Genomic DNA, 57,671 nt, shown 5'->3' on the forward strand with positions numbered 1-57,671 from the left:
CGGCAGGCGCAGCGACGGTCACGGTGCCAGTGGTCTTGCCGGCTTCGATGGTGATTACCGAACCGTTCGACAGGGTCACGGTCACCGGGGTGCCGGCCGGGTTGGTCAGCGTCGCGGTGTAAATGATCGAACCGCCCTCAGCCACAGTACCGGTGGCGCTGAGCGTCAGGTTGGTGGTGTCGGTGACGTCAGTCACGGTGGTGCTGACTGGAGTTTTGTCGGCGACGAGATTCTCGTAATTGCCGCCGCTCACGTTGGTGATCGAGTTGGTGATCGGTGCGTGGCCGTTCAGCGCGTCGTTTGGCGCGGTGGTGGTCACGGTGCCGGTGGTTTTGCCGACTTCGATGGTGATGTTCTGGCCGTTGGCCAAAGTCACCACGACAGGCGAACCGGTGACCGGCGCACCTACGGTAGCGGTGTAGGTGACGGTGCCACCTTCAGCCGCAGTCTCGGTGGCGGTCAATTTGACCGTCGAGGTGTCGATGGTGTCAGTGACGTCGGTGACGGCTGGAACGGTGCTTGGCACCAGATTCTCGAAGTTGCCGCCAGTGGCGTCCTTGATGGTCACTTCGACTTTGCCGGCGTCTTTGTAGACGTCATCGGCTGGAGCAGCGACGGTCACGGTGCCGGTGGTTTTACCGGCTTCAATGGTGATCACCGAACCGTTCGACAGGGTCACGGTAACAGGCGAGCCTGCGGCGTTGGTCAGGGTCGCGGTGTAGGTAATCTGGCCGCCTTCAGCCACGGTGCCGGTCGCACTCAGTGTCAGGTCGGTGGTGTCGGTGGTGTCAGTGACGGTAGTGCTGACCGGGGTTTTGTCGGCGACGAGGTCTTCGTAATTGCCGCCGCTCACACCCGTGATCGCGTTGGTGATCGGTGCATGGCCGGTCAACGCGTCATTCGGTGCAGTAGTGGTCACGGTGCCAGTGGTTTTGCCGACTTCGATGGTGATGTTCTGGCCGTTGGCCAAAGTCACGATCACTGGCGAACCGGTCACTGGTGCGCCAACAGTGGCGGTGTAGGTGACGGTGCCACCTTCAGCAGCAGTCTCGGTGGCGGTCAGTTTGACCGTGGTGGTGTCGACGGTATCGGTCACGTCAGTGACGGCTGGAACGGTGCTCGGCACCAGGTTCTCGAAGTTGCCGCCGGTGGCGTCCTTGATCGTGACTTCGACTTTGCCGGCGTCTTTGTAGACGTCATCGGCAGGCGCCGGAACGGTCACAGTGCCAGTGGTTTTACCAGCTTCAATGGTGATCACCGAGCCGTTGCTCAGGGTCACGGTTACCGGCGAGCCGGCTGCGTTGGTCAGCGTGGCGGTATAAACAATCGAACCACCTTCAGCCACGGAACCGGTCGCGCTCAGCGACAGGTTGGTGGTGTCGGCAACATCGGTCACGCTGGTCGAAACCGGAGTCTTGTCGGCCACCAGATCTTCGTAATTACCGCCGGAAACACCGGTGATCGAGTTGGTCAGCGGCGCATTGCCGGTCAACGCATCGTTCGGCGCGGTGGTGGTCACGGTGCCGGTGGTTTTGCCGACTTCGATGATGATGCTCTGGCCGTTGGCCAAGGTAACAACGACAGGCGAACCGGTCACCGGCGCGCCAACGGTCGCGGTGTAAGTGACGGTGCCACCTTCAGCAACCGAGGTGTCGGCCGTCAGCTTCACGGTCGAGGTGTCGATGGTGTCAGTCACTTCGGTCACGGCCGGGACAGTGCTTGGCACCAGATTCTCGAAGTTGCCGCCAGTCGCATCCTTGATGGTGACTTCGACTTTACCGGCGTCTTTATAGACATCATCCGCAGGCGCCGGAACGGTCACGGTGCCAGTGGTTTTGCCCGCTTCGATGGTGATCACCGAGCCGTTGGAAAGCGTCACGGTTACCGGAGTGCCCGCCGGATTGGTCAGGGTCGCGGTGTAAACGATCGAACCACCTTCGGCCACGCTCCCGGTCGCTGTCAGCGACAGATTGGTGTCGTCGATCGAATCGGTAATAGTGGTGGTCGCTGGCGTCGTGTTTGGCACCAGGTTTTCGAAATTGCCACCGGTAGCGCCAGTGATGGTGGTGCTGACGGTGCTGCCATTGTTGTAAACGTCGTTGGCCGCGGTCGGCACGTTGACGCTGCCGGTGGTTTTGCCGGCTTCGATGGTGATCGTCGAGCCGTTCGACAGGGTGATCGTCACCGGGGTTTGCGCTGCGTTGGTCAGCGTCGCGGTGTAAGTGATCTGGCCACCTTCGACGACGGTGCCGGTGGCGGTAAGGCTCACGCGGGTGGTGTCGATCGAGTCGGTAACGGTGGTGGTCGCCGGCGTGGTGTTCGGCACCAGGCTTTCAAAGTTGCCGCCGCTAGCGCCGGTAATGGTGGTGCTGACGGTGCCGCCATTATTGTAAACGTCGTTCGGCGCGGTCGGCACGTTGACGGTGCCCGTGGTCTGGCCAGCGTCAATGGTGATGGTCGAACCGTTCGACAGCGTGACCGTGACCGGGGTTTGCGCCGGGTTGGTCAGGGTTGCGGTGTAGGTGATCTGGCCGCCCTCGACCACTGTGCCGGTGGCAGTCAGGGTCAGGTTGGTGGTGTCGATCGAATCGGTGATGGTGGTCACCGCTGGCGTCGGGTTCGGCACCAGGTTTTCGAAGTTGCCGCCGCTGGCACCGGTAATGGTGGTGGTGACGGTGCTACCGTTGTTATAGACGTCGTTGGCCGGGGTCGGCACGTTGACGGTGCCGCTGGTTTGCCCGGCGCCGATGGTGATGGTCGAGCCGTTCGACAGGGTGACGGTGACCGGGGTTTGTGCCGGGTTGGTCAGGGTTGCGGTGTAAGTGATTTGGCCGCCTTCGGTGACACTCGGCCCCGCCGTCAGGGTGACGGTGGTGGTGTCGATGGTGTCGGTGACTTGCGTCGTCGCCGGGGTGGTCGGCGGCGTCACGGTGATGCCGTTGCCGCCGGTGGTGCCGGTGACGGTCACGTCGATCTGGGTCGGGTCGTTATAAACGGTGTCGTTCGGCGCCAGCGGCACATTGACCGTGCCAGTGGTGGAGCCTGCCGGAATCACAATCACCGAGCCATTGGACAGGGTGATGGTCAGGTCGGTGAGCGGCGCTTGGGTCAGGGTCGCGGTGTATACCAGCACGCCGCCGGCTTCGGTGATGGTCGGCGTGGCGCTGAGGCTCAGGGTCGACTCACGCAGGGCGTTGGTGGTGGTGTCGGTGGTCTGGCCGCCGGTGATGTTCTGCGCGGCTTGACCGGCAGCGTTGATGCCTGCGGTCGGGAAGCCAATAGTCGGGTCAACGCGGCCAGCGGTGGCGTCGAGCATCACGAAACTGTGGCCACCACCGGCTGCACCGCCAGTGCCGGCGGCGCTCGGGCCGGCAGCCGTGGCATCCAGCGCGGTAGTCGGGTCGACACCGGCGGCGATGGCTTGCTGCAATTCTGCTACCGACGGCGCAGCCTGCGCGGTGGCTTCGGCCAGGTCAGCGCTGGAGTCAGGCGCGTTGGCGCTCCACTGAGTCTCACGGCCCAGATCGAGGGTGCGGCCATCTGCCAATTCAAGCGACACGGCGCCGGAGAGGCCAGTGTCGATCTGGTCGCCGACAAACAGGCGATCGCCTTCAACGAGTACGCGACGCACGCCCTCTGGGGACACCACGAATACCTGACCGACAATGCTTTTGACGATGGCAACAACACTGCTCATTGAAGACTCTCCGGGTGTCACGTTCAGTTGACTTCCATGGACCTGATGGCATGGGCGCCGATTCAGTCTGGACGTACTTTAAAAATTTGCGAAACAAGTTTGACGCGTCTATTCGTCAATATTTTGGCTAGATTCTTTCGCTATTAACTTTATGCCAAACTATTGACCTTATGGGTGCCATCCTAAACAATCGCCCCACTAATGTCACATTGATATTTCCGCGGCGACCTGTCCTTCAGCGTGTGATCCAGTTCCTGTTTTGAACTTTCCGACATACGGTCAATCTGGTTGCCATCATCCGACGCAGCGCCACGTTTTGCTGTGATTCAAGACAAGTAGTTCTGGGAAATTCCTATCATGCGTTCGCCCCTGCTTTTCGCCGTACCCTTCGCTCTCGCCGCCTCTTTCGTACAAGCACAATCCTTACCAGAAGCCATGCAGCAGGCACTGGATGTCCATCCGGAAATCCAGGCAGGGGTCAACAGTCGTTTGGCTGCGGATTATCAATTAAGAGCTGCAAAAGGTGGATACCTGCCGAAGGTCGATCTGCTCGGCGGTTATGGCCGTGAAGGAACCGACAGCGTCACCACCCGTGCCAATGGCGGCGGCAACCACTGGGAAACCCTGAACCGCAGTGAGTCAAGTTTACGTCTCTCGCAAATGGTCTTCGACGGTTTTGCGACGTCCAGCGAAGTCGGGCGTCAACAAGCCACCGTTAACTCCCGCGCTTACTCCTTGCTCGGCACTTCCGAGCGCACCGCGCTGACCGTCGCCCAGGTTTATCTGGACGTGCTGACCCGCCGCGAATTCGTGCGTCTGGCCGAAGACAACCTCAAGAGTCACCAGCGCATCTATGACCAGATCCAGTTGCGCACCCAGCGCGGCGTCGGCAGCGGTGCCGACCTCGATCAGGCTGAAGCGCGAATGGCCCAGGCGCGCAACAACCTGATCACCGAGCAGACCAATCTGGCCGACTCGGAAACCAACTTCCTCAGTGCCGTTGGCCAGATGCCCGATCAACTCGAGCGTCCGGCGCCGTTCATGGCGATGATGCCGGCCAACCTCAATGAAGCGCGCCAGCAGATGCTGGAAAACAGTCCGATCCTGCGTTCGGCCGAATCCGACATCGCCGCCGCCGAAAAGCAGTACGAAACCGCGAAGTCGACCTTCTACCCACGTTTCGACGCCGAGCTGGGCCGCACCGCCGACAACGATCTGGACGGCCAGAATGGCCACAACAACGAATGGCAGGCGATGCTGCGCATGCGCTTCAACCTCTATTCCGGTGGCAGCAACAAGGCCGATCTGGAATCCAAGTCGTATCTGTCGAATCAGGCGCTGGACATCCGCAACAACGCTTTGCGTCAGTTGAACGAAGAACTCGGTCTGGCCTGGAACGCATTGAACAATGCCAATGCGCAAGTGCCGATCGCTCAGCAATACGTCGACCACAGCACCTCGGTGCGCACCGCTTACCAGCGTCAGTTCAGCCTCGGCGAACGAACCCTGCTCGATTTGCTCGACAGCGAAAACGAGTTGTTTACCGCTTCGCGGCGTCTGGCTGAAATCAAAAACATTCAGTTATTTACTCAGTACCGAATCAAGGCGACCATGGGCGAGTTGCTCAGAAGCCAGGGAGTGGTCGCGCCGTTGGCATCCGTTGTGCAGAACGACGTGAAGCCCAAGGTCCAGCTGCCTGGGATGAATTGAGTTATCCCTTTTCAACTGTCAAAGAGTGTCGAGCGTGGAATCAGAAGTCAGTCGAGTTCATCTCAGTCATGATCCACGCGCGTTGCACGACGATCCGTTACTGGACGGTCTGCTCGCCCTTTGCATGCTGCACCAGAAACCCGCCAGCGCGGCGATGCTGACCACCGGCCTGCCGCTGCCCAAACAACGTTTGAGTGTCGAATTGCTGCCCCGCGCGGCGGCTCGCGCCGGCCTGCAAGGTCGCGTGCTGCAGCGCAAACTGGAGGAAATTCCGGCGATCGCCATGCCGGCATTGCTGCTGCTCAAGGATGGCCGCAGCGCCGTCCTGCTCGGCTGGCAGGGTGACAACGAAGCGCGGGTGCTGCTCAGTGAAACTGATGGTGGTGAGTCGATTGTCAGCCGTGAATTGCTGACCGATGACTATACCGGCAAAGTCTTCTTCGCTCAGCCGCAACACAAATTCGACGTCAACCACGGCACGCTGATTCCGCGCGCACGCTCGTGGTTCCGCGACACCCTCAAGCGTTCGCGCTGGCTGTACGCCGACGCGATCGCCGCGAGCTTCCTGATCAACATCATCGCCATGGCCGCGCCGCTGTTCGTGATGAACGTCTACGACCGCGTGGTGCCGAACCAGGCCGAAGCGACCCTGTGGGTGCTGGCGCTGGGCATCACCGGCGCCTACATTTTCGATCTGATTCTCAAGAGTCTGCGCGCCCTGTGCCTGGACCTGGCCGGGAAGAAAACCGACCTGATCATCTCCGCGACGCTGTTCGAACGCATCGTCGGCATGGCCATGAAGTACCGTCCGGCACGGGTCGGCAGCTTTGCGCAGAACATCCATGAGTTTCAGAGCCTGCGCGACTTCCTCGCCTCGCTGACCCTGACCAGCCTGATCGACCTGCCGTTCACCATTCTGATCTTTATTGTTATCGCCATTCTCGGCGGGCATCTGGTGTGGATCCCTGTGTTGGCCTTCCCGATTGCCCTGCTGATCGGCTATGCGTTACAGAAACCGCTGGTGGCCACCATGGAGCGCACCATGGCCCTCGGCGCCGAGCGCCAGTCGAGCCTGATCGAAACCCTCGCCGGCCTCGACGCGGTGAAGGTCAACAACGCCGAGAGCGAACGCCAGTACCAGTGGGAACAGACCATCGGCACCCTCAGTCGCCTCGAACTGCGGGTGAAAATGCTCTCCGGCCTGGCGATGAACATCACCCTGCTGATCCAGCAACTGGCCGGGGTGATCATGATCGTCTTCGGCGTCTACCAGATCATCGCCGGCAACCTGAGCATGGGCGGTCTGATTGCCTGCTACATGCTCAGCGGCCGCGCCCTCAGCCCGCTGGCGTCGCTGTCCGGTCTGCTGACCCGTTATCAGCAGGCGCGGGTGACCATGACTTCGGTCGACCAGATGATGGAGCTGCCGCAAGAGCGCAATTTCGAAGAGCGCCCGCTGAGCCGCAAGGTTTTGCAGGGTGCGATCGAATGCCGCCAGCTCAGCTTCACCTACCCGGAACAACAGAACCCGGCGCTGAAGAACATCAACCTGGTGATCCGTCCCGGCGAGAAGATCGGCATCATCGGCCGCAGCGGCTCGGGCAAGAGTTCGCTGGCGAAACTGCTGGTCGGCCTGTATCAGCCGGACGACGGTGCGTTGCTGGTCGACGGTGTGGATATCCGCCAGATCGACGTCAGCGAACTGCGCTACAACATCGGCTACGTACCGCAAGACATTCAACTGCTGGCCGGCACCCTGCGTGACAACCTCGTCTCCGGCGCACGTTATGTCGAAGACGAGCTGGTCCTGCAGGCGGCCGAACTGGCCGGCGTCCACGAATTCGCCCGTCTGCACCCGCAAGGCTACGAGCTGCAAGTCGGCGAGCGCGGGCAAAACTTGTCTGGCGGCCAACGGCAGAACGTCGCACTGGCCCGGGCCTTGTTGCTCAACCCGCCGATTCTGTTGATGGACGAGCCGACCAGTGCGATGGACAACACCGGCGAAGAACGCCTCAAGCAACGCCTCGCTGCCGTGATTGAAAACAAGACTGTGGTGCTGGTGACGCACCGGGCTTCACTGTTGTCGCTGGTCGATCGTCTGCTGGTCATCGACCGTGGACAAATTCTCGCCGATGGCCCGAAAGCCGCCGTGATGGAAGCGTTGAAGAAGGGGCAGATCAGTGTTGCTTAAGTCGGGTTTCAAGGATTCGATCCGTCGCTACTTCAAAGGCTCGGCATCGCTGCAGGGCCAGCCGCTGCCGGAGGTCAACAAAGCGCTGATCGAAGACGCCCCGCGCGTCGTGCGCCTGACCATCTGGGCGATCATCGGCTTCTTCATCTTCCTGCTGCTATGGGCGAACTTCGCCGTGATCGACGAAGTGACCAAGGGCGACGGCAAGGCGATTCCGTCGTCGAAGATCCAGAAAATCCAGAACCTTGAGGGCGGGATCATCTCCGAACTGTTCGTCAAGGAAGGCCAGATCGTCGAAGCCGGCGCACCGCTGATTCGCCTCGACGACACACGATTTGCTTCCAACGTCGGCGAAACCGAAGCGGATCGCCTGTCGATGCTGCTGCGCGTTGAACGGCTGAGCGCCGAGGTCGATGACCGTCCGCTGAATTTCCCCGAGGACGTGCTCAAAGCCGTGCCGGGACAGGCAAAAAGCGAAGAATCGCTGTACATCAGCCGCCGCCAGCAACTGCACGACGAGATCGGTGGTTTGCAGGAGCAGTTGATTCAGCGTCAGCAAGAGCTGCGCGAATTTGGCTCCAAGCAAGCGCAGTATCGTCAGCAACTCGGCTTGCAGCGGCAGGAAATCAACATGTCCGAGCCGCTGGTGGCCCAGGGCGCGGTGTCCCCGGTGGAAGTGCTACGTCTGAAGCGTGCCGAGGTGGAAACCCGGGGTCAGCTGGATGCAACGACGCTGGCCATCCCGCGTGCCGAATCGGCGATCAAGGAAGTGCAGCGCAAGATCGACGAGACGCGTGGCAAATTCCGCAGCGAAGCGCTGACCCAACTCAACGAAGCGCGCACCGACCTGAACAAGGCCAGCGCGACGGGCAAGGCGCTGGAAGACCGCGTCAGCCGCACGCTGGTGACATCGCCGGTGCGCGGCATCGTCAACAAGTTGCTGGTCAACACCATCGGCGGCGTGATCCAGCCGGGCAGCGACATGGTCGAAATCGTCCCGCTGGATGACACCTTGCTGGTCGAAGCGAAGATCCGTCCGCAGGACATTGCCTTCCTGCATCCGGGGCAGGAAGCGATCGTCAAGTTCACCGCGTATGACTACACCATTTACGGCGGGCTGAAGGCCAAGCTTGAGCAGATCGGTGCCGACACCATTACCGACGAAGACAAGAAAACCACGTACTACATCATCAAGGTGCGCACTGAGCGCAGCCACCTCGGCACGGACGAGAAGCCATTGCTGATCATCCCGGGGATGGTCGCTTCGGTGGACATCATTACCGGCAAGAAGTCGGTGTTGAGCTACCTGCTCAAACCGATCATTCGCGCGCGGGCCGAGGCGTTGCACGAGCGTTGATTCTATAGTGGCCTTACCGGCCTCATCGCGAGCAGGCTCACTCCTACATTAACTGCATTTCTCCAGATGGAATGCGATCCCTTTAGGAGTGAGCCTGCTCGCGATAGCGGCAGCCCAAACACCACATCTCTGTCAGGAAGTGACAAAAACCGTCACTCACCATCCCGTCCATTCCTCACCATTCGCCATATCGTTATTCATTAACGGTATTTAATCTCCAGTTCTTATAGCTATAAAGTCATCCCCCTGCGTACCTGCCGACCAATCGGCGCGCCGCACGACCTGAACCAACACGCAATCCAGCGTGAGTGTCTGATCGACGAGCGCGCCCGTGAGCGCGCCGTGCGTGGGAGATGGAAAGATGTCCGCAGCTACTGCTTCCCCAAGCGCCGCGACCGCCGCGCCGCAATCCTTTGAAATCTGTCCTTTCAGTGGTGCCGTCGGCGCCGAGATCATTGGCCTCGAACTCAGCCGGCCGATCAATGATCAGGACTTCGCGCGCATCCACCGCGCGCATCTGGATCACCACGTTGTGGTGTTCCGCGACCAGCAAATCACCCCGCAACAGCAAATCGACTTCAGCCGCCGCTTCGGCGTGTTGCAGATCCATGTGCTCAAGCAGTTCCTGCTAGCCAACCACCCGGAAATCCTCATCGTTTCCAACATCATCGAAAACGGCCAGAACATCGGCCTCGGTGATGCTGGCAAGTTCTGGCACTCCGACCTTTCCTATAAAGAGCTGCCAAGCCTCGGCTCGATGCTTCACGCGCAAGAGCTGCCGTCCGAAGGTGGCGACACGTTGTTCGCTGATATGCACAAAGCCTGGGACAGCTTGCCCGCCGAGTTGCGCAAAGCGGTTGAAGGCCGCAGCGCTGCGCATTCCTACACCGCCCGCTATAGCGAAACCAAATTCGAAGGCAACTGGCGTCCGACCCTGACCCCGGAGCAGCTCGCCCAGGTCGCCGAAGTGGTGCACCCGGTGGTGCGCACGCACCCGGAAAACGGCCGCAAGGCGCTGTTCGTCAGCGAGGGTTTCACCACGCGCATCGTCGGCCTGCCGGAAGACGAGAGCCAGCAACTGCTGAGCGAGCTCTATGCCCACAGCGTGCTGCCGCAAAACATCTACCGCCATCAGTGGCAGCCGCACGATCTGGTGTTCTGGGATAACCGTTCGCTGATCCATCTCGCCGCCGGCTGCCCCGCGCACCTGCGCCGCAAGCTGTATCGCACGACCATTCAGGGCGACGCGCCTTTCTGATTCGCCGGAGATTGATCAAACCATGAACGCTCCCTTGCCAGGCCACGCGGCCAGCAACCCGATCGCCCGCAGCGACGCGTTGCTGGCGGTCGATCACGTCAGCCTCGAATACCGCACGCCGCAACGCGTAGTGCGCGCCACCCATCAGGTCAGTTTTGAAATCGACCCGGCCGATCGTTACGTGCTGCTCGGCCCGTCCGGTTGCGGCAAATCGACGTTGCTCAAAGCGGTCGCCGGGTTCATACAGCCGTGCGAAGGCGAGATCCGTCTGCAAGGCGAGCGCGTCGATGCGCCGGGGCCGGACCGCATCGTGGTGTTTCAGGAGTTCGATCAACTGCCGCCGTGGAAAACCGTCAAGCAGAACGTGATGTTTCCGCTGCTCGCGTCGCGAACGCTGAAGAAAAAAGACGCCGAAGAACGCGCGCTGCACTATCTGGAAAAAGTCGGGCTGGCGGCATTTGCCGATGCCTATCCGCACACCTTGTCCGGCGGCATGAAGGCGCGCGTGGCAATTGCCCGGGCATTGGCGATGCAGCCGAAAATCCTCTTGATGGACGAGCCATTCGCCGCACTCGATGCGCTGACCCGCCGCAAGATGCAGGAAGAACTGCTGCTGCTCTGGGAAGAGGTGCGCTTCACTCTGCTGTTCGTCACCCACTCGATTGAAGAGGCGTTGGTGGTCGGCAATCGTATCCTGCTGCTGTCGCCACATCCGGGCCGGGTGCGCGCCGAAGTGCACAGCCATCAATACGATTTGCACAGCCTCGGTGGCGTGGCGTTTCAGGAATCGGCGCGGCGCATTCATCGCCTGCTGTTCGATGAAGGCCAGTCGCCGGAAACCGAGCGTGACCACGACTTCAACGACATTCGCATCGCCTATTGAGCGGCCAGGAGGATTACCCGATGAGCCATTCATCATCTGTGCGTGAAGAATTCGAAATTATGCTGGAGCCGCTGACTGAAGTGCCTGTCGAGCGTGAGTTGTCGCTGGGTACGCGGCTGTGGCAACAGGGCTGGCTGCGCAAAAGCCTGATCCTGATTGTGCTGGCGGTGCTGTGGGAAGTGGTTGCGCGGATTCAGAACAATGATTTGATGCTGCCGAGTTTCCTGCAGACCAGCCATGCGTTGTTCGAGGGTCTGCTCAGCGGTGAGTTGCTGGCCAAGGTATGGATATCGCTGGTGGTGCTGATCAAGGGTTATCTGATTGGCATTGTCTTGGCATTTGCGCTGACCACCCTGGCGGTGTCGACGCAGTTGGGCCGTGATTTGCTGAGTACGATGACCTCGATGTTCAACCCGTTGCCGGCGATTGCTCTGCTGCCGCTGGCGTTGCTGTGGTTTGGTCTGGGGCAGAACAGCCTGATTTTTGTGCTGGTGCATTCGGTGTTGTGGGCGTTGGCGTTGAACACTTATGCGGGGTTTCTCGGCGTTTCCGAGACGCTGCGCATGGCCGGGCGCAATTACGGTTTGAAGGGTTTGCGGCTGGTGTTGTTCATCCTGATCCCGGCCGCGCTGCCGTCGATTCTGGCGGGGCTGAAGATTGGCTGGGCGTTCGCCTGGCGCACGTTGATCGCGGCGGAACTGGTGTTTGGTGCGACCAGCGGCAAGGGCGGGTTGGGCTGGTACATCTTTCAGAATCGCAATGAGCTGTACACCGACAAGGTGTTTGCCGGGTTGGCGGTGGTGATTCTGATCGGGTTGCTGGTGGAGAATCTGGTGTTCGATACCCTCGAGCGGGTGACCGTTAAGCGTTGGGGGATGCAGCGGTAATTCTGTGGCGTTGCGACTGGCCCCTTCGCGAGCAAGCTCGCTCCCACAGGGAGGATGCGTTCCAACTGTGGGAGCGAGCTTGCTCGCGAAGGGGGCAGTCATGCCACCGCCTAAATTGAAGGATGTTTGCTAGCATTGCGCCCAGATCAATCCTGATCAGCCATGAGTGCTCAGCATGCAACTCCCGGACATGAACCTTCTGGTCGCCCTCGACGCCTTGCTCGACGAGGGCAGTGTGGTTGGCGCCGCGCGGCGGATGAACCTCAGCCCGGCCGCCATGAGCCGTACCCTGACGCGGATCCGCGAAGCGATCGGTGATCCGATCCTCGTGCGTGCCGGACGTGGCTTGGTGCCGACACCCAAGGCGCTGGAGTTGCGCGAACAAGTGCGCGACGTGGTCGAGCAGGCGTCGCTGTTGTTCCGTTCCGCCGACACCGTGGAGTTGGGCACACTGCGCCGGCGCTTCAGCATCCGCGCCAATGACTTTTTCATTGGCGTATATGGCGGCAAGCTGTTCGACACCCTCGATCAACTGGCGCCGCACTGCGAATTGCGTTTCGTCCCGGAGGGTGATGGCGATGATGAAGCGCTGCGTGAAGGCCGCATCGATTTGAGCGTCAGTAACACCCGCCCTGTCACCCCTGAAGTCAAAGTACAGAACCTGTTCTCCACCCACTTCGTGGGCCTGGTGCGCGAAGACCATCCATTACTCGACGGCGAAATCACCGCCGAGCGTTACGCCGGGTTTTCCCACATCAGCATGTCGCGCCGTGGCATCGCTCGCGGCCCGATTGATACGGCGCTGAATGCTTTGGGTCTGGAGCGGCGCGTGGCGGTGATCGCGCCGAGTTTCCATGCGGCGATGTTTGCCTTGCCGGATTCCGACCTGATCCTGCCGGTGCCCAAGGAAGCGCTGCTCAGCGTCCGCCGGCTCGGGCTGAAACTGCGCTCGTTCGACCTGCCGATCCCGTTGCCGACGCTAATGCTGACCCAGGCCTGGCACCCGCGTTTCGACAAGGATCCGGCGCACCGCTGGCTGCGCGAAACGCTCAAGGCCTGCTGTGACGAAACCTGGCTGGCTGCACAACCTTAAGATCAAAAGATCGCAGCCTTCGGCAGCTCCTACATTGGAATGCATATCCCTGTAGGAGCCGCCGAAGGCTGCGATCTTTTGCTTTTAACAATTGCGTCTGGCGCACTTATAAGCTGCCAATAAGTCAATTTTCGTCATTGCCAAGCCCGACTAAGATGCTCCGGTATTTTTCCCTCCGGAGTTTGCATTCATGACATCCCTGACGGCGGCAGCGCCCATCGCTGCGGCCAGCCCGGCGAAGGCGGCGACGCCACCGGTATTCGGGGCGCGGATCATCATCGGCCTGGTCGGCGTGCTGCTGGCGGTGCTGGTGTCGGGCCTCAATGAGATGGTGACCAAGGTCGCCCTCGCCGATATTCGCGGCGCGCTGCATATCGGTTACGACGAAGGCACCTGGCTGGTGGCCAGTTACACCGCCACTTCGGTCGCGGCCATGGCCTTCGCGCCGTGGTGTTCGGTGACCTTCTCGCTGCGCCGCTTCACCCTCTGCGCGATCGGCCTGTTCACGCTACTCGGCGTGCTGTGTCCATTCGCGCCCAACTACGAAAGTCTGCTGCTGATGCGCATCCTGCAAGGTCTGGCCGGAGGCGCGTTGCCGCCAATGCTGATGACCGTCGCTCTGCGCTTTTTGCCGGCGAATATCAAACTCTACGGTCTGGCCGGCTACGCACTGACGGCGACATTCGGCCCGGGCCTCGGCACGCCGCTGGCCGGTTTGTGGACCGAATACGTCGGCTGGCAATGGACGTTCTGGCAAATCATCGCCCCGTGCCTGGTCGCGATGGCGATGGTGGCGTACGGTCTCCCGCAGGATCCGCTGCGTCTGGAACGCCTCAAGTCATTCAACTGGAAGGGCTTGCTGTTGGGCTTTCCGGCGATTTGCATGCTGGTGATCGGTGTGTTGCAGGGCAATCGCCTGGACTGGTTCGAGTCGAGCCTGATCTGTGGATTGCTCGGTGCGGGTTCGCTGCTGCTGGTGGCGTTTCTGATCAACGAGTGGTCGCAGCCGATCCCGTTTTTCAAATTGCAGATGCTCGGTATCCGCAACTTGTCGTTCGCGTTGATGACGTTGGCCGGTGTGCTGGTAGTCCTGCAGGCGGTGGTGTTGATTCCATCGAGTTATCTGGCGCAGGTGCAGGGTTATCGGCCGGCGCAGACCGCGCCGATCATGCTGATCGCCGCATTGCCGCAATTGATTGCGCTGCCGTTGGTGGCAGCGCTGTGCAACCTGCGCTGGGTCGATTGCCGCTGGGTGCTTGGCATCGGTTTGAGCATGCTGGTGCTGTCCTGCCTCGGAGGCTCGCTGCTGACCTCGGAATGGATTCGCGACAACTTCTACGTTCTGCAATGGCTGCAGATCTTCGGTCAACCGATGTCGGTGTTGCCGCTGTTGATGTTGTCCACCGGCAGCATCCAGCCGCAGGAAGGGCCGTTCGCCTCCGCGTGGTTCAACACGGTGAAAGGCTTGGCGGCCGTGGTCGCTACCGGGGTGATCGAAGCGCTGACCACCGCGCGTCTGCATTTCCACTCGACCATGCTGGTCGACAGCCTCGGCAATTCGCCGCTGGCCGACCGTAGCGATCCGGGCCTCGCCCATCGCTTGCACGAACAAGCCGTGGTGCTGACTTCTTCCGATCTCTATGTGTGCATGGCCGGCGTCGCGGTGGCGCTGATCCTGCTGATTTTCTGGCTGCCGACGCGGATCTTTCCGCCCCGCGCGCCGACCTGATTGCTTCACTGAAACAGAAGGTTTTTATGACGACTCAAGCAAAGCAAAAACTCGCGGTGGCCATCGCCGCCGCATTGGCGGTCGGCGTGCTGGTGTATCTGGCGCTGCCCGGTGTGTTTGGCAAACGTACCCAGCAAAACACCAACGACGCTTTCGTTTCCGCCGACTACACCCTGGTGGTGCCGCGCGTGGCTGGTTTCATCAAGGAAGTGCTGGTGGAGGACAACCAGCAAGTGAAGGCCGGGCAGTTGCTGGCGCTGATCGATGATCGCGATTTGCGCGCTTCAGCTGAGGCAGCGGACGCGCAGACCCTGGTCGCACGGGCGCAATTGCAGAACGCCAAGGCAACGCTGGAACGCCAGAGCTCGGTCATTGCTCAGGCGCAGGCCTCGGTGGTGTCGGCCAAGGCGGAAATGGCCTTCGCTCAGCAGGAATTGAATCGCTACAACCACTTGGCGGGCGTCGGCGCCGGTACTGTGCAAAACGCGCAACAGGCGCGCACTCGCATCGATCAGGCCACTGCTCACCTGGATACCGCCACCGCGAAACTGGCGGCGGAACGCAAGCAGGTCGACATCCTCACCGCTCAGCGTGACGCCGCCGAAGGCAGTTTGAAACACGCGCAAGCGGCACTGGAAATCGCCAGTTTCGAACTCTCCTACACGCGTATCACGGCGCCGCAGGACGGCATGATCGGCGAGCGCGCCGTGCGCGTCGGCGCTTACGTGACGCCGGGTAGCAAGCTGTTGGCGGTGGTGCCGCTGAAGCAGGCGTATGTCGTGGCGAATTTTCAGGAGACGCAACTGACGGACGTGCAGCCTGGGCAGGAAGTGCAAGTGCGTGTCGACAGCCTCGGCGGTGAGGCATTGAGCGGTCGCGTCGAAAGTATTGCTCCAGCAACCGGCGTGACCTTTGCGGCGGTCAAGCCGGATAACGCCACGGGCAACTTCACCAAGGTGGTGCAGCGGATTCCGGTGAAGATCATGCTGGAACCGGGTCAGCCGCTCGCCGAGCGGTTGCGCGTGGGGATGTCGGTGGAGGCGAGTATTGATACGCGCAGTTCAGAGAAATCCGTGCGTGAGGTGACCCAGCGATGATGGGTGGTAATTCGACTGGCCTCATCGCTGGCAAGCCAGCTCCCACAGGTTCCGTCGGTGGGGCTCAACAATTTGGACAACCTGCACAATCCCTGTGGGAGCTGGCTTGCCAGCGATGGGGTCAGTGGCAGCCACTCATTTTCAGCGCCTTGGTGACAGCAAGCCTCACCGCCTGCACCGTCGGCCCAGACTTCCAGAAACCCGAAGCCACACAAATCGCCGACTGGGCCAAACCGGCCAAGTCCGCGCCCAGCCAAGCCGTCAGCGAACCGTTGAACGAACGCTGGTGGGAAGTCTTTCACGATCCGCAACTCTCCGCGCTCACCCAACGTGCGGTGCAAAGCAACCTCGACCTGCAACTGGCCAGCAGCCGCCTGCAACAAAGCCGCGCCGCCCGCCAGGTCATCACCGCTGACCGCTATCCAAACACTACGGCCACAGGCAGCTACGCGCGCGAACGCAACAGCAGCAAAGGTCTGAGCGACCCGTCCGGGCACAACGGCGATTCCGCCTTCAACCTGTGGGATGCCGGTTTCTCCGCCTCGTGGGAACTGGATTTCTGGGGCCGCGTGCGCCGCGAAACCGAAGCTGCCGATGCCAACCTCGAAGTTGCCGAAAACGACCGTCGCGGGGTGTTGCTGGCGGTGCTTGCCGACACGGCGCAAAACTACATTCAACTGCGCGGCGTGCAGAACACCCGCGCCGTCACCGAGCAAAACCTCGACGTCGCGCGGCACAGTCTGAAGCTGTCGCAACTGCGTCTGGCCGACGGCGTGGCAACTGATCTCGACGTCGCCGAAGCCGCCGCGCAAGTCGCGGCCATCGAATCGCGCCTGCCGGCGCTGGAACAACGCCAATCGCAACTGATCAACGCGATCAGCCTGTTGATGGGCGAACCGCCGCAAGCCTTGGCCAAAGAGTTATCCACCGACGCCGCCGTGCCGCAGTCGCCGCTGCAAGTCGCTATCGGCCTGCCGTCACAACTGGCCGAACGCCGCCCGGATATCCGTCAGGCCGAAGCACGTCTGCACGCCGCCACCGCCAATATCGGTGTGGCCAAGGGCGATTTCTATCCGCGTATTACCCTGTCCGGCAACCTCGGCTCGCAAGCCATGCAACTCAGCGACTTTGGCTCGTGGGGCTCACGCGCCTTCGGCATCGGCCCGCAATTCAGCCTGCCGCTGTTCGACGGCGGACGCCTGCGCGGCGTGTTGCAATTGCGCGAAGCTCAACAGCAGGAAGCCGCCGTCGCCTATCAGCAAACCGTGCTGCGCGCCTGGCATGAAATCGACGATCAACTGACCGCCTACAACGCCAGCCAGCGCCGCCGCGACAGCCTCGCCGAAGCCGTACGCCAGAACCAGATCGCCCTGCGCACCGCGCAACAGCAGTACGTCGAAGGCGTGGTCGACTTCGTCAACGTCCTTACTGTGCAAGGCGCGTTGCTGGCGACGCAGGAACAGTGGGTGGAGAGTTCGACCGGTGTTTCGCTGGCAATGGTCGGGTTGTACAAGGCGCTGGGTGGGGGATGGGAGTCGGTGTATCCGGCAGAAGTACCTACCAATAATCCGGTTTGATCGCTGGTTTTTTGTGAGTAGCGACTCGGTCAGGAAACTGATGAAGTCGCAGCTCTTCAGTCGAAATAACGCGTCTCAACCAGTTTGAGTTGTCTTTCAATGAGCCTGGGGGCGGGCGGATAGATCCGGTCCGATGAGGAAGGATCACTCCAATGATCAGGGCAGGAAAATCTGTTCGGAGCGCCTTCAGAGCAGGTGTCATGTCGGTATCACTGGAAACCAGAATGATTTGATCAATGCGCCCTGCACCTTCGGACATTGTTTGCCGGCTTGCAGTGCGATACATGCTGATTGCTATATGAACATCGGTTTCTTTTTCTTCCAGTTTCCAGATATCGACTTTGTCCTGACGTGATGCATGGGTGTTTCTATCTATAAACCTTGGTGCTTTGGCTGGCTCTAATTGATGCCGTCCGAAATGCACGGTGACTTTGCTCGCTCGCAATGCCCTTACGTACGCGTCTTGTGCTTCCTTGGAAACGCGGCCGCGAGTTGCCAGCTGGGGTTTGATTGGAGAGGTGAAGTAGTCAATCGAGACTATTGAGCTCTGAGGGTTTTCGATGAGGGCAATATGCGTCAGCAGGCTGTTCAAGTTCAGCCATTTATAGGGTGTGCCAGCGAGCAAGCCGTAAAACAGGTTGTAGCCATCAACAAAAAATGCGGTGCGCACAAAAAATCCTCAGAAACGAAAAAACCGGCCTAGGCCGGTTTTTTCATCCCCAACTGCCAGCGAACTGAATCGCTACGTACGGGGTTGAGTAAGGCAATCCTAGATTGAGCGCGTCATGCAGGTCAACCACCAAATAATTGCACGCTCACTCCGCTGGTTTATCTCCAGCACCGGCTTGTCAGTTTTGGTTGCTGGTATCCGCCATGGTCAAGCCATTTAAGGACTTGTGTATTAGAGGTTGTTGCAGAGAGAGGTAAATTCGCTCCGTGCCTATTTGTATAAGTAGCCTGTCTATCGCCGTTTTCGCAGTGAGCAATCAGTAGTATCCCCAACTCGTGTAGGACGCCGGAATTTGCCTACATTTCTCAAACAGTCATTGAGCGGCTTTCTCTTTTGAAACATTACATTTCCGAAGAGTGATGGCCTTTCGCTTGACGCTAACCCCCGCTGTCGTAGACTCCGCACATCCGTCAGGGAGTAGCGGTTATGCAGCGTTTTCGCGGTTGGGTTGTCGGATTGACCTTAGTTACGTGTGCAGTTCAGGCGCAAACGCCCGGGGCAGACGATCCGCTGCTGGATAATCCGGGGACGGCGGCGGCTACCGCGAGCAGCGAGGCGCGGGGGGTGTTGCGGGCGCGTGATCAGGCGACGCTGGCCAGTGAGCTTTCCGGGCGGATTGTCGAGTTGCCGTTCAGCGAGGGCGAGTCGTTCAAGAAGGGTGATACGTTGGCCCGTTTCGATTGCTCGGCCTATCAAGCGCAGCTGAATGCCGCGCAGGCGGCCAGCCGTGGTGCCGGTGAAGAGCTGGCGCACAACAAACAGTTGGCTGCACTCAACTCTGTCGGGCGTTTCGAAGTGGCGCGGGCCGAGGCCAAGGTCAGCGAAACCCAGGCGCAATCCCAGGTTTATCAAGTGCAGGTCAAGCGCTGCAGCGTGGTCGCGCCGTTCGACGGGCAGGTAGTCGAGCGCAAGGTGCAGCGCTATGAAAGCGTGCCGGCTGGCGCACCGCTGCTCGATGTAGTGGATAACCGTACCCTCGAAATTCATCTGCTGGTGCCGTCGCGCTGGATGGCCAGACTCAAGCCCGGCCAGACCTTCAGCTTCGTTCCTGATGAAACCGGCCAGCCGATCGACGCCACGGTCAAACGTCTCGGCGCGCGAATCGATGAAGGCAGTCAGACCCTGTTGCTGGTCGCCACACTTCCCGAAGCCAAAGGTTTGCTCGCCGGCATGAGTGGCACCGCGCGTTTCCCGGAGCTTAAGTGAACGCGCCGGTGAGCGGCGCCGCTGAACAGGTGTTCGCGCGGTTTCTCGACCTTGAACGGCAGACTCGCGCTGCCCGCGATGCCGCGCAACTGGCCTACAGCCTGGTCAATGACGGCCAGTCGTTGTTTGGCTTTCGTCATACCGCGTTATTGATCGCCGGCAAGGTTCAAGCCGTGACCGGCGTCAGTGCGGTCGAGCCGAATGCGCCGTTCGTGGCGTTCGTCGAGCAGGCCGTGGCGCAGTTGTTCAAGCAGGATGTGCTGAAGCAGGCGCGAGTGATTGCGCCGGAGTTGCTCAGCGAATCAATTCAGGCCGACTGGCGTAGTCTGTCCGCCACGCAGGTGTTTTGGCTGCCGCTGGTTGATCGTGATGCGCAGGTGTTTGGCGGCTTGTGGCTGGCCCGTGATGTGCCGTGGAATCCTTCCGAACAAGTTTTGCTGTCGCAATTGGGCGACACCTACAGCCATGCCTGGCTGGCGCTGCAACCGCGCAAACCGTGGCGACTGCGCTGGACCCGTAAACGTCAGGTGGCACTGGTCGCGCTGCTGTTGCTCGGGCTGTTGATCCCGGTGCGTCAATCGGTGCTGGCCCCGGCCGAAGTGGTGCCGCTGGGCGGGCGCGTGGTGGCGGCGCCGCTGGACGGAGTGATCGCCGAGTTTCTGGTCAAACCCAATCAAACGGTGAAAACCGGCGATGTGCTGGTGCGTTTCGAAAGCACCACGCTCAAGGCGCAGGCCGATGTCGCTGAGCGTGCGCTGGGTGTGGCCGAAGCTGAACTGAAATCCAATTCCCAGCGCTCGTTTGCCGATGCCGAGTCGAGCGCAAAAGTCGACTTGCTTGCCGCTCGCGCTGAGCAAAAACGCGCCGAGCGTGACTACGCCCGCGAGTTGCTCAAGCGCAGCGAAGTCCGCGCCGAGCGCGACGGCATTGCGGTGTTCGCCGACGCCGAACGCTTGACCGGCAAACCGGTGCAGACCGGCGAACGCCTGATGGACATCGCCGACCCGAACCAGGCCGAACTGCGTATCGAATTGGCGGTAGGCGATGCAATTTCGTTGGAGCCTGGTGCCGAAGTGGCGTTGTTTCTCGACAGCGATCCGCTGAAGCGCCATCTCGCCTCACTGGAACGCTCGGCATACGAGGCGCAGCCGACGGCGGGCGGTCAACTGGCCTATCGGCTCGACGCCAATTTTACCGAGGCGCCGCCACGCATTGGCCTGCGCGGCACGGCGAAAATCTTCGGCGACCGCGCGCCGTTGGCGCTGTACTTGTTGCGCCGGCCACTGGCCGGTTTGCGCCAGAGTGTGGGTCTGTAGATGAATCTGCCGAGCCTGCGTGCCGACCTGCAACTGTCGCCCGCGGCGCCGGCCCTGGACGGTTCGCCGCGCTGGACCCTCGCCGATCCGGTGCGCGGCCGTTACTTCAAGCTCGGCGCGGCGGCGATGCGCCTGCTGCGGCATTGGTCGCTGGGTGACGCTGAGGAAGTATTGCGCGCGGCCAATCGCGAGCCGGGTTTACCGCTGGCCGGCACGGAGCTTGAGCAGTTGCTGGAGTTTCTGCGCGGACACGATTTGATCAGTGCGCTCGACGATCAACAACGCGCCAGCTACCGCCTCAAGGCCTTGGCGCAGAAGCAAAGCCTGTGGCAAATCCTCCTGCATCAATACCTGTTTTTCCGCATTCCGTTGTGGCGCCCGGACGCGTTTCTCAATCGCGCCTGGCCGTGGCTGGAGCGCTTCGGCCCGCGCCTGCTGCGTTACGGGTTACCGGCGACGCTGACGTTGGGTGTGTTTCTGGTCTCGCGCGACTGGCAGCGCTTTGTCGGCACCTTTCCGCACCTGTTCAGCCTCGGCGGCGCGTTGGCGTTTGGCGTGGCGTTGTTCTTCGCCAAGCTCTGTCACGAATTCGGCCATGCGTTCATGGCCAAGCGCGCGGGCTGTCGGGTACAGAGCATGGGCGTGGCGTTTATGGTTTTGCTGCCGATGTTCTACACCGATGTCAGCGATGCCTGGCGGGTCAATGATCGCCGTGCGCGATTGCTGATCGGTGCCGGCGGTGTGCTCGCGGAATTGCTGCTGGCATGTATCGCGTTGCTGGCTTGGTCGTTGCTGCCGGATGGGCCGGGACGCACGGCGGCGTTCATGCTCGCCAGCGCCACGTGGATCACCACGCTGGTGGTCAACCTCAATCCCTTCATGCGCTTCGATGGTTATTTTCTGATCAGTGATTTCTGGGAAGTCGACAATTTGCAGGGCCGCGCATTTGCCCTGTGTCGCTGGCGCCTGCGTGAATTTTTGTTCGGCTATGGCGCCCCGGCGCCGGAGCCGTGGTCGCCGAAGATGCAACGGCGTTTGCTGATCTGGGGGTATGGCTCATGGTTGTGGCGTGCGGCGTTGTTTTTCGGGATCGCGCTGGCGGTCTATCACCTGTTCTTCAAGGTGTTGGGGATCTTCCTGATGCTGGTGGAACTGGTGTGGTTCATTTTTTTGCCGATCATGCGTGAGTGGCGCCAGTGGTGGAGCCACCGCGAACAAGCGCACGGCCCGCGCGTGCTACTCAGTGCGCTGGCGCTGCTCGGGTTGTTGCTGGTGCTGATCGTGCCGTGGCGCAGTTCGGTGGAGTTGCCGACCATGCTCGAGGCCGGGCGCGCCAGTGCCCTGCATGCACCAACGGCGGCGCGGGTCAAAGCGGTAAACGTGACGGACGGGCAGAAGGTTGCTCAGGGCGATGTGCTGATTGAACTGGAATCGCCCGATCTCGAGTCGCGGCTGGCGATCGTGCGCCGGGAAATCCAGATTCAGCAGCTATTGATGCGCCGTCAGGCCAGTCGTAGCGAAACCGCCGCCGATGCCGGCATTGTCGAGCAAAGGCTGGCCGAAGCAGTCGCCGAATACCGCGGGCTGACGGCGCAACGCGAACGCCTGCTGCTGCGCGCACCGCAGGCCGGCAGCGTGCGTGATCTGCTGCCGAACATGACGGTCGGGCGCTGGTTGTCGAGCAAGGATGCACTGGCCCGGGTCGTCGAAGACGGCGCGCGCCTGCGCGGCTATCTGGCGGAAGCCGAATTGTGGCGAGTCAAACCCGGGGCCAGTGGCCGCTTTATCGCCGATGACCCGATGCACCCGGCACTCGCCGTGCAACTGAATGAAATCGACACCAACGGCGTGGCGTACGTCGATCAGGAAGCACTGACCTCCGATCACCACGGGCCGATTGCCGTGCGCCGCGATCAACAGCAGCGGGCCGAACCGGTGCAGGCGCAATACGGCGCGCGGCTCAGCGTGCTGGACGATGCGTCGACACCGCCGCAACCGTTGCGCGGTGTTGTGATTTTGCAAGGCAGTGGCGAATCGTTGCTCGGTGTGGCATGGCGCCGAATGGCGGCGCTGGGGGTCAGGGAAAGCGGTTTCTAACGGAGAGCATGATGGCGGACAGCGCAGCAGTGGCGGCAGACGGATTGGTGGTGCGGCCTTCGCGGGCAACCGACAGGCCGTTTTTGCAAAGTCTTTATCAAACGGCGCGGCCGGATCTGCAATGGGTCGACGGCGAGCCGGAACAGGTGCAGCAACTGGTCGCCCAGCAGTTTCAGGTGCAGGAGCTGGGCATGGGCGACAACTACCCCAACGCCATGCACTACGTGGTGGAAAAGCTCGGCACGGCGATCGGAGCATTGAGTACTGATTTCGGCGCTAACGAGATTCGCGTGTTGTATCTGGCGTTCATCCCAAAAGCGCGTGGCCAGGGCTTTGGTCGCGCCGTGCTGCAAGGTGTACAGAAAGCCGCGCAACAGATTCGCTGCCCGGTGGCGACGGTGGTCTGGACCAGCAATCCCCATGCGCGACGGCATTACCTCGCGCTCGGGTTTGCGGTTGAAGAAAGCAACCCGGCGGCGGAGCGACTGGTCTGGTATCCCCGGTAATCTCCGTGCAGGAGCTGCCGACGGCTGCTCCTTGGGTTCGGCTCAGTTGAAGGTGATGTGGAAGTAAGCCAGCTCTGGCGGCCGCCCCATCGGTGGTACCCGCGACACGAAGATGCCGTCCACTCGCCCCAGTTCAGGCAACTCCAGTGCACATAAACCATCGACGAATTCAGTGGCTTCCAGGCTGCTCAATTCGACGCTGAATGGCATGCGCTCGCTGTAACGCATTTGCGCCAGCGGTTTCTCTGCGAGTTCGCCGATATGGATTTGCAATGCACTGCCATCGGGCAGATACAGGGTGCCGATCCGCCCGAGAAGGGCCTGGAAATGTTGGCTTTTAACCGATTGCAGCATGGTCTCGCTCCGGCAAAGTGGGGAACCGGGGGATGTGATCCCCCGGTGATCGATCAGTTACGCGAAGGGAAAATGCCGTTCAGCGCGATGCTGAAGTTGAGCACCAGATACGGGTTCATGATGGGCAGCGGCAGGCCGTTGCCAGTTGGCGAGATCGTGCCGCTGATGGTGGTCGCAGCACCTTTGAGAGGAATGGCTGACGCGCCCTGAGCATCGGAAAAGATATTCGCCAGCCCCGGCCCGGTGCCCGAAGCACCAATGTAGGCATTGGTCGCCGTCGGAGCGCCCAACGGGTTGCTGGCCGGGTTGGCCAGTTGCACGGTGGTGGTGGCGGTGAGGCCGGCGAGGGTGTGAGTGTGATTCGGCAGGTTGTTGAGGGTGGCAGTGACTTGTTCGGCGCCGGAGATTTCTCCCATGACTCTCGGCGTCAGGCCCCCGCCATTGCCTTGGCAGATCGGCATGCGGCTCTGCAGGTTGGGCAGGCCGAAGTTGACGGTGCCGTTGCCGCCGTAGGTGGTGCCGAGCAATGCAAACAGCGCCTGGTTCTGGTTGATTCCGATGATCTGACCGTTGCACAAGGCCCAGCCGCTGGGCGCGTAGTTGAAGGCAAACGTCAGAACAGTGCCCATGTAAACGTCCATAAAGTCCTTATCCTTCTGATTGGTTGTCGGCGGGCCGCTAGTGGGATCAGGCTGATGCTATTGCCTTGGCACTCCGTGGCCAGGTCACGCCACGCCAGAGCGTAGACGCGGATTGGCAAGGTTGCCGGGTGTCGTGAAGTCGCAAATCGGCATCGACGGTGCTCCTGCGCCTGACCTAGAGTGACTGGCAGGTTCTGGCTCATACAGGCGTGGTGTCGTGGCACGGCAAGAGGAAGCAATGGCGGTCAACAGAGTGACACCGGTGGGCGACACACAGGATCCGCAGGCAACACCGGGGTCGTGGTTTGGCCGCTTGCGCTTGATCCGCTGGGCCAGGGATCACTGGCTGCTGCCGATCCTGCTCTTGGCCGCCGCTGTGCGTTTTTACGATCTGACCGCTGCGGCGATTTGGGGTGATGAAGGTTCCAGCCTGCTGCTGGCGCGCTACTCGCTGGGCGATATCTGGCGCCACGCCGCATTCGATGTGCACCCGCCGCTGTACTTCATGCTGCTGCATGGCTGGATCGAACTGTTCGGCGACGGCATTTTTGCCATCCGCTGCCTCAGCGCTCTGACCGGTATCGCCGCGGTCGGAATGGGCATCTGGCTGGTGGATCGCTTGGCCACGCGCCGCGCGGCGATCCTCGCCGGGCTGCTGTTGGCGCTGTTGCCGACGGCGGTGCGCTACAGCCAGGAAGTGCGCATGTATTCGCTGCTCGGCCTGTTGCTGATCGCCGCGACGCTGGCGCTGGTCTACTGGATCCGCCGGCCGCAGCGTCATCGCTATCTGGTGATTTATGCGCTGTTGATGACGGCGGCGCTCTACACACATTACTTCGCGGTGCTGGCGGCGCTGTGTCACTGGATTTATCTGACGGTGATTCGGTTTCAGCGCGGCTATCGCTTGCGACATATCCAGCGCCCGGTCTGGTGGCTGGCGAATCTGGCCATCGCTGCGCTGTACTTGCCGTGGCTACCCAACTTGCTCGATCTGACGCAGCACATGGAGCAGCTCAAGGTCGGTGGCGATGTCGGCTGGGAGGATCCGGTGACGCTGGCGTCGTTGCCGTCGATGATCTGGACATGGTTGATCCAGGATGACGGCGAACACTTGCCTTTGCTGGTGTTCGGCGCATTGCCGCTGGCGTTGTTGCTGCTGGCGGCGGTGGCGGTCATGCGTGATCGCAGCGTGTCGCGCGGCAGTGTCCTGCTGGCGTTGTACACCGGCTTACCGCTGTTGCTGGTGTTTGCGGTGTCGTTCATCACACCGGTATTCATCGAGCGCTATCTGACCGCTTATGCCCTGGGTTTGCCGCTGCTGACAGCACTGGCCATCGACCGTTTGTACAGTCGAGTGCGGGTCTTCGCGTTAGCGGTGCTGGTGGCGTTGCTCGGCTTGGAAATGGTTGGCCTGAACAACAATGCCGCGGTCGACAGCAATGATCAGTTCGATCACGTGGTGCACTACGTCAATCAGCATTTCCAGCCCGGTGATCGCATCGTTACCAGCGACATGCTCTGGTACTTGAGTTACGTCTACTACGATCGAACTGGCGCAAAGGTGCGGCTGTACACGCCGCCGGCTGCGGATGGCCGTTCGACGCGCCCGAACGAATATGGCTTCGGTACGCTGGTCAGCGACGATGTCTACCTCGACAGCCTTGCCGAGGTTGCTGGCAATGCCCGGATATGGCTGGTCGGCACCCTCGATGACCCGGCAGAATTTGCACCGTTGCCCGCCACCTGGCAGATCAGCGCGCAAGTCCATGCGGGCGGGGCGCAAGCGCGGTTGATCACGCCGCAATCTGCAGCCAAATAGGTGCGGGTCAGACTAAAACGTTTCACCTTCAAATTCGCGATTAAAAATTAACGGATTAGTTCTTTTTGCTCTTGGTTGATATCAAAACACTACTAGTCGCAAGGTGGTTGTTGGACTACGCTTTGTCGGACAAAGGGACTTTAGATCAGGGTGAAGGGATTGCAGCAGTTCCACTTTATCTCCGGCTTGCCGCGTTCAGGCTCCACCCTGCTTTCTGCGATTCTCCTGCAGAACCCGCGCTTTCACGCCGGCATGACCAGCCCGGTCGGATCGCTGTTCTCAAGTGTCCTCGAGCAATGCAGCGCCGGCAGCGAGTACGGTGCGGTGATCGACACCGACATGCGCCGTCGCCTTTTGCGTGGTCTGTTCGACTCCTACTATGCCGACAAGGCCGACAAACCGGTGGTGTTCGACACCAACCGGCAGTGGAGCTCGCGTCTGCCGGCACTCAACGACCTGTTTCCTCACGCCAAAGTCATCGCCTGCGTGCGCAACGTCGCTTGGGTGATGGACAGTCTCGAACGGCTGTACCGCGCCAATCCCTTTGAAAACACCAAACTGTTTGGCGATGCCGTGGAGCGCAACACGGTGTACAGCCGTTGCGAAACCCTGGCTCAGCGCAATCGCCTGGTGGGTTTTGCCTGGGCGGCGCTCAAGGAAGCCTATTACGGCGAACACGCGGACTCACTGCTGATCATCGATTACGACTTGTTGACCCAGGCGCCGGAACGCGTGCTGCGGCTGGTCTATGAATTCATCGGTGAACCCTGGTTCGAGCACGATTTCGAACATCTGGCCTATGACGCGCCGGAGTTCGACCAAGGCCTTGGCCTGGCTGGCCTGCACAAGGTCAAACCCAAGGTTGCCTTGCAGTCACGGCGCACCATTTTGCCGCCCGACCTGTTCAAGCAATACGCTGATTTGTCCTTTTGGCTCGATGGCTCAGCCAGCGCCGCCAATGTCATTCGTATGAAATCCGACGCCGCGATCAGTTGATCGCGGCGTTTTTCATTGATGCCTTACGTACCTTCGTTCGAGTTCGGGTGAGCAACATGTGGTGGAGCATTTTTGGCGGTGCAAAGGTCAAGTCTCGGGCTACCGCAGGTCAGCGTTCGCTGGCCGCGCCGATGATCATGTCGCTGGAGCCGCGCATGCTGTTCGACGGTGCGGTCGCTGCCACGGTGGCCGATACCGCTGCGCAAGCGGACAGCCATGCCCCCACCGCGGCCGATGCGGCCAAGGCGCCGGCAGCCGATCATCCCGTTGCGAGCAAAGACACCCACGGCCAGGCCGATACCACGCCGGCGGCCAGTCCGGTCGCGGTGCCCGGCCAGAGTGTGGTGTTCGTCGATTCGCGGGTGAAGGATGCCGACAGCCTGCTGCAAGGCATTGCTCCTGGCACGCAAGTGGTGAAACTCGACGCGACCAAGGACGGTTTGCAGCAGATTGCCGACTTCCTTGATCAGCATCACGGCGTCAGCTCGGTGCAGATCATTGCCCACGGCAATGCCGGTGATTTGTGGCTGGGCAACAGTTATCTGTCGGCGGACAACGTCGCTCAACGCAGCGCGGTTCTCGCTGAAATCGGCAAGGACATGTCCGCTGGCGGCGATATCCTGATTTACGGCTGCTACACCGCCGAAGGTGATCGCGGCTTGAGTTTCGTCGACTCGCTGGCGCAACTGACCGGGCGTGACGTGGCTGCTTCGAACAACCGCACCGGTGTCGGCGGCGATTGGGATCTGGAGATCGCCACCGGCACCATCGAAAGCGCCAACGTGCTCTCGAGCAAAGCCATGAGCGAGTACCAGTGGGGCCTGGCCACCTGGACGGCGACCAACAACCTCAACTCGGGTGTCGGCTCGCTGCGCGCGGCGCTGGCCTCGGCGCAGAACGGCGACATTGTCACGTTCAGTTCCGGCATGACCGTGCAGCTTACTTCCGAGCTGCTGATCAACAAGAACATCACCGTCGATGGCGACCTGAACAACGACGGCGTGGCCGACGTGACCCTCGATGGTCAGTACAAAACCCGCGTGGTGGAAGTCACCTCCGGCAGCACCGTGACCCTCGACGGCCTGGTGATCACCAAAGGTCTGGTCGCCGGCAATGGTGGTAATGGCGGCTCAGCGGCGGCGGGCGCCATGGGCGGCGGCATTTTCAACGCCGGCATTCTTACCCTGAACAACGTCACTGTGACTGCGAACGCCGCTTCCGGCGGTGGTGGTGGCGGTGGTGTGACCGGCGGTTATGTCGGCGGCGGCGGTGGCGGCGGTGCGGGTATCGGTGGCCAGACCGGTGGTCATGGCGGTTCGTCCGGCCCAGCCACCGGCACTTATGCCGGGGGCGCAGGCAGTGCCAATGCCGGCGGTTATGGCGGTGGTTACAGCCCGACCGACATGGGCGGCCGGGGTGGCACCAGTACTGGTGGCGTGGGCGGCAATGGCGGCAGCGCCGGTGCCGGGTACAGTCATGGTGGCAATGGTGGTTCGGCGAGCAATGGCAGCCTGTCGATTGGCGGCGGCGGTGGCGGTTCCGGCTGGGACAAAGTCGGCGGCGTCGGCGGCAATGCGGCCGGCGGAATCTACAACGCTGCGAGCGGCACCCTGAAAGTCATCGGCACCTCGGTCATCAGCAACAACATTGCTGCCGGCGGCGGCGGTGGTGGTGGCGGTGGGGTCGGCAGCAACGGTGCCGATGGCGGTGCCGGCGGTCGCGGCGTCGGGGCGATCTGGAACAACGGCGGCGTGGTGCTGATCACCGCGAGCAACTTTGCCGCGATCAGCGGCAACGGCGCCGCCAGCGGTGGCGGTGGGCTTTCCAACGGCGGTTCGACCGGCACAACGCCGAGCGCACTGGTGGGGATCTACAACAACGGCGGTACGCTCAACACCGCTTACGTGGAGCCGCCGACCGCCACCATCGTGGTCGCCGACACCGCGCTGAATATTGGCGAAACCTCGCTGGTAACCATCACCTTCAGTCGCGCAGTAAACGGTTTTACCAACGCCGACCTGACCATTGCCAACGGCACGCTGACCAGTGTTTCCAGCGCCGATGGCGGAATCACCTGGACGGCGACCTTCACGCCGACCAACAACATCACCGACACCACTAACCTCATCACCCTCGACAACACCGGGGTGACGGCAGTCTCCGACAGCGTGGCAGGCGTCGGCACCACCAACTCGAACAATTACGCGATCGATACCCAGCGCCCGACTGCGACCATCGCCATGGCCGACACTGCGCTGAAAATCGGTGACACCTCACTGGTGACCATCACTTTCAGTGAAGCGGTGAGCGGTTTCACCAACGCCGACCTGACGATTGCCAACGGTACGCTGACCAATGTCTCCAGTGCCGACGGCGGCATTACCTGGACGGCGACCTTCACGCCGAGCAGCAGCATCAATGACGCGACCAACCTGATCACCCTGAACAACAGCGGTGTCGCGGATCTGGCCGGCAACGCCGGCAGCGGCACCACCGATTCAGCCAATTACGCCATCGACACCGTGCGACCGACAGCGACCATTGTCGTTGCCGACACCAATCTCGCGGCAGGCGAAACCTCTGTGGTGACCATCACCTTCAGCGAAGCGGTGAGCGGCTTCACCGCCGCCGACCTGACGGTGGCCAACGGCACCTTGACCGGACTGAGCAGCAGCGACGGCGGCATCACCTGGACCGCCACGCTGACGCCAACCACGAGCGTCACCGACGCGACCAACCTGATCACCCTGAACAACACCGGGGTCGCGGATCTGGCCGGCAACACTGGTACCGGCACCATGGATTCCAACAACTATGCAATCGATACGCTACGGCCGACGGCAACCATCGTGGTCGCCGACACTGCGCTGAAAATCGGCGAAACCTCGTTGGTGACCATCACCTTCAGCGAGGCGGTCAGCGGTTTCACCAACGCCGATCTGAGCATTGCCAACGGTACGCTGACCAATGTCTCCAGTGCCGACGGCGGCATCACCTGGACGGCGACTTTCACACCGACCAGCAGCATTACCGACGCCACCAACCTGATCACCCTGAATAACAGCGGGGTCGCCGATCTGGCGGGCAATACCGGCACCGGCACCACCGATTCCAACAATTACGCGGTCGACACCGTGCGGCCGACCGCCACCGTGGTGTTCGCGCAAAACGCCTTGAAAATCGGCGATACCTCGCTGGTGACCATCACCTTCAGCGAAGCGGTGAGCGGTTTCACCAACGCCGACCTGACCATCGCCAACGGCACCCTTACGGCGGTCAGCAGTGCGGACGGCGGGATTACCTGGACGGCGACGTTTACGCCGAGCGCGAACATCACCGATGCCACCAATCTGGTGACGCTGGACAACACCGGCGTGGCCGACCTGGCTGGCAACGCTGGCAGCGGCACCACCGATTCGAACAACTACAGCATCGACACCCAGCGTCCGACCGCGACCATCGTCATGGCCGATCCTGCCCTTAGCGCCGGTGAAACTTCGCTGGTGACGATTACCTTCAGCGAAGCTATCAGCGGTTTCACCAACGCCGACCTCACCGTCCCCAACGGCACGCTCACGGCGGTCAGCAGCGCCGATGGCGGCATCACCTGGACAGCGACGTTCACGCCGACCGTCGGGGTCAACGACACCAGCAACATCATCACCCTGGCCAACACCGGGATCGCTGACCTGGCCGGCAACGCCGGCACGGGCACCACCAACTCGGGCAACTTCACCATCAATACCGTGGCACCGACCGCCACCATCGTCGTTGCGGACAACAGCCTGACCATCGGCGAAACGTCGCTGGTGACCATCACCTTCAGCGAAGCGGTGACCGGTTTCAATAACGCCGACCTGACGATTGCCAACGGTACGCTGACGGCGGTGAGCAGCAGCGATGGCGGTATCACCTGGACAGCGACTTTCACGCCAACCAGCAACATCACCGACGCCTCCAACCTGATCACCCTCGACAACAGTGGTGTGCAAAACGCTTCCGGCAACGCGGGCAATGGCACCACCAACTCCAACAACTACGCCATCGACACCCAACGCCCAACGGCAACCATTGCACTTGCCGACTCGGCACTGGGCGTCGGCCAGACCACCACCGTGACCATCACTTTCAGCGAGGCGGTGAGCGGTTTGACTCTGGCCGATCTGACCGTGGCCAACGGCACGCTCTCCGGATTGAGCACGTCGGACAACATCACCTACACGGCGACGTTTACGCCGTCGGCGGGCGTCACCGACACCAGCAACATCATCACCCTGGACAACACCGGCATCACTGACATCGCGGGCAATTCCGGCAGCGGCACCACCGATTCGGCCAACTACGTCATCGACAGTCAGCGCCCGACTGCCACCATCGTCATCAGTGACACCGATCTGCGTCCCGGTGAAACCGCGCTCGTCACCATCACCTTCTCCGAGGCGGTCAGCGGATTCGACAACAGCGACCTGAGCGTCGCCAACGGCACGCTGAGCAATGTCTCGTCGAGTGACGGCGGCATCACCTGGACAGCGACGTTCACGCCGACCATCGGCGTCAGCGATGCCACTAACCTGATCGTGCTGAATAACAGTGGCATCAGCGATCTGGCCGGCAATGCCGGCATCGGCATCACCAACTCGGCCAACTATGCGGTGCAGACCGAAGTGCCGACCGCGACCATCGTCGTCGCGGATACCGCGCTCAAGGCCGGCGAAACCTCGACGGTGACCATCACCTTCAGCGAGGCGGTCAGCGGTTTCAGCAACGCGGATCTGACCATCGCCAACGGCACCCTGAGCAATGTGGCCTCCAGCGACGGTGGCGTTACCTGGACGGCGACGTTCACGCCGACTGCCAACATCACCGACACCACCAACCTGATTACCCTCGACAACAGTGGCGTAACCAACGCTTCTGGCAACAGTGGCGTCGGCACCACCGATTCGAACAATTTCGCCATCGACACGGCGTTGCCGACCGCAACCATTGTGGTCGCCGACAATCGTCTGGGCATTGGTGAAACCACCACGGTGACCATCACCTTCAGTGAGCCGGTCAGTGGTTTCGATCTGTCGGACATCAGCGTCGCCAACGGCACACTGGCGAACCTGACCAGCAGCGACGGCGGCATCACCTGGACCGCCACGCTGACGCCGACGGCGAACGTCAATGACACCACCAACCTGATCATCGTCGACACCGCCGGCGTGCAGGATCTGGCCGGCAACCTTGGCGCCAGCATCGCCATCTCCAACAACTATGCACTCGACGCGACCCGGCCCACGGTGGATATCGTGGTCGCCAATCCGCACCTGGGTATCGGCCAGACCACCACGGTGACCTTCACTTTCAGCGAGGCGGTGAGCAATTTCGACTTGTCCGACCTGAGCGTGACCAACGGTGATCTGAGCAACCTCAGCAGCAGTGATGGCGGCAAGACCTGGACCGCGACGTTCACGCCGACCGCCAATGTTACCGACCCAAGCAACTTCATTGCGCTGGACACCAGCAACGTCACTGATCTGGCGGGCAACGTCGGCAGCACGGTGGTGGTGTCGAACAACTATGCGCTGGACAGTGAGCGCCCGACGGCCACGGTGGTCATCGGCAATCCGAATCTGGGCATCGGCCAGACCTCGCAGGTGACCATCACCTTCAATGAGGCGGTCAGTGGTTTTGATCTGGCGGACATCAATGTCGGCAACGGTACTTTGTCTAACTTGAGCAGCAGCGACGGCGGCAAAACCTGGACCGCGACCCTGACGCCGAATGCCAACGTCAACAGTGCCAGCAATGCCATTAACGTCAACAGTGCCGGGGTCAGTGATCTGTCAGGCAACAGCGGCAGCGGTGTCAGCAGCTCCAACAATTACGCGATCAACACCGTGCCGCCGGTCGTTCCTCCCACTACGTCAACCAGTGTGGTGATTCCCGACCCACTGATTCGCAGCAGCGATCCGGTGGTGCCAGCACCGCCACCGAGCTTGCCGCTGCAACCGATCATCTTCACCGCGCCGACCGGCGACCTCGGCTCTCCGCTGACCTTTGCGCCACTGTTCGAGCAGCGGGTGATCGGCAACGGCATTCGCCCGCTGGGCGATATTTTCATGAACCACGGCGCCTTGAGCCCAAGCTTCATCGCTCAGGTATTCGGTAGCAGCGACAACGCGGGTGACGGCTCCGGCCACGGCTTCCTTGGCTTTGGCGGTGGTGACGGTGGCGTGTTCGGTAGCAGCACGCTGTCGAGTCTGTTCAATCAGGACAGCGCCGCCGACCGCGATTCGCTGAACGCGTTCGGCAGCCAGTCACTCAAGGCCGGCGATATTTCCCAGGGCCTGCGCGGCGTGTTTGGCGCGCCGACGCTGGGCCAGCAACTGCAAGAACTCAAAGACAACGAACAACACCGGGTCGACAACCTGGCGGCAGCACTGCAACAGGTCGGCATCAGCGAAATATCGGCCTGAACCAACCATTACTCAACACTGTGCAGGACCTAGGGGCGATCCAGGGATGAAGAGAAGTCAGAAGTTGTTCGGCGCCAGCCTGCTGGTGCTGGCGATCAGCGGATGTGCAGTGACCAGTGAACCGATTGAGCGCAGCGTCAGTGAACAGCGTGCCAAAAGCGATCTGCAAGGCATGTACAAGGATCAGGAACCGCTGCGCGGCCCGTTGACCCTGCACCAGGCCATGGCCCGCGCTGTGAAGTACAACCTCGAAGGCCGCTTGAAGATCATGGAGGAAGCGCTGGCCAAGCGGCAGCTCGACCTCGCCAGTTTCGACATGCTGCCGCGCATGGCGCTGGACGCCGGCTACGTCGGGCGTAACAACGTCAACGCCTCGAGCAGCCAGAGCGTACGTACTGGCACCCAGTCTCTGGAGCCGTCGACTTCGCAGGATCGTGATCGCGAAGTTGCCGACCTGACCATGGTCTGGAACGTCCTCGACTTCGGCGTCAGCTATATCAGCGCCAAACAGCAGGGCGACCAACGCCTGATCGTCCAGGAGCGTCGCCGCAAGGTGATCAACACCATCGTTCAGGACGTACGCTCGGCCTATTGGCGAGCGATGGCCGCCGAACGCCTGCTCAAGCAGATCGACAGCCTGATGGCGCGGGTACAGACCGCCCGCGACAACAGCCAGACCCTGAGCGACCAACGCATTGGCGATCCGGTGCAATCGCTCGGTTACCAGCGCTCGTTGATCGAAGCCACCCGCCAACTGGAAGAACAGCGCCGTGCCTTGTCGCTGGCGAAAACCGAACTGGCGACGCTGATCAACTTGCCGCTGGGCACCAATCTGACCTTGGCCACCGATGACGGTTATCAGATTCCTGAGCTCAAGGTCGATCTGGCCAAACTCGAACAGGAAGCCCTGACCAGTCGCCCGGAACTGCGTGAACAGGATTACCAGACGCGCATCAGCGCCGCCGAAACCCGCAAGGCCATGTTGCGCTTGCTGCCAGGCCTTGAGTTTTCCGCCGGTGGCCATTACGACAGCAACTCGTTCCTCGTCGAACAGGGCTGGGCCGATTACGGCGTGAAAGTCACCTGGAACCTGTTCAACGTGATCTCCGCACCCGCTGCAATCAACGTCGCCAAGGCCGGTGAAGAAGTCGCCACCGCGCGGCGTCAGGCGATGTCGATCGCGGTGCTCGCGCAGCTCTATGTGGCCAACGCCAACTATCAAGAAGCGTTGCGCCAGTTCAAGACCAATCAGCAACTGTCGGACATCGACGGACAAATCGTCGGCCAGTTGCGCAACCGCCATCAGGCGGCCGGGATCGGTGAACTGGAACTGATTCAAGGCGAGCTGAACAACCTGCAAGCGGATCTGCGCCGCGATCTGTCGTACGCCGACCTGCGCAATGCTTATGGCCAGATCTTCGCCAGCGCCGGCCTCGATCCGCTGCCGGATCAGGTGCAGTCGACCGAAGTGCAGTCGATCGCCACCGCGCTGGCCAACCGTGAATCGGCATGGGCGGCGGGGGATATTTCCGTGCCAGTGGTGGCGCATGCCCCAGCGCAGTGATGTGCTGGCGCCCGGCGCCAGCATCAGCCGCACGCAACGCGAGGCCCGCAATGGTCATCGGGGTGCGGCGATTCTGCTGACCGGTTTACCGGCGGCAGGCAAATCGACATTGGCGCAAGCGCTGCAGGCCACCCTGTTCGGGTGTGGCCGGCAAAGTGTGGTGCTCGATGGCGACAGTTTGCGGACCGGGCTCAACCAGGATTTGGGCTTCAGCGATGCCGATCGCCAGGAAAATATTCGCCGCGCCAGCGAACTCGCGGCGCTGCTGGTGGACAACGGGCAGATCGTGATTCTGGCGATGATTGCGCCGCTGGCCGAGCTGCGTGAGGTGTTTGCACAGCGCTTGGGGGACGACTATCGCGAAGTCTGGTGCAGCGCGTCACTGGCGGTGTGCGAACAGCGTGATCCGAAAGGTCATTACGCCCGCGCCCGACGCGGCGACTTGCCCGGGTTTACCGGCGTTTCCGCGCCCTACGAGCCGCCGGCGCAACCGTCGCTGGTGCTCGACACCGGTGCGCAAACGGTCGAAGCCTGCCTTGATCGATTGCTGACCTGGCTCGGCGAGTGCGCGGTGTTGCCCAGGACATGAGCCGGCCGGCGTTCTCGCGTTTGCCGGTGACGGTGGATTTGCCGCTGTTGCTGCAAGCGCTGGCGGCGATTGCCGACGACGCCTGGCGCAGTCACTTCAACACCGAGTATTTCTCGGGTGACTGGAGTGGCGTCGCGCTGATTTCGCCAGCCGATGCGTTGACCGAACTGTCGCCCGGTCGCGGTGAGCCGTTGCTACGCGAACCGTGGTTGCGTGATGAGCGCTGGCGCCACGGCTTGCGCAATCTGTCGCTGAATATCGTCAGCGCTCGACTGCTGCGCCTGGGCCCTGGGGCGCGGGTTCACGAACATCGCGATTACGATCTGAATGGCCCGGACGCCGATCGCCGTTTGCACATTCCGTTGCTCAGTCCGCCAAATGTCGACTTCTGGCTCGACGGCCAACGCGTGCCGATGGCCGCAGGGGAATGCTGGTTTCTCGATCTCGCCCGTCCGCACCGAGTGGATAACCGCGATACCTCTGCGCGTATTCATCTGGTTATCGATTGCAAACCCGATGCCTGGCTTGAGCAGATGATCGTCGAAGGATTGCCCGACACACCAGCGCCGGGTTTGGCCGATACCGACTTGCAGCGCTTTCAAAGGCTGGTGACTGAGGATGACTCGCTGTCATTGGCCTTGCGCACGCTGCATGACCCTGAGGTGTTTATCGCCCGAACGCTGGAACTCGCGGCGGAACGCGGCTTGGTATTTTCTCGCGAAGAACTGCGTACCGCGATGCGTAATGGTCGGCGGCAATGGAACGAACAATGGAGCGGTTGAGTTTCGACGGTTGGCTGCCCATTCGTGTCTGGCCGGTCGGCGGGCAGTGGCGGGTGGATTGGTGCTGGTTCGGTGAGACACCGCTGCATCAGCCGTTTTTCCGTGAGGCGGTGGACGATGCACTGCGGCTGCCCTTCAATCAGGCGTTTCGACGGCAGACGCCGCTGTCGGCGCTGACCGAATGGCAAGCGCAAAGCCCCGGCCTCGCACCAAGCGCTTTTATTCTGCACGCCTCGCGCTGTGGCTCGACGTTGATCAGTCAGATGCTCGCGCAGCTTGACGATCACATCGTGGTGTCGGAACCGCCACCGCTGGACGCACTGTTGCGCAACGAATTGCCTGCCATCGAACGCCGGGCGGTGATCACTGGATTGCTCTCGGCTTATGGTCAGCGCCGGCGCGGTATTGAACAGCGTTTAGTGGTCAAACTCGATGCCTGGAACATCGGTGAATGGCCGCTGTTGCAGACCTGTTTCCCGGACACGCCGTGGCTGTTTCTCTATCGTGATCCTTTGGAAATTGCCGTTTCTCATCTGCGCCGGCCGGGGATGCACATGGTGCCGGGGATGCTGGGCGAGTGTGTGCTGGAGGACGGTTTGCCGTTCGAAGGGCGCGAAGATTTTATCGCGCGGCGTTTGGGGCGGTTGTTGGAGGCGGGGTTGCTGCATTGTCGGGATTCGGCCGGTTTGGCGGTGAATTACAGCGAGTTGCCCGATGCGATGGCTGGGCGCTTGGCGCGATTCTTTCGATTGAATGATGTGCAGACTCAGCAGGTGTTTGCCGCTGCCGCGCAGCATGCGAAACAGCCTTCGCAAGTGTTTTTTGCCGATGGTGAAGACAAACGCCGCGAGGCTTCGGCGCTGTTGCAGGAACGTGTGCGCACTTTTGCGCTAGCACCATTTGAAGCCCTGGAAGAATTACGCGGCATTCAAAAGATCGCAGCCTTCGGCAGCTCCTACATTGAAATGTGATCCCCTGTAGGAGCTGCCGCAGGCTGCGATCTTTTGCTCTTCAGGACTTGCCGGACAAATCCGCCATGCCCTTGAGCAGCTCGATCGGCAACGGAAAGACAATCGTTGAACTCTTGTCGCCGGCAATCGAACTCAAGGTCTGCATATAACGCAACTGCATCGCCCCGGGCTGGCGGCCGAGCATTTCTGCCGCCTGCATGAGTTTTTCCGAGGCTTGCAGTTCGCCTTCGGCGTGAATCACTTTGGCCCGCCGCTCGCGCTCGGCTTCTGCCTGTTTGGCGATGGCGCGGACCATCGACTCGTTGAGATCGACATGCTTGATCTCGACGTTGGCGACCTTGATGCCCCATGCGTCGGTCTGTGCGTCGAGTACCTGCTGGATGTCGATATTCAACTGTTCGCGTTCGGCCAACAGTTCATCCAGTTCGTGCTTGCCGAGCACCGCCCGCAGGGTGGTTTGCGCCAGTTGGCTGGTGGCAGAAAGATAATCCTCGACCTGAATAATCGCCTTCTGCGGATCGAGCACGCGGAAATACAGCACAGCGTTGACCTTCACCGAGACGTTGTCGCGGGTGATCACGTCCTGCGGCGGCACGTCGAGCACCACCGTGCGCAGGTCGACCCGGACCATTTGCTGGACCACCGGGATCAGCAGGATCAGACCGGGGCCTTTGACCTGCCAAAAGCGTCCGAGCTGGAACACCACACCGCGTTCGTATTCGCGCAGGATGCGAAACGTTGAGCCGGCCAGGGCAATCACCAACAGCAGCAGCGCAACAAAACCGATTTGCAGACCCATGATCACTCTCCGAGCGGCGCCGCGTCAGTCGCGGCCACTTGCAGCAACAATCCCTTGCGCCCCACCACGCGCACTGATTGCCCGGTGTGCAGCGGTGTCGCGCTGAGCACTTGCCAGCGCTCACCTTGCAGTTGCACCCAGCCGTTACTCGCATCGCCCGGTTGCACCGTGGTGATCGCGGTCACACTGCCGAGCAGGCCGGCGTCGCCACTGACGGCGTGGCGCGGACGGGTCTTCAGGGCGCGGATCAGCAGTCCGATCAACAGCAGGGCGCTGATCAGACCGAGGCCGATCATCAGCGGCACCGGCAGTTCGGCGTTGCTGAGGATCAGCGCGCCGATGACGAACATGATGATCCCGCCCAACCCGATAACGCCGTAATTGGGCAGCGCGGCTTCAGCGATCAAAAAGACGATACCCAGCGTAATCAACCACAAACCCACTGGACTCATTGCCGGCAACGGGGTGTCAGCAGCCAGGACTGATCCGCTGATCAGCAGGAGCAAGGCAAACGCACAACATCGACTGTTCACGTGACCCTCCGCGAGCGTCATGTCTGGTTCTTACAGTCTAGTTGAGGGTTGCGCTGGCTGAATTTTGATCAATGTGCGGATGTGTCCAGTGGGCGGATTTACCGGCGTCAGCACGCCGTCGAACTAGACTCAAAGACACGGCAACCACCGTTCAGCGCAACACCGAGGTGCATCATGCGTATGGCAAAAAAAGTCCAGAGCAGCCTGAACCGCGCGCACTGCGAATACGACATCGTCGCCCACCGACACTCGTCCAGCAGCCTGGAAACCGCGCGAGTCGCCGGGGTACCCGCCGAGCGCGTGGCCAAATCGATCATCCTCGACGACCACCACGGCCATTACCTGATGGCCGTGCTGCCGGCCAGCCGTCACCTTGATCTGAGCAAGGTACGCACCAGCGGCGACTGGCAACTGACCCGCGAAAGCAATCTGGCGCACATCTTCGATGACTGCGAACGCGGTGCGGTGCCGCCATTGGGTGATTCCTACGGGCTGGACATGGTCATCGACCCGTTGCTGACGCGGCAGAAGGATATTTATCTGGAGGCGGGCAACCACAACTACCTGCTGCACATGAGCATGCCGGAGTTTCTGAAAATGGTGCCGCATGCCGAGGTGCGGGAGTTGAGTGATTAAGCTTTGTGGCGCCGGCACTGACGCCTTCGCGAGCAGGTTGATCGCATTCCCCTGTGGGAGCGAGCCTGCTCGCGAATAATCTTCCAAACACCCCATTTTTGAAGGAACTCAGCAATGGAGCAACCAACCCATAGCCTCCCATCCCTGTTCAAACAACTCGGCCTGGACAACGACCCGACCAGCATCGACCAATTCATTGCTACCCATTCCCCGCTCAAACCCGACCTGCATTTGGCTGATGCGTTTTTCTGGACGAAGAGCCAAGCGGAGTTTTTACGGGACGAGATTCTGGATGACGCCGACTGGGCGGAGGTGGTGGATCAGTTGGATGTCTTGTTGCGAAAGGGCAGAAGTGTGTAAAAAAAATTGTAGAAAAAGGCTGAAATGTAAAAAAAACATGCGCGATGTAAAAAAAACTGGGCTTTAATCGTCGCAGTGAATTTTTTATGTGGACGATGACGATGCCAACTGTTGGATATGCCCACCTGCGTGATGCGCTGAAGCTTAATGCATTTGCCCCCAAGCGCATTGCGATGATCAAACCGGTTACCCGGATTACCTTGATCGGTGAGTGTCTAGCGGTTCCAAACGGCGTCGCGCCGGCACAGGGTTCGACACTTGAGCACATCTTGTTTGCTCTGAAGCATGAGGGAATAAACCTGTGCATTCTTGCTCAGGCGCTTGAAACCGTTGAAGCGGACGAGTTGCTAGGTGAGTTGAGCCGATCACCTAACGGGGTATTTATCCGCAAGGCCTGTTTTCTTTGGGAAAGTTTCACGGGCAAACAGCTGGAATATTCCGTACCGGTTCGGGGCAACGTTGTCGCTTTGTTTGATTCCAAGCGTTATGTCACCGGGCCTGCAATTCGAAATAGTCGTTGGCGGGTAGATTTTAACGGGTTGGGGTCAATGCGTTACTGCGCCACACTCGAGCGTACGACGGAGCTGCAGGCGCTGCTTGATCTGGACATCCTTGGTCGAACCCAGGCTTTTATGGCGACGTTGCCGCCGGAAATGATGGATCGGGCAATCAATTGGGCCTATCTGCATGAGACCTGCGATTCTTTCGCCATTGAGAAAGAAGAGCCCAACGAAGAAAAGTCGCGCCGTTTTGTTCGGCTTCTCCGCCAAGCCCATGAGCGAACAGAGTTGAGCGAAGACTATTTGGTCGAGTTGCAGAACAGTACGGTATCCAATCCTTTCGATAAAGCTGTGCTTTTCCGTCATGAACAGAACCATTTACACAACGGCTTGAGAGGCGCAGCTGGCGTCAGCTATGTCCCGCCTCCACCGCAATTGTGCAGGGAGTTGATGGACGAGTTGATGAGTTTTGCCAATCACTCAGCCAAGCAGGTTGATCCGTTGATAGCTGCAGCGGTTGTGGCTTTCGGGTTTGTCTTTCTTCACCCGTTCATGGATGGCAATGGTCGACTTTCACGTTTCCTGATTCACCAGACGCTTTGCCACTCTGGCGCTCTAAAAAATGGTTTGTTGTTACCGGTTTCCGTAGCGATGAAACACGAAGAGTCTGGCTATCTAGAAGCGTTAAAGGAGTTCTCGAAACCCGCAAGAGAGTTCTGGAATGTCACTTGGCTGGACGCTGATCAGATGGCTTTCGATTTTATTGGGCACGACTCAATCTATCGATTCTGGGACGGGACTCAATGTGCAGAATTTACCTTGCAGATGGCCTTGCGAGCATTGGAAGTGGAGCTGCGCGAGGAGACCGAGTTTCTTGAAAAATACGACTACGTCATCAAAGAGGTGAATGGGCGTTTTGACGTACGGGGGAGCGACCTCTCGAAACTGGTAATGATGTGTCTGGACAACGGTGACAAAGTTTCAAAGCATCGACGTAAGCAGTTTCAGTTCAGCGTGCCGGAGGAGGTTTTCGATTTCATTGAGCAGATAGCGGGTGATTTCGATTCGGTAGGCTAACCCTGAACAGGCAATTTGTTTCAAAACTTGACTGAAATTCCCCTCCAATGCGATATTGATAGTTAGCAAACTAACAGTGTGCATTTCCCCGTGCCGAACGAACTCGACGCTCTCCAGATGAACATCAGCAGTGCCATGGTGGTAGCCGCCAGGCATTGGCGGAAGATCTGCCAGACCACGCTGGTCAACTACGGAATCTCCGAAGCCTGCGCCGTGCCGCTGTTGATGATCGGGCGGCTGGGCGAAGGCGTGCGCCAGGTTCAGGTGGCGCAGGCCGCGGGGATGGAGAGTCCGTCGCTGGTGCGTCTGCTCGATCAGTTGTGTCACTCCGGCTACGTCTGCCGCACCGAGGATGCTCAGGATCGCCGCGCCAAGTGCCTGAGCCTGACCGACACCGGTCGTGAACTGGTGCAAGCGGTCGAGATCGAACTGGTGCGCTTGCGTCATGAGGTGCTCGAAGGCATCGAGCAAAGCGATCTGGAAGCTACGCTTCGGGTACTCAGAGCTTTTGAGGCGGCCCATTCGCCTGTGGTGGTCAATTCTTGAACGGTTTTTTCTCCGGCATTCCGCCCGCCCGTGACTGGTTCTACGGGATCCGTACGTTTGCAGCGTCGATGATCGCGCTGTACATCGCCTTGCTCATGCAAATGCCGCGTCCGTATTGGGCGATGGCTACGGTGTACATCGTCTCCAGCCCGTTTCTCGGGCCGACCAGCTCCAAGGCGCTGTACCGCGCCATCGGGACTTTTCTCGGTGCGGCGGCGGCGGTTTTTTTCGTGCCGATGTTCGTCCAGAGCCCGTATGTGCTGGTGGTGGTGATCGCGTTGTGGACGGGGATTCTGTTGTTCATGTCCCTGCATTTGCGCACGGCCAACAGCTACGCATTGATGCTCGCCGGTTACACCTTGCCGCTGATTGCCTTGCCGGTGGTGGATAACCCGCTAGCGGTGTGGGACGTGGCGGAAGCGCGGACCGAAGAGATTTTCCTCGGCATCGCCGTCGCCGCCGTGGTCGGCGCAATGTTCTGGCCGCGACGCCTGGCCCCGGTGTTCAACGACGCCGTGAGCAAGTGGTTCGCCGACGCAACCACCTACAGCCTGAAATTCCTCAGCCGCGACGTGCAGCCCGAAGAAGTTACCGCGCTGCGCATGGCCATGGTCGCCAACTTTAACAGCCTTGAGCTGATGATCGGCCAGTTGCCCCACGAAGGCGCGAGGCCGCAAACGGTGCGCAACACCAAGGAACTGCGCGGGCGCATGATTCATTTATTACCGGTGATCGATGCGCTGGAAGATTCGCTCTACGCCCTCGAACGGCGTACGCCAGAGCTGGTGGATAAATTCGAACCACTGCTCGTCGCGACCCGCGAATGGCTGGGCCATCAAGACGCCGATCTCGACCGCTGGCAAGCACTGAAAGATCAGCTCGAAGCCCTGCAACCGAGCGTCGAGGCGCTTGAGGATCGCAGGCAATTGCTGTTCTCCAACTCGATTTATCGCCTCGGCGAATTCATCGATCTATGGCAGGACTGCCGCAGCCTGCAGGACGCGATTCTCTGCGAACGCCAGGACAGCTGGCGCGCGGTTTATCGCCACTGGCGCCTCGGTCGGCTGACACCTTTCATTGATCGTGGGCTGATGCTGTATTCGGTGGCTTCGACGATTCTGGCGATCATCACCGCCTCGGTGTTGTGGATTCTGCTCGGCTGGCCGGACGGCGGCAGTGCGGTGATTCTGGCGGCGGTGGCGTGCAGCTTCTTCGCTTCGATGGACGACCCGGCGCCGCAGATCTACCGGTTCTTCTTCTGGACCGGTATGTCGGTGCTGTTCGCCAGCCTTTACCTGTTTTTGATTCTGCCCAACCTGCATGATTTTCCGATGCTGGTGCTGGCGTTTTCCATCCCGTTCATCTGCGTCGGCACCCTGACCGTGCAGCCGCGTTTCTACCTCGGCATGCTGCTGACACTGGTCAACACCTCGTCGTTTATCAGCATTCAGGGCGCTTATGACGCGGACTTTTTTGCCTTCGTGAACTCCAACCTGGCGGGGCCGATTGGTCTGCTGTTCGCGTTTATCTGGACGCTGGTGGCTCGTCCGTTCGGTGCAGAACTGGCGGCCAAGCGCCTGACCCGTTTCAGCTGGAAAGACATCGTCCACATGACCGAGCCGGCCAACCTTGCCGAACACCGGCAGTTGGGCGTGCAGTTGCTCGACCGGCTGATGCAGCACTTACCGCGTCTGGCCCTCACTGGCCAGGACACCGGCATCGCCATGCGCGAAGTGCGCGTCGGCCTGAACCTGCTCGATTTGCTCGCCTATACCCCACGGGTAACGGGCGCGCCGAACATGTTGTTGCAGCAAGTGGTCAGTGAAGTCGGCGAGTATTTCCGTGCCTGCCTCAAGGCCGGTGAACGCTTGCCGGCGCCAGCCCCGTTGCTGATGACCCTGGATCGCACCCGCCGCGCACTCAATGGCCACGGCGACGATGAAACCCGGCTAAACCTGTTGCACGCCTTGAGCGGTTTGCGTCTGGCGTTGTTGCCCGGCGTCGAATTCGTCTCCAGCGCCGAGCCCGAAGAACCGCTGCCCGATGGAGCGCCCCTATGATCGGTGATCTGGACATCAGCGGCATTTTCCTGCCGACCTTGCTGGTGTTGATGGGCATCACTTATGTGCTGTTTTTGCTGGTGCATGCCGTGCTTACGCGCGTGCACTTTTACCGTCTGGTCTGGCACCGGGCATTGTTCAACGTGGCCCTCTACGCCGTGCTTCTGTACGGCGTGGACTCACTCAGTCGATACCTGATGACATGAAAAAACCGTTTTTGACCATCGGTCGCGTGGTACTGACCCTGCTGATCGTGACTTTTGCCGTTGTCCTCGTCTGGCGCATGGTGATGTATTACATGTTTGCGCCGTGGACCCGCGACGGCCACATTCGCGCCGACATCATCCAGATCGCCCCGGACGTGTCCGGGTTGATTCAGCAGGTTGAAGTGAAGGACAACCAGTTGATCAAGCGCGGTCAGGTGCTGTTCAGCATCGATCAGGATCGCTTCAAGCTGGCCCTGCGTCAGGCCAAGGCGGCCGTCGCCGATCGCGAAGAAACCCTGGCTCAAGCCCAGCGTGAAGCCAAGCGTAACCGTGGCCTCGGTAATCTGGTGCCGGCCGAGCAATTGGAAGAAAGCCAATCGAAAGTCGCCCGTGCGCAATCGGCGCTGGCCGAAGCCATGGTCACGGTGGACAGCGCTCAGCTTAACCTCGACCGCTCGGTGATCCGTAGCCCGGTGGACGGTTACGTCAACGACCGTGCGCCGCGTCCACAGGAGTTCGTCACCGCTGGGCGTCCGGTGTTGTCGGTGGTCGACAGCAATTCATTCCACATCGACGGCTATTTCGAGGAAACCAAACTTGACGGCATTCATGTCGGCCAGTCGGTGGATATCCGCGTGATCGGCGACCGTGCGAAATTGCGCGGGCATGTCGAAAGCATCGTCGCCGGTATCGAAGACCGCGACCGCACCAGCGGCAGCAACCTGCTGCCGAACGTCAACCCGGCGTTCAGCTGGGTGCGGCTGGCGCAGCGGATTCCGGTGCGGATTGCCTTTGACGATGTACCGGAAGACTTCCGCATGATCGCCGGGCGTACCGCCACCGTTTCGATCATCGACGATCAGCCACGCGACGAGCATAAACAGGAGCCTGCGCAATGAGCAGGGCGCTGATGATCGCCGGGTTGGGCGTGATGCTTTCGGCCTGTCAGATGGTCGGGCCGGACTATCACGTGCCTGAGGATGCGGCGGTGCAGCGCAAGGATTTTCAGGGTGAGCTGGCCGTCGCTGGCAAACCCGTCGTGTCGGCGCCGGTGCCGGCGGATTGGTGGCGTCTTTATAAGGATGCGCGGCTGGATCAACTGGTGCAGCAGGCCATGGCCTCCAACACTGATCTGCGCGTAGCCGCCGCCAACTTGCAGCGCGCCCGCGCTCAGGTCGATGAGGCCGAGGCCGCCGGTGGCTGGAGCGCCGGGGTGAAAATGGGTGCTCAGCGTTTGCAGGAGTCAGGACAGGCATTCCTGTTGCCGGAGAAAGTGCCAGTGGCCAACGTTGGCGATATCGGCATCAGCGCCTCATACCAATTCGATCTGTGGGGAACGTTGCAACGCGGCATCGAAGGCGCCAAGGCCAATGCCGACGCGACACAAGCCGCTGCTGATACCGCGCGCATCACGTTGGTGGCGGACGTTGTGCGTGCCTATACGCAAGTCTGCGCGGCCAACGAAGAACGTGAGATCGCCCAGCATTCCCTCGACCTGCAATCGCAAGGCACCACGCTGATTCAGCGTCTGCGCGACGCCGGCCGTGGCGACGAAACCCAGGTCACCCGCTCGCAGACCCAATTCAAATCCTTGCGTGCCGATATGCCGCGCTATGAAGCGGCGCGTCAGGCCGGATTGTTCCGCCTGTCGATGCTGCTGGCGAAACCAGTCGACCAATTGCCAGCCGGGACGGCGACTTGCGCCGAACTGCCGAAGATCGCCCAACTGGTGCCGGTTGGTGATGGTGCCGCACTGCTCAAACGGCGTCCGGATATCCGTCAGGCTGAACGACGTCTGGCCGCTGCGACCGCCGGCATCGGCGTCGCCACTGGCGAGCTGTACCCGGACATCAGCATCGGCGCGACCATTGGCACCGTCGGCATCATCGATGACCTTGGTGATCCGTCGACCAACCGCTGGGGCTTCGGCCCGTCGCTGAGCTGGAAAGTGCCGACCAACGGCGCCCGCGCGCGCATCCGTGAAGCTGAAGCGACGACTCAAGGTGCGCTCGCGCACTTCGACGGCGTGGTGCTCAACGCCATTCGCGAAACCCAGACCGGCCTCGCTCAGTACACCGCACTACTTCAGCGGCGCGACGCACTGGCCGATGCCGAGCAATCGGCGAAACTGGCTGCCGACCAGACCCACCGCTTCTTCCAGGCCGGCCGCGAGTCATTCCTCGCCGACCTGCAAGCAACCCGCACCTACACCGACGTCACCGCGCAACTGGCCGCCGCTAACACTCAAGTTGCGATGAGCCAGATCGATTTGTTCCTCGCTTTGGGCGGCGGTTGGGAAAGCGGACGAACGCACGCTCCAAGCCCCGGCAAACCCTGAGGCCGTTGCTATGCTTTGAAGTGTTGAAGGGGCGCCCCGTGCAAAGCGCCCCTTCAGCGCACATTGCTAGCGCTGGTCTAGGGGAAACCAATAATGAAAAACCCTTACGCTCTCGGCTTCTGGTGCGCCCTCGCAGCGCTGGTGCTGCTCTCGGCCACCTATTTCTACGGCATCATGCTGGCCCACCAGATCGACAAGGCGATGGTGTTCCTCGACAGTGCGACAGCGCTGATCGCGGTCATGGCAATCGTCGTCGTGGCGTGGGCATCGGTGCAGGTGCAGCGCGTCAAAAAAAGACAACTTGAACAGGGCAGGACTCTGGTGCTGATCTGGGACACCAAAGTCGCCCTGCGCCGGGTCGAAACAGTGTTCGACCGGTATTTCTGGGGCAGTTACTGGCAACCCGGGCGAACCTTCGCCGAAGTCATGGGCGAACTTACCGGCACACCGCTGGAAAAAAGCCTCGAAGCGCTGAAAAAGCAGTGCCTGGAACTCGACAAGCAGATCGCCGACGAGGGCTGGCACTGGCTCAACAATGCCCGCGAATTGTCCGATGTCGCCACGGCCATGGCCCGTGAGCGTTATCAACTGGATTTCTGCGACCCGCGCGCCGACGGGCCGGGCGGTGCGGTGATTGATCGGGATTTTGAAGTGCTGGTCTACACGTGGACCGCGCGGCTGAAAAGCTTTGATCATCAACTGGATGAGATTGAGGTTCAGTATTCCTGATTCTCTGCTGAATCAACTGGGTTCATCGCTGGCAAGCCAGCTCCCACAAGGTTTTCTGGTGTTCACAGAATTTGTGTTCACCCAAGATCCCTGTGGGAGCTGGCTTGCCAGCGATGGCGTCTGCAAAACCACCGAAACTCTTCCAGTCTCTCAGCTGTCCATTCCCCCCATAGACACTCTTTAACCTTTAAACATTGGGCCAGCTTGCGCGCCCGGTGCTAATCTCCACCGCTGAATTCAGCGCAGTCGAGCCGCGACCCGGTCACGGGTTCAGGGAAGACGACCACACTCACAGCCACGGAAATCGATCAGGTCATTCATGAATAAATCAGCAGGCGTGCTCCTCGGAATTGTTGTTGCCATCGGCGCGATCAGCGCAGGCGGGGCCTGGTACACCGGGACCAAGATCGAAGGCGTGTTGAACAACGCCGTCAGCAACGCCAACCAAGAGCTGCAAACCGCGATGGCCGGCTCCAACGGCAGCGCGTCGCTGGAGTTGGTGTCGCTGGAACGCCATACCTTCACCAGCACCGCGCACTATCGCCTCAAGGGTGAAGGCGAGATGTTTGGCGACAAGCCGGTCGAATTGCTGTTCGTCGACCACATCGAGCATGGTCCGCTGCCGTTCTCGCGTCTGGTTTCGCTGAAATGGCTGCCGGTCATGGCCACCAGCAACTACGAGCTGGAAAAGAACCCGGTCACCGAAAAGTGGTTCGCCGCGACCAAAGGCGCTGCACCGCTCAAGGGCGTGACCAGCATCGGCTACGACGAATCGACCACCAGCACCCTCGATTTGCTGCCGTTCGAAACCGCGCTGGATGAGCAGTCGAGCCTGAAGTTCTCCGGTCTGACCATGAACATCTCTGCCAACGCCCAGGCGCAGAAGGTCAAGGCGGACGGTTACATGGACAACCTGAAACTGGTCACCGTCGCTGAAGATCAGGCGCCGGTACAGGTCGAACTCAACGGTCTGACCCTGGCCAGCAACCTCGCCAAGAGCAGCTACGGCTACTACACCGGGGAAAACACCCTGGTGCTGACCAACAGCAAAACCACCTTCGGCACCAAGCAATCGGTGCTCGGTGTGAAGAACTTCGAAATGAAGAACCTCACCGAAGAAAACGGCAGCAATGCGTCTGGCCGTGCGGACTACAAGATTGGCGAAGTCAGCCTCAACGACAAGAAAATCGGCTCGGCGAACATGGCCATGAGCCTGAAAAACCTCGACATCCCGTCGACGATGTCGCTGATGCAGATCTATCAGACCAAGTTGCAGCCGTATGAAAAAGCCGCTGCCGAGGCCACGGCTCAAGGTCTGCCAGCGCCAGAGCTCAACCTGACCGAAGCGGAAAATGCGCAAGTCAAAGCCGACCTGCAGAAACTGCTAGCCGCCGGCCCACAGATTGCCCTGGAAAACCTCTCGTTCAACACCGCCAACGGTGAGAGCAAGGCCAATCTGGTGATCGACCTGACCAAGCCGCAATCGATGGATCTGCCGCCGGATCAACTGGGCAAACAACTGATTGCGCTGCTCGACCTGAATATCCAGGTATCGAAGCCAATGCTGGTCGATCTGCTCAGCGTGCAGGCTCAACTCGACGGTCAGACCGATGCCAAAGCCATCGTCGACCAATCCAAGGAAGCCGCCGACATGTTCGCTGGCATGGCGGTCGGTTCGCAGTTGGCCGTCGTCGACGGTACCAACGTCGTGACCAAGCTGCATTACGCCGCCAATCAGGTCGAATTCAACGGCCAGAAGATGACCGTCGAGCAGTTCGTCGGCTTCCTGATGAGCAAGTTCGCGGGCGTCACGCAAGTGCAGTAATCCTGCGCTTTAAATAGCAACGCCCGGCCTCTGTATCGCACAGACGCCGGGCGTTTTGCTGTCCGGCGTTCGGGTTTTCGGTGTGCTGGCTCTGCCGCCAGCACGATTCTGAACAATTATTGTGTTCCGGATATTGGTCTACGCTTGCGTGCAAGACTGCCTGACTAAGCTTGGCCGTTGGATGTGCATCGGCGGCCACCGTTACGAATGGGCAAGGAGGGCATTGCGACCCGGCTGGCCATGTAAGGATGCTGACGAATGCCGCGTATTGATGTTCCTGTATTACATCGTGGTTTACGCCCTTTGTTTCGAGTCGCGTTGTGCAGCCAGTTGCTCTGGCCGGCGCTGGCGTTTGCCGACACACCCTACGATCAGATGGTGCGCGACGCCCGCGCCGGGCAAACCTTGCCCGCGCTGACGCTTTTGCGTCAGGTGCCACCCGGCCAATCGACGACCGGGCAGATCAGTGATCACCTGCAAATTGCCAGTTGGGCCGGCCTCGATGCCGAAGTGGTGCAGGTCTATGAAACCCAGGGCCGCGATCGCGTCCTGCCGGTTCAGGCGCTGACCGCCACCGCCCGTGCCTATCGCAATCTCAAGCGCTGGGATCAAGCCACGCAGGTCTACAACAAGGCCTTGGCGCTGGAGCCGGATAACGCTGACCTGGAATTGGGCCTGGCCCTGACCCAGGCTGACGCCGGCAAGCCCGACGAAGCGGTGACTCGCGCCAAAGCGCTGGTGGCGGCCAAACCTGATGATCCTTCCCGCCGTCTGGCGCTGGGCTACGCGTTGACCCGTGCCGGCAAACAGTACGACGCCCTGTTCGAATACGATCAAGCCTTCAAACGCGCCGGCAGCAAACCGGAAGTCGCCCGTGAATACGTGGTCGCCCTGCAAAAGGCGCGTCTGCCGGAGCCGGCGCTGCGCCTGGCCAATCAGCGTCCGGGGTTGATCGATCCGGTCACGTTGCGTCGCCTCGAAGGCGATCTCGCCGCCGAGCGCGTACGCTTGGCCGAACTCGCCACGCGCAGTGAAAAAGAACGCTATGTCATCGCCGACCGCGCGTTGGCCGACTACGACAAACTGCTCGCCACCTGGACGCCGGACGCCACTGCACACGACGATGTGGTTCGCTGGCGCATCGACCGCATGGGTGCGCTCAAGGCCCGGGCGCGTACCGCTGACGTCATTACCGAGTACCAGAAGCTGCAAGCTGAAGGCGTGAAGATTCCGACCTACGCCCTGCGCTGGGTGGCGGCGTCGTATCTGGATCAACGCCAGCCGGAAATCGCCACCGAACTCTATCGCCAAGTGCTGGCGGCGCCGGACGCCGATGTTGGTGATCGCCTCGAAGACACCACTGCGCTGTACTACGCGTTGCTGGAAAGCGACCGCGCCGATGAAGCGCGCAAAGTCGCTGAAGACGCCGCCAAATCCCAGCGCCCGCGTATCGAACTGAAAGGATTGCCCATCGGCAACCCGAACGACGAATGGATGGATGCCCAGCAACTCGCCGCGCAGGCCGGGACTTACGGTTCCGATTTGCCTCATGGTGAGGAGCGTTTGCAGGCTTTGGTCGATCAGGCGCCGGGTAACGTCGGCTTACGTCTGGCTCAGGCCGATTTGTACCTCGCCCGCAACTGGCCACGCCGCGCGGAAATGCAGCTCAAGGAAACCGAGAGCATGGTGCCGCGCGACATGGGCCTGGAAATTGGTCAGGCTCACACGGCCATGGAACTGCAGGAATGGCGGCAAATGGATGCGCTGACCGACGACGTCGTCGCACGCTATCCGGATAACCGCCAGGTGCAGCGTCTCGCCCGCGAACGCGAAGTGCATGACATGTCCGAGCTGCGCGTCGAAGCCTACGGCGGCAAGGCCAATGGCGGCGGCAGTGGCGATGCCGGCGCCGTCAGCGGCAGTCGCGATTTTGGTATGCAGACCACCCTGTACAGCCCGCCCATCGATGAAGACTGGCGCGTGTTCGCCGGGGCCGGTTATGCCACCGGCGACTTCGCTGAAGGTACCGGTAACCATCGCTTCCAGCGTGTTGGCCTGGAGCGCCGCACCCGCGACATGACCCTTGAAGCGGAAGTTTCCAACCACTCCTACGGTTTTGGCGACAAACAGGGCGCACGTCTGGCGATCGCCCGCGACATCAACGACAACTGGCAGTACGGCGGCAGCCTCGAATATCTCTCGGCCGAGACCCCGCTGCGCGCGCTCAACAGCGATATCAAAGCCAACGGCGGCAGTGGCTTCATCCGCTGGCGCGCCAACGAAAGCCGCGAGTGGCGCCTGTCGGTCAGCCCATCGCATTTCAGCGACGGCAACAACCGCGTCGAAGCCTTGCTCACCGGCCGCGAGGGCGTCTACAGCGCGCCGAACGTGCAGGTCGACGCCGGTCTGGAGGTCGGTACCAGCCACAACTCCAAGTCCGATGACGTGCCGTACTTCAACCCCAAGTCCGACTTCAGCGTGATGCCGCTGGTCAACGTCAATCACGTGCTCTACCACCGCTACGAAACCTCCTGGAGCCAACAATTCCAGGCCGGCGCGGGGACGTACAGCCAGCGTGATCACGGCACCGGCGGCATGGCCCTGCTCGGTTACGGCCAGCGTTATGCCTGGAACGACGTGTTCGAGGTGGGCGGCTTGTTCAGTGTGATCAACCGGCCCTACGACGGTGATCGGGAGACCGATCTGCGTCTGCTTGTCGACCTCACTTTCCGCTTCTAGAAGAGTTTGAAGATGCCTTTGATTTCGCGTTTCATCCTTCTGCTGGGAGTGCTGCTGGTCAGCGCCTGCGCCCAGCAAGCTCCGGCCTTTGCGCCGCCGTCCGAGCGCCCGCTGGCGGCCAGTGAAAAACCGTGGCCGAAAAATCACGTGCTCGGCATTGCCTATCACGACGTCGAAGACCGCGATCCCGATCAGGCCGTGGTGGCGGTGCGCACCGAGCGCATGATCGAACAACTCGCCTGGCTGCGCGAAAACGGCTACAAACCGGTGACGGTCGACCAGATCATGGCCGCGCGCAAGGGCGGCCCGGAGCTGCCGGCGAAAGCGATTCTGCTCAGTTTCGACGATGGGTATTCGAGTTTCTACACTCGCGTGCTACCGGTGCTGCGCGCCTATAACTGGCACGCGCTGCTGGCGCCGGTCGGCAGCTGGATCGACACGCCGCTCAATCAGCCAGTGGATTTCGCCGGCGCGCCGCGTGCGCGTTCCGACTTCCTGACCTGGGATCAGGTGCGCGAGATTTCGCAATCGGGTCTGGTGGAAATCGCCGCGCACACCGACGCCAACCACAAAGGAATTCTGGCCAACCCGCAAGGCAATATGCAGCCGGCGGCGGCGACCCGGCGCTACGATCCAGTGACCAACCGCTATGAATCCGAGGCCGATTTCCAGGCGCGGATTCGCACTGACGTAAACAACATCTCGGAGAAAATCCGCAAGGTCACCGGCAAGAAACCGCGCGTCTGGGTCTGGCCGTACGGCACGGCGGACGGTACTTCGCTGACCGTGGTCGGCGAGCAGGGCTACGAAATGGCCCTGACCCTGGACGACGGTCTCGATGCCCTCGACAACCTGATGAGCAGCCCGCGTTTCCTCGTTGCCTCTGATCCGGACGGCGAACATTTCGCCAACAGCGTCGTCGGCGTGCAATCGGATTTCGCCATGCGCGTGGTCCATGTCGATCTGGATAACGTCTACGACCCGGACCCGGCGCAACAGGACATCAACCTCGGCAAGCTGGTGCAGCGCATGGCCGACATGGGTGCCAACACGGTATTCCTGCAGGCCTTCGCGGATCCTAAAGGTGATGGTCTGGTGCACTCGCTGTACTTCCCCAATCGCCACTTGCCGGTGCGCGCCGACATTTTCGACCGCGTTGCCTGGCAACTGCGCACCCGTGCTCATGTGAAGGTGTTTGCGTGGATGCCGGTGCTGAGTTTCGGCCTCGATTCGAAATTGCCGCGTGTCACCCGCTGGGATCCGAAAACCGGCACCACCGCAGTCGATCCGGATCAGTACAAACGCCTGTCGCCGTTCGATCCTGAGGTTCGGCGAATCATCGGTGAAATCTACGAAGACGTCGCGCGGCTGACCTCGGTCGACGGCATCCTCTATCACGACGACGCCGTGCTTTCGGACTTCGAAGATGCCAGCCCTGAAGCCTTGAAAGCCTATGCCGCCCACGGTCTACCGGGTTCGATTGCCGCGTTGCGCGACGATCCTGCCGCGATGCAACGCTGGACTCGCTTCAAGAGCAGATACCTGATCGATTTCACCAATGAGCTGACTACCAAAGTCCGCGCCATCCGTGGTCCGCAGGTGCTGACCGCGCGCAACATCTTCGCCGAGCCGATGCTCAATCCCGCGAGCGAAGCGTGGTTCGCGCAGAACCTCGACGACTTCCTCGTGACCTACGACTGGACGGCGCCGATGGCCATGCCGCTGATGGAAAAACAGACTCAGGCGCAGTCCGGCCCATGGCTGGAAGCGTTGGTGGCTACGGTCAAGAAACGTCCCGGCGCGCTGGATCGCACGGTGTTCGAATTGCAGGCACGCGACTGGACGAAAAAGGATCAGGCCGACATCGACGGTGCGCATCTGGCCGAGTGGATGGGCCGTCTCAAGCGTCAGGGCGCGACCAGTTTCGGTTACTACCCGGACAACTTCCTCGACAACCTGCCGGACCTGAAAACCGTAAGGCCTGCGCTCTCCAACAAATGGAATCCATAACATGCTGGATAGACTGTTAGCCCTGCTTGTTCTGGCGCTCGTCCTCGGCGTGCCGCTGGGCCTGATCTTCCTGGTCACCGGGCAGTTCCTGATGGACTTCGTGTTCTTCTACCCACTGTTCATGTCCGGGTTGTGGATTGCCGGTGGCCTGTATTTCTGGCTGCACTGGGAGCGCCACTGGCCGTGGCAGGACGACACCCTGCCGCCGCCACTGGAAGGCGAGCCGCTGATCTCGATCCTGATCCCTTGCTACAACGAAGGTGACAACGCCGCCGACACCATCCACGCGGCGCTGGCCCAGCATTACCCGAACATCGAAGTCATCGCGATCAATGACGGCTCCAAGGACAACACCGCCGAAGTGCTTGATGCGCTGGCCAAGGAAGATCCACGTCTGCGCGTGCTGCATCTGGCGGAAAACCAGGGCAAGGCTGTCGCGCTGCGCATGGGCGCCATTGCGGCGCGTAGTGAGTATCTGGTGTGCATCGACGGTGACGCGCTGCTGGCGCCGAACACCGCAGCCTATCTGGTCGCGCCGATGCTGGATAACGCACGCCTCGGCGCGGTGACCGGTAACCCACGGATTCGCACGCGCTCAACGTTGGTCGGGCGGGTGCAGGTCGGTGAGTTCTCCTCGATCATCGGGCTGATTAAGCGTACGCAACGGGTGTTCGGGCGGATCTTTACTGTGTCCGGGGTGATCGTCGCCTTCCGCCGTACCGCGCTGAACCGCGTCGGTTACTGGAGCCCGGACATGATCACCGAAGACATCGACATCAGCTGGAAGCTGCAACTGGATCACTGGAGCATCTTCTACGAGCCGCGAGCGTTGTGCTGGATCCTGATGCCGGAAACCCTCGGCGGTTTGTGGAAGCAGCGTTTGCGCTGGGCACAGGGCGGCGCCGAAGTGCTGTTCAAAAACATCCGTGGCATCTGGCAGTACCGCCATCGTTACCTGTGGCCGCTGCTCTTCGAATACTGCCTGTCGACCGGTTGGGCGTTCACCTTCCTGCTGTCGGTGATCTTCTGGGGCGTCGGCAAGTTTGTGGTCATGCCCGAGGCGATCGCGGTGGATCACCTGATGCCACCAGCGTTTACCGGGTTGCTGCTGGCGTTTGTCTGCCTGGTGCAGTTCGCGGTCAGCATCATCATTGACCGCCGCTACGAGCCGGGGTTGGGCAAGACCATGTTCTGGGTGGTGTGGTACCCGATCGCGTTCTGGTTTGTCAGTTTGCTGACCACCCTGGTCAGCTTCCCGAAAGTGCTGTTCGGCCAACATCAGAAACGTGCGCGTTGGGTCAGCCCCGACCGGGGTATCAAACCGATCGGCGACGACGAAGAGGAGGTCATCAAATGAAAATCATCCGGACCCGCCAGCGGCCTTTTCTGGTCGTGGTCGATGTGATTCTTACCGTGGTGGCGTGGGTGGGGCTGCTGTTCTTGCTGATACGCGGGTTGTGGCCGCTGATTGAAACCCACGCCGGTGGGCCGCGCATCGACAACTCGGCATTCGATGCGCTGGGCACCTTGCAGATTTATTTGTGGGTGGCGTTGGTCAACGCGGTGATTCTGATTTCCTGGGCGCGTTATCAACAGCGCAAGAGTCGCAGTTTCGCGCAACGCCGGTTGCCTTCGCCGGTGATCGACGATGAAGGGTTGAGCAAGAGTTTCAAACTTTGCGATGACCGCTTTCAGAAACTGCGCACGCCCGGGGTGATGACCATTCACAACGATCAGGAAGGCGACATCAGCCATGTGGTGACGCATTTCTGGCCGGTGCAACAGCAGGAATTGCCACCGCCGCTGGCACCGCTGGAGCATCCGCGGGTGATTTTCCTGCATGCCGAAGATGACGATAATCGCGAGCCTCTTCCCCGTTAATTGATCGTTCCCACGTTCCGCGTGGGAATGCCTCTAGGGACGCTCTGCGTCCAGTGACGCGGAGCGTCACGGGCTGCATTCCCACGCAGGAGCGTAAGAACGATCAATCGGCCGCTAATCGCGGATCAGTTCCCAAGCCTCTTCCATCGGCAGCGGTTGCTTCATGCGCTCGGTGAGTAACGCCATCGCTCTTTCTTTCTCGCAAGCCACGGCGGCAACTACCACACCGTTTCTACCGAACAGACCAATAAATGGCGGATGTTCAGGCTCGCCGAGAAACTCCACCTCATCCCAGTGCTCAGCATGGCCGAGGTAGTCGTAGTTCTTGCCGAAATGCCAGGTCCAGAAGAACGGCACGTCGAGGTAATGTTCGTCGCCACCGAGCATGTTGGCGGCAGCGATGCGTGCGTGCTGCTGGGCCAGTCGCCAGTGCTCGATGCGTTGCAACTGGCCGTTCAGCGGGAATGTGGCGATGTCGCCGATCGCCCACAGGCTTTCGCTCACGCGCATGCCGTCGTCGACGCGCAATGACTGATCCTTTTCCCTCGGCAGTGACGCGAACGCTTCGGTCGCCGGATGCACGCCTATCCCCGCCAGTATCAGGTCGGCTGAAAGTCGCAGGCCATTGTCCAGCAGCACCGCCTCGACTTTGCCGTCGCCGATGATCTCGGTGGCTTGGTGATCGTCGATGAATTTCACCCCATGTTCTTCGTGTAATGAACGAATGGCTTTGCCCACGGCTTCGCCCAATTGTGCGGCGAAGGGGATAGCGTGACGGGCGAGTACGGTGACATCGAGACCATGCTGACGCAGGGCCGAAGCGCATTCGAGAGCGATGAAGCTGTCGCCGATGATCACTGCGCGTTGATCGGGGTGGGCAGAGTTCATGATCCGTTCGGCCTGGGCTTTTGAGCGCAATACGAAGACCTGCGGCAGGTCAGCCCCGGGTAATGCCAACGGGTTGGGCTCGCCGCCGGTGGCCAGCACGGCGGCGTCATAGCGCAGGGTCTGGCCATCGCTCAGGTGCAAAATCTTGTTGGCGGCGTCGAGCGAGGTAATTTCGTTTTCCAGTCGCTCGATGCGCTGCTCTTTATAGAAGGTTTCATCTCGCAGCGGCGGCGCTTCCTCAGGTGGCATTTCCCCGGCGAGGACGAATTTGCTCAGCACCGTGCGGTCGTAACCGGCATCGGCCTCGCGGTCGATCATTACGATGCGGCCTCCAAAACCCTTTTCTCGCAGCGCCGCTGCACACGCCGTACCGGCCGCACCCGCGCCGACAATCACGAATGTGCGCGGATCATCCGCCGCAGGGGTGTGCGCATCGGGCAACGGTTGTTCATCGACCCAAACTTCATCGCCGCGCAGCTCCAGTGGATAGCGCTTGAGGCTGTCGAGGGCCGGTGGCTCACACAGTGCGCCGTCTTCTACGCGAAACGCAGCCTTGTGCCACGGGCAGATCAGCCGTCCGTGACACACCGCGCCCTCAGCCAACGGTGCGCCGGCATGGGGGCATTCGCCCTGAAAGGCGCGTAACTGCCCACCGGCGCGCAACAGCACAATCTTGCAGTCGCCTATTTCAACTTGCAGGCCACGGTCTTCAGGGACATCGGCAAAACGGGCGACGCGGTGCAGGGACATGTTCGGCTTCCTCGCGGGCATTTCTCATGTGAGTTTGCGCGGCAGCGCGAGGTTCAGCCATTTGCCACTGCCACGGCACCAACGGTACAGCTATAGTTTGCATGCCGACGACGGCCCCACTGCACAAGGTGCTCCCGGAATGACCCGATTGACCTCTCTCAACCCCTGGCTGGCGGCCCTCGCCGTCACCCTTTGCGTGCAGTTTCCGGCGCAGGCCCAGGAGCGTTTCACCCTGAACATCCCGGGTGTTTCCGATAACCGCCTGTTCACCTCGGCAGCC

43 protein-coding genes (1 of these 43 running past the window's edge) are annotated in these 57,671 nt (G+C 60.9%); 36 read left to right on the forward strand and 7 right to left on the reverse strand.

Features of this window, described 5'->3' with window-relative positions:
• On the reverse strand, nucleotides 1–3,697 hold a 3,697-nt coding region (locus FGA82_RS09180), incomplete at its 3' end, for a retention module-containing protein (RefSeq protein ID WP_141126847.1).
• Between the two features lie 357 nt (nucleotides 3,698–4,054).
• Between FGA82_RS09180 and FGA82_RS09185 the strand changes: the two genes are divergently transcribed.
• The 10 genes from FGA82_RS09185 (at nucleotide 4,055) to FGA82_RS09230 (ending at nucleotide 17,479) form a co-directional block, all read left to right on the forward strand.
• Nucleotides 4,055–5,407 (forward strand): TolC family outer membrane protein, encoded by a 1,353-nt coding sequence (locus FGA82_RS09185; RefSeq protein ID WP_093440182.1) that lies wholly within the window; start codon nucleotides 4,055–4,057, stop codon nucleotides 5,405–5,407.
• A 34-nt stretch (nucleotides 5,408–5,441) separates the two neighbouring features.
• Nucleotides 5,442–7,598 carry a type I secretion system permease/ATPase gene (locus tag FGA82_RS09190; protein ID WP_141126848.1) on the forward strand — a complete coding sequence of 719 codons (2,157 nt, stop codon included), beginning with the start codon at nucleotides 5,442–5,444 and terminating at the stop codon, nucleotides 7,596–7,598.
• The gene (locus FGA82_RS09195; protein WP_034151794.1) at nucleotides 7,588–8,955 is read left to right on the forward strand and encodes an HlyD family type I secretion periplasmic adaptor subunit; all 1,368 of its coding nucleotides are present in this window, start codon (nucleotides 7,588–7,590) and stop codon (nucleotides 8,953–8,955) included. Before FGA82_RS09190 ends, FGA82_RS09195 begins: the two co-directional genes overlap by 11 nt.
• A gap of 361 nt (nucleotides 8,956–9,316) precedes the next feature.
• Entirely contained in the window at nucleotides 9,317–10,213 is an 897-nt protein-coding gene (locus tag FGA82_RS09200) for a TauD/TfdA dioxygenase family protein (protein WP_141126849.1), read from the forward strand.
• 22 nt (nucleotides 10,214–10,235) lie between these two features.
• Nucleotides 10,236–11,096, forward strand: coding sequence for an ABC transporter ATP-binding protein (locus FGA82_RS09205; protein WP_141126850.1), 861 nt, complete (start codon nucleotides 10,236–10,238; stop codon nucleotides 11,094–11,096).
• 20 nt (nucleotides 11,097–11,116) lie between these two features.
• Complete coding sequence (locus tag FGA82_RS09210) at nucleotides 11,117–11,983, forward strand: ABC transporter permease (protein WP_141126851.1); 867 nt, start codon at nucleotides 11,117–11,119, stop codon at nucleotides 11,981–11,983.
• Between the two features lie 175 nt (nucleotides 11,984–12,158).
• A complete protein-coding gene (locus FGA82_RS09215; protein WP_141126852.1) occupies nucleotides 12,159–13,076 on the forward strand; it encodes a LysR family transcriptional regulator in 918 nt (305 codons plus the stop codon).
• A 190-nt stretch (nucleotides 13,077–13,266) separates the two neighbouring features.
• Nucleotides 13,267–14,805 (forward strand): MFS transporter, encoded by a 1,539-nt coding sequence (locus tag FGA82_RS09220; protein ID WP_141126853.1) that lies wholly within the window; start codon nucleotides 13,267–13,269, stop codon nucleotides 14,803–14,805.
• Between the two features lie 26 nt (nucleotides 14,806–14,831).
• On the forward strand, nucleotides 14,832–15,902 hold the full coding sequence (locus tag FGA82_RS09225; protein ID WP_141126854.1) for an HlyD family secretion protein: 1,071 nt from the start codon (nucleotides 14,832–14,834) through the stop codon (nucleotides 15,900–15,902).
• Entirely contained in the window at nucleotides 15,899–17,479 is a 1,581-nt protein-coding gene (locus tag FGA82_RS09230; protein WP_171057260.1) for an efflux transporter outer membrane subunit, read from the forward strand. The genes FGA82_RS09225 and FGA82_RS09230 overlap by 4 nt, the downstream gene beginning before the upstream one ends.
• Here the strand turns inward: FGA82_RS09230 and FGA82_RS09235 are convergent.
• Nucleotides 17,460–18,149, reverse strand: a complete 690-nt coding sequence (locus FGA82_RS09235) for an NYN domain-containing protein (protein ID WP_141126855.1) — start codon at nucleotides 18,147–18,149, stop codon at nucleotides 17,460–17,462. The two genes, FGA82_RS09230 and FGA82_RS09235, sit on opposite strands and share 20 nt — an antisense overlap.
• 486 nt (nucleotides 18,150–18,635) lie before the next feature.
• Here FGA82_RS09235 and FGA82_RS09240 point away from each other — a divergent pair, with 486 nt between their 5' ends.
• The 4 genes from FGA82_RS09240 to FGA82_RS09255 are packed head-to-tail and all read left to right on the forward strand — an operon-like array spanning nucleotide 18,636 to nucleotide 23,334.
• Nucleotides 18,636–19,415 carry an efflux RND transporter periplasmic adaptor subunit gene (locus tag FGA82_RS09240; RefSeq protein WP_141126856.1) on the forward strand — a complete coding sequence of 260 codons (780 nt, stop codon included), beginning with the start codon at nucleotides 18,636–18,638 and terminating at the stop codon, nucleotides 19,413–19,415.
• Nucleotides 19,412–20,731 (forward strand): efflux RND transporter periplasmic adaptor subunit, encoded by a 1,320-nt coding sequence (locus tag FGA82_RS09245; protein ID WP_141126857.1) that lies wholly within the window; start codon nucleotides 19,412–19,414, stop codon nucleotides 20,729–20,731. Before FGA82_RS09240 ends, FGA82_RS09245 begins: the two co-directional genes overlap by 4 nt.
• Nucleotides 20,732–22,828 (forward strand): biotin/lipoyl-binding protein, encoded by a 2,097-nt coding sequence (locus tag FGA82_RS09250; protein WP_141126858.1) that lies wholly within the window; start codon nucleotides 20,732–20,734, stop codon nucleotides 22,826–22,828. It abuts the gene before it with no gap.
• An 11-nt stretch (nucleotides 22,829–22,839) separates the two neighbouring features.
• On the forward strand, nucleotides 22,840–23,334 hold the full coding sequence (locus FGA82_RS09255) for a GNAT family N-acetyltransferase (protein ID WP_141126859.1): 495 nt from the start codon (nucleotides 22,840–22,842) through the stop codon (nucleotides 23,332–23,334).
• A gap of 42 nt (nucleotides 23,335–23,376) precedes the next feature.
• Here the strand turns inward: FGA82_RS09255 and FGA82_RS09260 are convergent, their stop codons facing one another.
• Nucleotides 23,377–23,688 carry a DUF6916 family protein gene (locus FGA82_RS09260; protein ID WP_064117422.1) on the reverse strand — a complete coding sequence of 104 codons (312 nt, stop codon included), beginning with the start codon at nucleotides 23,686–23,688 and terminating at the stop codon, nucleotides 23,377–23,379.
• Nucleotides 23,689–23,741: 53 nt separating this feature from the next.
• On the reverse strand, nucleotides 23,742–24,329 hold the full coding sequence (locus tag FGA82_RS09265) for a phage tail protein (protein ID WP_141126860.1): 588 nt from the start codon (nucleotides 24,327–24,329) through the stop codon (nucleotides 23,742–23,744).
• A gap of 238 nt (nucleotides 24,330–24,567) precedes the next feature.
• On the opposite strand from FGA82_RS09265, the gene FGA82_RS09270 reads away from it, so the two are divergent.
• The 7 genes from FGA82_RS09270 (at nucleotide 24,568) to FGA82_RS09300 (ending at nucleotide 37,514) form a co-directional block, all read left to right on the forward strand.
• On the forward strand, nucleotides 24,568–26,148 hold the full coding sequence (locus FGA82_RS09270) for a glycosyltransferase family 39 protein (RefSeq protein WP_141126861.1): 1,581 nt from the start codon (nucleotides 24,568–24,570) through the stop codon (nucleotides 26,146–26,148).
• Nucleotides 26,149–26,298: 150 nt separating this feature from the next.
• Complete coding sequence (locus FGA82_RS09275; RefSeq protein ID WP_141126862.1) at nucleotides 26,299–27,144, forward strand: sulfotransferase family protein; 846 nt, start codon at nucleotides 26,299–26,301, stop codon at nucleotides 27,142–27,144.
• Between the two features lie 56 nt (nucleotides 27,145–27,200).
• Nucleotides 27,201–33,608 (forward strand): Ig-like domain-containing protein, encoded by a 6,408-nt coding sequence (locus FGA82_RS09280; RefSeq protein ID WP_141126863.1) that lies wholly within the window; start codon nucleotides 27,201–27,203, stop codon nucleotides 33,606–33,608.
• 46 nt (nucleotides 33,609–33,654) lie between these two features.
• Nucleotides 33,655–35,172 (forward strand): TolC family protein, encoded by a 1,518-nt coding sequence (locus FGA82_RS09285; RefSeq protein WP_141126864.1) that lies wholly within the window; start codon nucleotides 33,655–33,657, stop codon nucleotides 35,170–35,172.
• Nucleotides 35,156–35,761 (forward strand): adenylyl-sulfate kinase, encoded by a 606-nt coding sequence (cysC, locus tag FGA82_RS09290; protein ID WP_141126865.1) that lies wholly within the window; start codon nucleotides 35,156–35,158, stop codon nucleotides 35,759–35,761. The genes FGA82_RS09285 and cysC overlap by 17 nt, the downstream gene beginning before the upstream one ends.
• Nucleotides 35,758–36,543 carry an aspartyl/asparaginyl beta-hydroxylase domain-containing protein gene (locus tag FGA82_RS09295; protein ID WP_141126983.1) on the forward strand — a complete coding sequence of 262 codons (786 nt, stop codon included), beginning with the start codon at nucleotides 35,758–35,760 and terminating at the stop codon, nucleotides 36,541–36,543. The genes cysC and FGA82_RS09295 overlap by 4 nt, the downstream gene beginning before the upstream one ends.
• Nucleotides 36,531–37,514: a sulfotransferase family protein gene (locus FGA82_RS09300; RefSeq protein WP_141126866.1), complete on the forward strand. Its 984-nt coding sequence runs from the start codon at nucleotides 36,531–36,533 to the stop codon at nucleotides 37,512–37,514. The genes FGA82_RS09295 and FGA82_RS09300 overlap by 13 nt, the downstream gene beginning before the upstream one ends.
• Before the next feature lie 40 nt (nucleotides 37,515–37,554).
• Here FGA82_RS09300 and FGA82_RS09305 read toward each other — a convergent pair whose 3' ends face one another.
• Nucleotides 37,555–38,313, reverse strand: coding sequence for a slipin family protein (locus FGA82_RS09305; RefSeq protein WP_007917711.1), 759 nt, complete (start codon nucleotides 38,311–38,313; stop codon nucleotides 37,555–37,557).
• Between the two features lie 2 nt (nucleotides 38,314–38,315).
• On the reverse strand, nucleotides 38,316–38,846 hold the full coding sequence (locus FGA82_RS09310; RefSeq protein WP_171057261.1) for an NfeD family protein: 531 nt from the start codon (nucleotides 38,844–38,846) through the stop codon (nucleotides 38,316–38,318).
• 174 nt (nucleotides 38,847–39,020) lie between these two features.
• Between FGA82_RS09310 and FGA82_RS09315 the strand changes: the two genes are divergently transcribed.
• The 14 genes from FGA82_RS09315 to pgaD all read left to right on the forward strand — a co-directional run bounded on the left by FGA82_RS09315 (nucleotide 39,021) and on the right by pgaD (nucleotide 55,753).
• On the forward strand, nucleotides 39,021–39,482 hold the full coding sequence (locus FGA82_RS09315) for an aminoacyl-tRNA deacylase (protein ID WP_141126868.1): 462 nt from the start codon (nucleotides 39,021–39,023) through the stop codon (nucleotides 39,480–39,482).
• Between the two features lie 114 nt (nucleotides 39,483–39,596).
• Nucleotides 39,597–39,842 carry a DUF2789 domain-containing protein gene (locus FGA82_RS09320; RefSeq protein WP_141126869.1) on the forward strand — a complete coding sequence of 82 codons (246 nt, stop codon included), beginning with the start codon at nucleotides 39,597–39,599 and terminating at the stop codon, nucleotides 39,840–39,842.
• Nucleotides 39,843–39,928: 86 nt separating this feature from the next.
• The gene (locus tag FGA82_RS09325) at nucleotides 39,929–41,419 is read left to right on the forward strand and encodes a Fic family protein (protein ID WP_141126870.1); all 1,491 of its coding nucleotides are present in this window, start codon (nucleotides 39,929–39,931) and stop codon (nucleotides 41,417–41,419) included.
• Nucleotides 41,420–41,536: 117 nt separating this feature from the next.
• Complete coding sequence (locus tag FGA82_RS09330; protein WP_141126984.1) at nucleotides 41,537–41,965, forward strand: MarR family winged helix-turn-helix transcriptional regulator; 429 nt, start codon at nucleotides 41,537–41,539, stop codon at nucleotides 41,963–41,965.
• Nucleotides 41,962–44,025, forward strand: a complete 2,064-nt coding sequence (locus tag FGA82_RS09335) for an FUSC family protein (protein WP_141126871.1) — start codon at nucleotides 41,962–41,964, stop codon at nucleotides 44,023–44,025. Before FGA82_RS09330 ends, FGA82_RS09335 begins: the two co-directional genes overlap by 4 nt.
• Complete coding sequence (locus FGA82_RS09340) at nucleotides 44,022–44,231, forward strand: DUF1656 domain-containing protein (protein ID WP_007917703.1); 210 nt, start codon at nucleotides 44,022–44,024, stop codon at nucleotides 44,229–44,231. The genes FGA82_RS09335 and FGA82_RS09340 overlap by 4 nt, the downstream gene beginning before the upstream one ends.
• Nucleotides 44,228–45,130: an efflux RND transporter periplasmic adaptor subunit gene (locus FGA82_RS09345; protein ID WP_141126872.1), complete on the forward strand. Its 903-nt coding sequence runs from the start codon at nucleotides 44,228–44,230 to the stop codon at nucleotides 45,128–45,130. The genes FGA82_RS09340 and FGA82_RS09345 overlap by 4 nt, the downstream gene beginning before the upstream one ends.
• Nucleotides 45,127–46,569: an efflux transporter outer membrane subunit gene (locus tag FGA82_RS09350; RefSeq protein WP_141126873.1), complete on the forward strand. Its 1,443-nt coding sequence runs from the start codon at nucleotides 45,127–45,129 to the stop codon at nucleotides 46,567–46,569. Before FGA82_RS09345 ends, FGA82_RS09350 begins: the two co-directional genes overlap by 4 nt.
• Nucleotides 46,570–46,662: 93 nt before the next feature.
• A complete protein-coding gene (locus tag FGA82_RS09355; RefSeq protein ID WP_141126874.1) occupies nucleotides 46,663–47,298 on the forward strand; it encodes an NADH:ubiquinone oxidoreductase subunit N in 636 nt (211 codons plus the stop codon).
• A 319-nt stretch (nucleotides 47,299–47,617) separates the two neighbouring features.
• A complete protein-coding gene (locus FGA82_RS09360) occupies nucleotides 47,618–49,123 on the forward strand; it encodes a YdgA family protein (RefSeq protein ID WP_141126875.1) in 1,506 nt (501 codons plus the stop codon).
• Between the two features lie 258 nt (nucleotides 49,124–49,381).
• Nucleotides 49,382–51,862: a poly-beta-1,6 N-acetyl-D-glucosamine export porin PgaA gene (pgaA, locus tag FGA82_RS09365; RefSeq protein ID WP_141126876.1), complete on the forward strand. Its 2,481-nt coding sequence runs from the start codon at nucleotides 49,382–49,384 to the stop codon at nucleotides 51,860–51,862.
• Between the two features lie 12 nt (nucleotides 51,863–51,874).
• Nucleotides 51,875–53,872 carry a poly-beta-1,6-N-acetyl-D-glucosamine N-deacetylase PgaB gene (gene pgaB / locus FGA82_RS09370; protein WP_141126877.1) on the forward strand — a complete coding sequence of 666 codons (1,998 nt, stop codon included), beginning with the start codon at nucleotides 51,875–51,877 and terminating at the stop codon, nucleotides 53,870–53,872.
• A gap of 1 nt (nucleotide 53,873) precedes the next feature.
• Complete coding sequence (gene pgaC, locus FGA82_RS09375) at nucleotides 53,874–55,229, forward strand: poly-beta-1,6-N-acetyl-D-glucosamine synthase (RefSeq protein ID WP_016987619.1); 1,356 nt, start codon at nucleotides 53,874–53,876, stop codon at nucleotides 55,227–55,229.
• A complete protein-coding gene (gene pgaD, locus FGA82_RS09380) occupies nucleotides 55,226–55,753 on the forward strand; it encodes a poly-beta-1,6-N-acetyl-D-glucosamine biosynthesis protein PgaD (protein ID WP_141126878.1) in 528 nt (175 codons plus the stop codon). Before pgaC ends, pgaD begins: the two co-directional genes overlap by 4 nt.
• A 114-nt stretch (nucleotides 55,754–55,867) precedes the next feature.
• On the opposite strand, the gene FGA82_RS09385 is transcribed toward pgaD, so the two are convergent.
• A complete protein-coding gene (locus tag FGA82_RS09385) occupies nucleotides 55,868–57,391 on the reverse strand; it encodes an FAD-dependent oxidoreductase (RefSeq protein WP_141126879.1) in 1,524 nt (507 codons plus the stop codon).
• A 139-nt stretch (nucleotides 57,392–57,530) separates the two neighbouring features.
• Between FGA82_RS09385 and FGA82_RS09390 the strand changes: the two genes are divergently transcribed.
• A protein-coding gene (locus FGA82_RS09390; protein ID WP_141126880.1) for a YbhB/YbcL family Raf kinase inhibitor-like protein crosses the window boundary here: on the forward strand, nucleotides 57,531–57,671 show its 5' portion. Its footprint extends 420 nt past the window's final position; only the first 141 of its 561 coding nucleotides appear in the window; it begins with the start codon at nucleotides 57,531–57,533; its stop codon lies beyond the right edge, outside the window.

It is taken from the genome of Pseudomonas fluorescens, from assembly GCF_005938625.1.
Lineage (GTDB): Bacteria > Pseudomonadota > Gammaproteobacteria > Pseudomonadales > Pseudomonadaceae > Aquipseudomonas > Aquipseudomonas fluorescens_BD.

What these genes read in the sequence shown, in the direction of transcription:
- pgaC (WP_016987619.1), top strand. Translation starts at nt 53,874, where the DNA reads ATGCTGGATAGACTGTTAGCCCTGCTTGTTCTGGCGCTCGTCCTCGGC.
- FGA82_RS09185 (WP_093440182.1), top strand. Translation starts at nt 4,055, where the DNA reads ATGCGTTCGCCCCTGCTTTTCGCCGTACCCTTCGCTCTCGCCGCCTCT.
- FGA82_RS09250 (WP_141126858.1), top strand. Translation starts at nt 20,732, where the DNA reads ATGAATCTGCCGAGCCTGCGTGCCGACCTGCAACTGTCGCCCGCGGCG.
- FGA82_RS09345 (WP_141126872.1), top strand. Translation starts at nt 44,228, where the DNA reads ATGAAAAAACCGTTTTTGACCATCGGTCGCGTGGTACTGACCCTGCTG.
- FGA82_RS09265 (WP_141126860.1), bottom strand. Translation starts at nt 24,329, where the DNA reads ATGGACGTTTACATGGGCACTGTTCTGACGTTTGCCTTCAACTACGCG.
- FGA82_RS09285 (WP_141126864.1), top strand. Translation starts at nt 33,655, where the DNA reads ATGAAGAGAAGTCAGAAGTTGTTCGGCGCCAGCCTGCTGGTGCTGGCG.
- FGA82_RS09215 (WP_141126852.1), top strand. Translation starts at nt 12,159, where the DNA reads ATGCAACTCCCGGACATGAACCTTCTGGTCGCCCTCGACGCCTTGCTC.
- FGA82_RS09260 (WP_064117422.1), bottom strand. Translation starts at nt 23,688, where the DNA reads ATGCTGCAATCGGTTAAAAGCCAACATTTCCAGGCCCTTCTCGGGCGG.
- FGA82_RS09240 (WP_141126856.1), top strand. Translation starts at nt 18,636, where the DNA reads ATGCAGCGTTTTCGCGGTTGGGTTGTCGGATTGACCTTAGTTACGTGT.
- FGA82_RS09230 (WP_171057260.1), top strand. Translation starts at nt 15,899, where the DNA reads ATGATGGGTGGTAATTCGACTGGCCTCATCGCTGGCAAGCCAGCTCCC.
- FGA82_RS09225 (WP_141126854.1), top strand. Translation starts at nt 14,832, where the DNA reads ATGACGACTCAAGCAAAGCAAAAACTCGCGGTGGCCATCGCCGCCGCA.
- FGA82_RS09360 (WP_141126875.1), top strand. Translation starts at nt 47,618, where the DNA reads ATGAATAAATCAGCAGGCGTGCTCCTCGGAATTGTTGTTGCCATCGGC.
- FGA82_RS09320 (WP_141126869.1), top strand. Translation starts at nt 39,597, where the DNA reads ATGGAGCAACCAACCCATAGCCTCCCATCCCTGTTCAAACAACTCGGC.
- FGA82_RS09340 (WP_007917703.1), top strand. Translation starts at nt 44,022, where the DNA reads ATGATCGGTGATCTGGACATCAGCGGCATTTTCCTGCCGACCTTGCTG.
- FGA82_RS09325 (WP_141126870.1), top strand. Translation starts at nt 39,929, where the DNA reads ATGTGGACGATGACGATGCCAACTGTTGGATATGCCCACCTGCGTGAT.
- FGA82_RS09385 (WP_141126879.1), bottom strand. Translation starts at nt 57,391, where the DNA reads ATGTCCCTGCACCGCGTCGCCCGTTTTGCCGATGTCCCTGAAGACCGT.
- cysC (WP_141126865.1), top strand. Translation starts at nt 35,156, where the DNA reads ATGCCCCAGCGCAGTGATGTGCTGGCGCCCGGCGCCAGCATCAGCCGC.
- FGA82_RS09280 (WP_141126863.1), top strand. Translation starts at nt 27,201, where the DNA reads ATGTGGTGGAGCATTTTTGGCGGTGCAAAGGTCAAGTCTCGGGCTACC.
- FGA82_RS09330 (WP_141126984.1), top strand. Translation starts at nt 41,537, where the DNA reads ATGAACATCAGCAGTGCCATGGTGGTAGCCGCCAGGCATTGGCGGAAG.
- pgaA (WP_141126876.1), top strand. Translation starts at nt 49,382, where the DNA reads ATGCCGCGTATTGATGTTCCTGTATTACATCGTGGTTTACGCCCTTTG.
- FGA82_RS09255 (WP_141126859.1), top strand. Translation starts at nt 22,840, where the DNA reads ATGGCGGACAGCGCAGCAGTGGCGGCAGACGGATTGGTGGTGCGGCCT.
- pgaD (WP_141126878.1), top strand. Translation starts at nt 55,226, where the DNA reads ATGAAAATCATCCGGACCCGCCAGCGGCCTTTTCTGGTCGTGGTCGAT.
- FGA82_RS09305 (WP_007917711.1), bottom strand. Translation starts at nt 38,313, where the DNA reads ATGGGTCTGCAAATCGGTTTTGTTGCGCTGCTGCTGTTGGTGATTGCC.
- FGA82_RS09210 (WP_141126851.1), top strand. Translation starts at nt 11,117, where the DNA reads ATGAGCCATTCATCATCTGTGCGTGAAGAATTCGAAATTATGCTGGAG.
- FGA82_RS09200 (WP_141126849.1), top strand. Translation starts at nt 9,317, where the DNA reads ATGTCCGCAGCTACTGCTTCCCCAAGCGCCGCGACCGCCGCGCCGCAA.
- FGA82_RS09350 (WP_141126873.1), top strand. Translation starts at nt 45,127, where the DNA reads ATGAGCAGGGCGCTGATGATCGCCGGGTTGGGCGTGATGCTTTCGGCC.
- FGA82_RS09205 (WP_141126850.1), top strand. Translation starts at nt 10,236, where the DNA reads ATGAACGCTCCCTTGCCAGGCCACGCGGCCAGCAACCCGATCGCCCGC.
- FGA82_RS09315 (WP_141126868.1), top strand. Translation starts at nt 39,021, where the DNA reads ATGCGTATGGCAAAAAAAGTCCAGAGCAGCCTGAACCGCGCGCACTGC.
- FGA82_RS09300 (WP_141126866.1), top strand. Translation starts at nt 36,531, where the DNA reads ATGGAGCGGTTGAGTTTCGACGGTTGGCTGCCCATTCGTGTCTGGCCG.
- FGA82_RS09270 (WP_141126861.1), top strand. Translation starts at nt 24,568, where the DNA reads ATGGCGGTCAACAGAGTGACACCGGTGGGCGACACACAGGATCCGCAG.
- FGA82_RS09295 (WP_141126983.1), top strand. Translation starts at nt 35,758, where the DNA reads ATGAGCCGGCCGGCGTTCTCGCGTTTGCCGGTGACGGTGGATTTGCCG.
- FGA82_RS09355 (WP_141126874.1), top strand. Translation starts at nt 46,663, where the DNA reads ATGAAAAACCCTTACGCTCTCGGCTTCTGGTGCGCCCTCGCAGCGCTG.
- pgaB (WP_141126877.1), top strand. Translation starts at nt 51,875, where the DNA reads ATGCCTTTGATTTCGCGTTTCATCCTTCTGCTGGGAGTGCTGCTGGTC.
- FGA82_RS09220 (WP_141126853.1), top strand. Translation starts at nt 13,267, where the DNA reads ATGACATCCCTGACGGCGGCAGCGCCCATCGCTGCGGCCAGCCCGGCG.